General features: G+C 67.6%; 54 protein-coding genes. 19 read left to right on the top strand and 35 right to left on the bottom strand.

Going from position 1 to position 55,451, the window contains the following annotated elements; all coding sequences use genetic code 11:
• Positions 1-96 precede the first annotated feature (96 nt).
• Complete coding sequence (locus Q331_RS21940; protein WP_034492492.1) at positions 97-2,979, top strand: sensor domain-containing phosphodiesterase; 2,883 nt, start codon at positions 97-99, stop codon at positions 2,977-2,979.
• 46 nt (positions 2,980-3,025) lie between these two features.
• On the opposite strand, the gene Q331_RS0115085 is transcribed toward Q331_RS21940, so the two are convergent.
• Entirely contained in the window at positions 3,026-3,622 is a 597-nt protein-coding gene (locus Q331_RS0115085; protein ID WP_034492490.1) for a YqgE/AlgH family protein, read from the bottom strand.
• A gap of 124 nt (positions 3,623-3,746) precedes the next feature.
• Between Q331_RS0115085 and Q331_RS0115080 the strand changes: the two genes are divergently transcribed.
• On the top strand, positions 3,747-4,565 hold the full coding sequence (locus Q331_RS0115080) for a protein-disulfide reductase DsbD domain-containing protein (RefSeq protein ID WP_026381363.1): 819 nt from the start codon (positions 3,747-3,749) through the stop codon (positions 4,563-4,565).
• A gap of 115 nt (positions 4,566-4,680) precedes the next feature.
• Positions 4,681-5,166 carry a peroxiredoxin gene (locus Q331_RS0115075; RefSeq protein WP_026381362.1) on the top strand — a complete coding sequence of 162 codons (486 nt, stop codon included), beginning with the start codon at positions 4,681-4,683 and terminating at the stop codon, positions 5,164-5,166.
• 231 nt (positions 5,167-5,397) lie between these two features.
• Here the strand turns inward: Q331_RS0115075 and rnhA are convergent, their stop codons facing one another.
• The 11 genes from rnhA to coxB all read right to left on the bottom strand — a co-directional run bounded on the left by rnhA (position 5,398) and on the right by coxB (position 14,745).
• Complete coding sequence (gene rnhA / locus Q331_RS0115070) at positions 5,398-5,880, bottom strand: ribonuclease HI (protein ID WP_026381361.1); 483 nt, start codon at positions 5,878-5,880, stop codon at positions 5,398-5,400.
• Entirely contained in the window at positions 5,877-6,845 is a 969-nt protein-coding gene (locus Q331_RS0115065) for a homoserine kinase (RefSeq protein WP_026381360.1), read from the bottom strand. The genes rnhA and Q331_RS0115065 overlap by 4 nt, the downstream gene beginning before the upstream one ends.
• A gap of 280 nt (positions 6,846-7,125) precedes the next feature.
• Positions 7,126-8,082: a 4-hydroxy-3-methylbut-2-enyl diphosphate reductase gene (gene ispH, locus Q331_RS0115060; RefSeq protein ID WP_034492488.1), complete on the bottom strand. Its 957-nt coding sequence runs from the start codon at positions 8,080-8,082 to the stop codon at positions 7,126-7,128.
• A gap of 80 nt (positions 8,083-8,162) precedes the next feature.
• Positions 8,163-8,870, bottom strand: coding sequence for an SURF1 family protein (locus Q331_RS0115055; RefSeq protein WP_051631218.1), 708 nt, complete (start codon positions 8,868-8,870; stop codon positions 8,163-8,165).
• 38 nt (positions 8,871-8,908) lie between these two features.
• Positions 8,909-9,298 carry a DUF983 domain-containing protein gene (locus tag Q331_RS0115050; protein ID WP_026381357.1) on the bottom strand — a complete coding sequence of 130 codons (390 nt, stop codon included), beginning with the start codon at positions 9,296-9,298 and terminating at the stop codon, positions 8,909-8,911.
• Positions 9,299-9,344: 46 nt separating this feature from the next.
• Positions 9,345-10,178: a cytochrome c oxidase subunit 3 gene (locus Q331_RS0115045; protein WP_026381356.1), complete on the bottom strand. Its 834-nt coding sequence runs from the start codon at positions 10,176-10,178 to the stop codon at positions 9,345-9,347.
• Between the two features lie 149 nt (positions 10,179-10,327).
• On the bottom strand, positions 10,328-10,915 hold the full coding sequence (locus tag Q331_RS0115040) for a cytochrome c oxidase assembly protein (RefSeq protein ID WP_026381355.1): 588 nt from the start codon (positions 10,913-10,915) through the stop codon (positions 10,328-10,330).
• Positions 10,912-11,064 carry a hypothetical protein gene (locus Q331_RS23170; RefSeq protein ID WP_169738521.1) on the bottom strand — a complete coding sequence of 51 codons (153 nt, stop codon included), beginning with the start codon at positions 11,062-11,064 and terminating at the stop codon, positions 10,912-10,914. Before Q331_RS23170 ends, Q331_RS0115040 begins: the two co-directional genes overlap by 4 nt.
• Before the next feature lie 11 nt (positions 11,065-11,075).
• Positions 11,076-11,972 (bottom strand): heme o synthase, encoded by an 897-nt coding sequence (locus Q331_RS0115030; protein WP_084175088.1) that lies wholly within the window; start codon positions 11,970-11,972, stop codon positions 11,076-11,078.
• Positions 11,973-12,125: 153 nt separating this feature from the next.
• Entirely contained in the window at positions 12,126-13,772 is a 1,647-nt protein-coding gene (gene ctaD / locus Q331_RS0115025; RefSeq protein ID WP_034492486.1) for a cytochrome c oxidase subunit I, read from the bottom strand.
• Between the two features lie 37 nt (positions 13,773-13,809).
• On the bottom strand, positions 13,810-14,745 hold the full coding sequence (coxB, locus tag Q331_RS0115020) for a cytochrome c oxidase subunit II (protein ID WP_034492524.1): 936 nt from the start codon (positions 14,743-14,745) through the stop codon (positions 13,810-13,812).
• Between the two features lie 335 nt (positions 14,746-15,080).
• Here coxB and Q331_RS0115015 point away from each other — a divergent pair, with 335 nt between their 5' ends.
• The 3 genes from Q331_RS0115015 (at position 15,081) to Q331_RS0115005 (ending at position 18,276) form a co-directional block, all read left to right on the top strand.
• A complete protein-coding gene (locus tag Q331_RS0115015) occupies positions 15,081-15,596 on the top strand; it encodes an invasion associated locus B family protein (protein WP_026381351.1) in 516 nt (171 codons plus the stop codon).
• Between the two features lie 542 nt (positions 15,597-16,138).
• Positions 16,139-18,001: a monovalent cation:proton antiporter-2 (CPA2) family protein gene (locus tag Q331_RS21935; RefSeq protein ID WP_051631212.1), complete on the top strand. Its 1,863-nt coding sequence runs from the start codon at positions 16,139-16,141 to the stop codon at positions 17,999-18,001.
• Positions 18,002-18,057: 56 nt separating this feature from the next.
• Positions 18,058-18,276 (top strand): DUF2093 domain-containing protein, encoded by a 219-nt coding sequence (locus Q331_RS0115005; protein WP_026381350.1) that lies wholly within the window; start codon positions 18,058-18,060, stop codon positions 18,274-18,276.
• Positions 18,277-18,282: 6 nt separating this feature from the next.
• Here Q331_RS0115005 and lpxK read toward each other — a convergent pair whose 3' ends face one another.
• The 6 genes from lpxK to Q331_RS21930 are packed head-to-tail and all read right to left on the bottom strand — an operon-like array spanning position 18,283 to position 24,290.
• Positions 18,283-19,302 (bottom strand): tetraacyldisaccharide 4'-kinase, encoded by a 1,020-nt coding sequence (lpxK, locus tag Q331_RS0115000; RefSeq protein WP_026381349.1) that lies wholly within the window; start codon positions 19,300-19,302, stop codon positions 18,283-18,285.
• Positions 19,303-19,306: 4 nt separating this feature from the next.
• Positions 19,307-20,608 (bottom strand): 3-deoxy-D-manno-octulosonic acid transferase, encoded by a 1,302-nt coding sequence (locus Q331_RS0114995; RefSeq protein WP_034492483.1) that lies wholly within the window; start codon positions 20,606-20,608, stop codon positions 19,307-19,309.
• A gap of 29 nt (positions 20,609-20,637) precedes the next feature.
• Positions 20,638-21,336 carry a lysophospholipid acyltransferase family protein gene (locus Q331_RS0114990; protein ID WP_026381347.1) on the bottom strand — a complete coding sequence of 233 codons (699 nt, stop codon included), beginning with the start codon at positions 21,334-21,336 and terminating at the stop codon, positions 20,638-20,640.
• A 5-nt stretch (positions 21,337-21,341) separates the two neighbouring features.
• On the bottom strand, positions 21,342-23,183 hold the full coding sequence (locus Q331_RS0114985; RefSeq protein WP_051631211.1) for an ABC transporter ATP-binding protein: 1,842 nt from the start codon (positions 23,181-23,183) through the stop codon (positions 21,342-21,344).
• Positions 23,173-23,421, bottom strand: coding sequence for a DUF4170 domain-containing protein (locus tag Q331_RS0114980; RefSeq protein ID WP_026381345.1), 249 nt, complete (start codon positions 23,419-23,421; stop codon positions 23,173-23,175). The genes Q331_RS0114985 and Q331_RS0114980 overlap by 11 nt, the downstream gene beginning before the upstream one ends.
• Before the next feature lie 14 nt (positions 23,422-23,435).
• On the bottom strand, positions 23,436-24,290 hold the full coding sequence (locus Q331_RS21930; RefSeq protein WP_051631210.1) for a 3'(2'),5'-bisphosphate nucleotidase CysQ: 855 nt from the start codon (positions 24,288-24,290) through the stop codon (positions 23,436-23,438).
• A gap of 213 nt (positions 24,291-24,503) precedes the next feature.
• On the opposite strand from Q331_RS21930, the gene Q331_RS23165 reads away from it, so the two are divergent.
• Positions 24,504-25,031 carry a hypothetical protein gene (locus Q331_RS23165; protein ID WP_156953376.1) on the top strand — a complete coding sequence of 176 codons (528 nt, stop codon included), beginning with the start codon at positions 24,504-24,506 and terminating at the stop codon, positions 25,029-25,031.
• A gap of 56 nt (positions 25,032-25,087) precedes the next feature.
• Here Q331_RS23165 and ubiA read toward each other — a convergent pair whose 3' ends face one another.
• The gene (gene ubiA / locus Q331_RS0114960) at positions 25,088-26,050 is read right to left on the bottom strand and encodes a 4-hydroxybenzoate octaprenyltransferase (protein WP_051631208.1); all 963 of its coding nucleotides are present in this window, start codon (positions 26,048-26,050) and stop codon (positions 25,088-25,090) included.
• A 119-nt stretch (positions 26,051-26,169) separates the two neighbouring features.
• Between ubiA and purD the strand changes: the two genes are divergently transcribed.
• The 3 genes from purD (at position 26,170) to Q331_RS0114945 (ending at position 29,092) form a co-directional block, all read left to right on the top strand.
• Complete coding sequence (gene purD / locus Q331_RS0114955; protein WP_026381342.1) at positions 26,170-27,438, top strand: phosphoribosylamine--glycine ligase; 1,269 nt, start codon at positions 26,170-26,172, stop codon at positions 27,436-27,438.
• 224 nt (positions 27,439-27,662) lie between these two features.
• A complete protein-coding gene (locus Q331_RS21920) occupies positions 27,663-28,556 on the top strand; it encodes a patatin-like phospholipase family protein (protein ID WP_051631207.1) in 894 nt (297 codons plus the stop codon).
• 182 nt (positions 28,557-28,738) lie between these two features.
• Positions 28,739-29,092, top strand: coding sequence for a DUF1428 domain-containing protein (locus Q331_RS0114945; protein ID WP_026381341.1), 354 nt, complete (start codon positions 28,739-28,741; stop codon positions 29,090-29,092).
• 57 nt (positions 29,093-29,149) lie between these two features.
• Here the strand turns inward: Q331_RS0114945 and catB are convergent, their stop codons facing one another.
• Together catB and Q331_RS0114935 are read right to left on the bottom strand one after the other, a co-directional pair.
• Positions 29,150-29,815: a type B chloramphenicol O-acetyltransferase gene (gene catB / locus Q331_RS0114940; protein WP_026381340.1), complete on the bottom strand. Its 666-nt coding sequence runs from the start codon at positions 29,813-29,815 to the stop codon at positions 29,150-29,152.
• A gap of 16 nt (positions 29,816-29,831) precedes the next feature.
• Positions 29,832-30,284 carry a nucleoside deaminase gene (locus Q331_RS0114935; protein ID WP_026381339.1) on the bottom strand — a complete coding sequence of 151 codons (453 nt, stop codon included), beginning with the start codon at positions 30,282-30,284 and terminating at the stop codon, positions 29,832-29,834.
• A gap of 45 nt (positions 30,285-30,329) precedes the next feature.
• Here Q331_RS0114935 and Q331_RS21915 point away from each other — a divergent pair, with 45 nt between their 5' ends.
• Both Q331_RS21915 and rsmD read left to right on the top strand, forming a co-directional pair.
• Complete coding sequence (locus Q331_RS21915; protein WP_211098091.1) at positions 30,330-31,352, top strand: pseudouridine synthase; 1,023 nt, start codon at positions 30,330-30,332, stop codon at positions 31,350-31,352.
• Positions 31,327-31,881 (top strand): 16S rRNA (guanine(966)-N(2))-methyltransferase RsmD, encoded by a 555-nt coding sequence (rsmD, locus tag Q331_RS0114925; protein WP_026381338.1) that lies wholly within the window; start codon positions 31,327-31,329, stop codon positions 31,879-31,881. Before Q331_RS21915 ends, rsmD begins: the two co-directional genes overlap by 26 nt.
• A 13-nt stretch (positions 31,882-31,894) precedes the next feature.
• Here rsmD and mutL read toward each other — a convergent pair whose 3' ends face one another.
• The 7 genes from mutL to Q331_RS0114890 all read right to left on the bottom strand — a co-directional run bounded on the left by mutL (position 31,895) and on the right by Q331_RS0114890 (position 41,888).
• On the bottom strand, positions 31,895-33,745 hold the full coding sequence (gene mutL / locus Q331_RS0114920) for a DNA mismatch repair endonuclease MutL (protein WP_026381337.1): 1,851 nt from the start codon (positions 33,743-33,745) through the stop codon (positions 31,895-31,897).
• 171 nt (positions 33,746-33,916) lie between these two features.
• The gene (locus Q331_RS0114915) at positions 33,917-34,570 is read right to left on the bottom strand and encodes a hypothetical protein (RefSeq protein WP_026381336.1); all 654 of its coding nucleotides are present in this window, start codon (positions 34,568-34,570) and stop codon (positions 33,917-33,919) included.
• A gap of 151 nt (positions 34,571-34,721) precedes the next feature.
• Positions 34,722-35,207, bottom strand: coding sequence for a signal peptidase II (lspA, locus tag Q331_RS0114910; protein WP_026381335.1), 486 nt, complete (start codon positions 35,205-35,207; stop codon positions 34,722-34,724).
• A 37-nt stretch (positions 35,208-35,244) separates the two neighbouring features.
• Positions 35,245-38,160, bottom strand: a complete 2,916-nt coding sequence (ileS, locus tag Q331_RS0114905) for an isoleucine--tRNA ligase (protein WP_026381334.1) — start codon at positions 38,158-38,160, stop codon at positions 35,245-35,247.
• A 189-nt stretch (positions 38,161-38,349) separates the two neighbouring features.
• On the bottom strand, positions 38,350-39,369 hold the full coding sequence (locus Q331_RS21910) for a bifunctional riboflavin kinase/FAD synthetase (RefSeq protein ID WP_156953375.1): 1,020 nt from the start codon (positions 39,367-39,369) through the stop codon (positions 38,350-38,352).
• Between the two features lie 24 nt (positions 39,370-39,393).
• Positions 39,394-40,260 carry a TIGR01459 family HAD-type hydrolase gene (locus tag Q331_RS0114895; RefSeq protein ID WP_026381333.1) on the bottom strand — a complete coding sequence of 289 codons (867 nt, stop codon included), beginning with the start codon at positions 40,258-40,260 and terminating at the stop codon, positions 39,394-39,396.
• 230 nt (positions 40,261-40,490) lie between these two features.
• Complete coding sequence (locus tag Q331_RS0114890; protein WP_034492511.1) at positions 40,491-41,888, bottom strand: aminotransferase-like domain-containing protein; 1,398 nt, start codon at positions 41,886-41,888, stop codon at positions 40,491-40,493.
• 78 nt (positions 41,889-41,966) lie between these two features.
• Between Q331_RS0114890 and Q331_RS21905 the strand changes: the two genes are divergently transcribed.
• From Q331_RS21905 to Q331_RS23160, 4 genes are all read left to right on the top strand, one after another.
• Entirely contained in the window at positions 41,967-42,983 is a 1,017-nt protein-coding gene (locus tag Q331_RS21905) for an EamA family transporter (RefSeq protein WP_084175083.1), read from the top strand.
• A gap of 294 nt (positions 42,984-43,277) precedes the next feature.
• Positions 43,278-44,720: a M16 family metallopeptidase gene (locus Q331_RS21900; protein ID WP_084175082.1), complete on the top strand. Its 1,443-nt coding sequence runs from the start codon at positions 43,278-43,280 to the stop codon at positions 44,718-44,720.
• Complete coding sequence (locus Q331_RS0114875; protein WP_026381331.1) at positions 44,720-46,048, top strand: M16 family metallopeptidase; 1,329 nt, start codon at positions 44,720-44,722, stop codon at positions 46,046-46,048. Before Q331_RS21900 ends, Q331_RS0114875 begins: the two co-directional genes overlap by 1 nt.
• Positions 46,049-46,242: 194 nt before the next feature.
• Positions 46,243-46,902, top strand: a complete 660-nt coding sequence (locus Q331_RS23160; RefSeq protein ID WP_026381330.1) for a hypothetical protein — start codon at positions 46,243-46,245, stop codon at positions 46,900-46,902.
• A gap of 51 nt (positions 46,903-46,953) precedes the next feature.
• Here the strand turns inward: Q331_RS23160 and Q331_RS0114865 are convergent, their stop codons facing one another.
• Positions 46,954-47,319, bottom strand: coding sequence for a DUF427 domain-containing protein (locus Q331_RS0114865; protein ID WP_026381329.1), 366 nt, complete (start codon positions 47,317-47,319; stop codon positions 46,954-46,956).
• 159 nt (positions 47,320-47,478) lie between these two features.
• Entirely contained in the window at positions 47,479-48,078 is a 600-nt protein-coding gene (gene wrbA / locus Q331_RS0114860) for an NAD(P)H:quinone oxidoreductase (protein WP_026381328.1), read from the bottom strand.
• A gap of 348 nt (positions 48,079-48,426) precedes the next feature.
• On the opposite strand from wrbA, the gene groES reads away from it, so the two are divergent.
• The gene (gene groES / locus Q331_RS0114855; RefSeq protein WP_026381327.1) at positions 48,427-48,738 is read left to right on the top strand and encodes a co-chaperone GroES; all 312 of its coding nucleotides are present in this window, start codon (positions 48,427-48,429) and stop codon (positions 48,736-48,738) included.
• A gap of 51 nt (positions 48,739-48,789) precedes the next feature.
• Positions 48,790-50,427 (top strand): chaperonin GroEL, encoded by a 1,638-nt coding sequence (groL, locus tag Q331_RS0114850; RefSeq protein WP_026381326.1) that lies wholly within the window; start codon positions 48,790-48,792, stop codon positions 50,425-50,427.
• A 540-nt stretch (positions 50,428-50,967) separates the two neighbouring features.
• On the opposite strand, the gene Q331_RS0114840 is transcribed toward groL, so the two are convergent.
• The 4 genes from Q331_RS0114840 to Q331_RS0114825 form a co-directional block, all read right to left on the bottom strand.
• A complete protein-coding gene (locus Q331_RS0114840; RefSeq protein WP_026381325.1) occupies positions 50,968-51,330 on the bottom strand; it encodes a hypothetical protein in 363 nt (120 codons plus the stop codon).
• Between the two features lie 152 nt (positions 51,331-51,482).
• Positions 51,483-52,097, bottom strand: coding sequence for a L,D-transpeptidase (locus Q331_RS0114835; RefSeq protein WP_026381324.1), 615 nt, complete (start codon positions 52,095-52,097; stop codon positions 51,483-51,485).
• 176 nt (positions 52,098-52,273) lie between these two features.
• Positions 52,274-52,954 carry a L,D-transpeptidase gene (locus Q331_RS21890; protein WP_084175087.1) on the bottom strand — a complete coding sequence of 227 codons (681 nt, stop codon included), beginning with the start codon at positions 52,952-52,954 and terminating at the stop codon, positions 52,274-52,276.
• A 474-nt stretch (positions 52,955-53,428) separates the two neighbouring features.
• A complete protein-coding gene (locus Q331_RS0114825; RefSeq protein ID WP_034492477.1) occupies positions 53,429-54,145 on the bottom strand; it encodes a DUF2927 domain-containing protein in 717 nt (238 codons plus the stop codon).
• A gap of 79 nt (positions 54,146-54,224) precedes the next feature.
• Here Q331_RS0114825 and Q331_RS0114820 point away from each other — a divergent pair, with 79 nt between their 5' ends.
• On the top strand, positions 54,225-54,878 hold the full coding sequence (locus Q331_RS0114820) for a DNA-3-methyladenine glycosylase I (protein WP_026381322.1): 654 nt from the start codon (positions 54,225-54,227) through the stop codon (positions 54,876-54,878).
• A gap of 264 nt (positions 54,879-55,142) precedes the next feature.
• Here Q331_RS0114820 and Q331_RS21885 read toward each other — a convergent pair.
• The coding region (locus Q331_RS21885) for an IS4 family transposase (protein ID WP_026381883.1) at positions 55,143-55,451 on the bottom strand (309 nt) is incomplete at its 5' end.

Below are 55,451 nucleotides of genomic sequence, written 5' to 3'. Positions count from 1 at the left end.
TGCAGGGAGTGGAGCGGCCCGCGGGAGTTGTGCCGCGGCCTGGGGGGGATTAGACCTTTGCCGCTCAATGATTTTGCACAGCGAGGCACCGACGCTTTGCGCGCCATTCGCACCCTTCTCCCGCTCATCCTTCTGGCGGCGGCGCTTCTCGGCGTCGCGCGCCCGGCGGTGGCGCTGGAGGCCATCGAGGTGCCGAGGGGCGGCGCCACGCTCGACTTGACCGACGCGGTGGAGCGCCATTCCTCCGACACCGACCGGCTGCAGGTCTCCACCGCGCCGGGGGCCGACGGCATCGTGCGCCGCATCGAGGTGCGCTCGCAGCAGGGGGCGGGCGCTTCCGACTGGCTGGTCTTCGCGCTCGCCAACAGCTCCGACGAGCAGATCGACCGGCTTCTGGTGGCGCCGCATTATCTTCTCGTCGGCTCGGGCGTGCTGTCGCCCGATCTCGGCTCCACGCGTCTCGTCTCCGTGGTTCCCTCCGAAGGCTTCGCTCCGGACCGGCTGGAAGAGCCGGGCGCCGACGTCTTTCGAATCACGCTCGATCCGGGCGCCGTCGTCACCTATATCGCCGAGCTCGCCTCGCCGCGGATGACGGAACTGCATCTGTGGGAGCCGCAGGCCTACGAGGCCAACGTCAATTCCTTCACCCTCTTCCGCGGCATCGTCCTCGGCATCTCCGGGCTCCTGGCGCTGTTCCTGACGGTGCTGTTCGTCGTGCGCGGCACGGCGATGTTTCCCGCCTCGGCGATCCTCGCCTGGGCCGTCTTCGCCTATATCGCCATCGATTTCGGCCTGATCGGACAAGTCTTCGGCATCAGCCCGGAGAGCCTGCAAGCCTGGCGGGCGGCGACGGAAGTGCTCCTGTCGCTGGCGCTTACCGTCTTCCTCTTCACCTACCTTCACCTGCATCGCTGGCACATCCGCTACGCGCATCTGACCGGCATCTGGCTGGTCGTCCTCCTCGCCCTTCTCGGCATTATCCTCATCGACCCGACGACGGCGGCCGGCATCGCCCGCATCTCGCTCGCCGCCACGGTGCTTCTGGGCCTTGCCGTCATCGCCTATCTGACGATGCGCGGCTTCGACCGGGCGATCATGCTGGTGCCTTCCTGGCTCATCCTGCTCTTCTGGCTGGTCATGGCCTGGCTCGCCGTGTCCGGGCGGATCGACAATCCTTCCATCCAGCCGGCGCTAGCCGGCGGCCTGGTGCTCCTCGTCGTCCTCGTCACCTTCACCATCATGCAGCACGCCTTCGCCGGCGGCGGCCTGGCGCAGGGCATCATCAGCGATGCCGAGCAGAAGGCCCTCGCGCTCGTGGGCGCGGGCCACGCCATCTGGGACTGGGACGTGGCGCGCGACCGCATCGAGATCGGCCGGGAGATCGAGAACGCCCTCGGCCTCAAGCGCGGCGCCCTGGAAGGGCCGGCGCGCAACTGGCTCGGCATGCTGCATCCGGGCGACCGCAACCGCTTCCGCGCCGTGCTCGACGCCGTGGTGGCGCAGCGGCGGGGGCGCATCAACCAGACCTTCCGCATGCGCGCCAGCGACGGGCGCTATCTCTGGTTCCAGCTGAAGGCGCGCCCCATCGTCGGCGCCGATGGCGAGGTGATGCGCTGCTCCGGAACGCTCGCCGACATCACCGAGGCGCAGCTGGCGGAGGAAAGGCTGCTCAGGGACGCGATCTTCGACAATCTGACGGGCCTGCCCAACCGCCAGCTCTTCCTCGACAGGGTGGAGCAGGCGGTGCTCGGCGCGGAGGCCGGGGGCGGTCCTTTTCCCTCGGTGATCGTTCTCGACCTCGACGACTTCCACAAGATCAACCAGAAGAGCGGCACCTTCGTCGGCGATTCGGTGCTGCTGGCCATCTCGCGGCGCCTGTCGCGCCTCATCGCACCCGCCGATTCGGTGGCCCGGCTGGGCGGGGATAGCTTTGCCGTGCTCGTCACCGCGGAGATGGAGAAGGGACCCTTAAAGGAATTCGCCGATTCCCTGCGCGAGGCGGTGCGCGCCGCCATCCCAATCGGCGATGAGGATATCCGGCTGACCGCCTCCGCCGGCATGACGCGCGCGGTGGCGAACGCGGCACCCGCCGATCTGCTCAAGGACGCGGAGACGGCGAGCCTTGCGGCCAAGCGCCAGGGCGGCGACCGGACCGTCATGCACCGGCCCGGCCAGGCGCACAGGCGCCCGCGCGAGAATCTGGAAGCGGACCTTGCCGCGGCGCTGGAAGGCGGCGAGATCGATCTCGCCTACCAGCCCATCATGCGCCTTGCCGACAATTCCATCGCCGGCTTCGAGGCGCTGACGCGCTGGGAGCATCCACGGCGGGGGCTCATCTCGCCGACGGAGTTCATCCCGCTTGCCGAGGAGACCGGGCTCATTTTGCAGCTCGGCGTCTTCACGCTGGAGCGGGCGGCGCGCGACCTTGCCGTCTGGCAGGCGGAGGTGCGGCAGGGACCGCTGCCCTTCGTCTCCGTCAATGTCTCCAGCCAGCAGCTCCTGCGCCACGACCTCATCAACGACGTGAAATCCGTGTTGACGCGTTCGGGCATCGCGCCGGAGACCCTGAAGCTGGAAATCACCGAATCCTTGTTCATGCAGAATCCGGAATACGCCGCCAAGGTGCTGCAGGAAATCCGGCAGATCGGCGCCAGCCTGGCGCTCGACGATTTCGGCACCGGCCATTCGGCGCTGTCCTATCTGCAGCGCTTCCCCTTCGACACCATCAAGGTCGACCGCGCCTTCGTCGCCGGCAACGCATCCTCCAACCGGCCGATCATCCTGCGCGCCATCGTCGGCCTTGCGCACGATCTCGGCATGGATGTGATCGCCGAAGGGGCGGAATCGGAATCGGATGTGGCCGAGCTCGTCGAGCTCGGCTGCGAATACGTGCAGGGCTATCTTTACGGGCGGCCGATGTCCTCGCAGATGGCCCATCAGATGGCCAAGTCGAGCAACACGCTGGCGCGCAGCGCCTGAAACCCTCGGGCGCGGGCGGCCCCGGGGGCACTTGGGGGGGAAGCCCTCAGGCGTGGCCTGAGAGCGAGGAGAGCCGTCCTTCCGCCACCCCGATCTTCGACAGGGCGCGGTCGTATTTGGTCTCCAGGTCGCTGTCGAAGAGGATCGCGTTGTCGGCCGGGCCGTTGAGCCAGCCATTCGACTGGATCTCCATCTCCAGCTGGCCCGGCGCCCAGCCGGCATAGCCGAGCGCCAGGAGCGCTTCGGAAGGCCCCTTGCCGTCGGCGATGGCGCGCAGAACGTCGAGCGTGGCCGTCAGGCACACCTCGTCGGAGATCGGCAGCGTCGCATCCTCCAGGAAGAAATCACAGGAATGCAGGACGAAGCCACGGCCCGTCTCCACCGGACCGCCGCGATGCACGCGGATCTGTTCCACCTCCTGCTCGCCCTCAGGGCCGGTCGGCTCGCCGATGTCGAGCTGGGAGAGCAGATCGCGGAAGCGGATATCCGGGGCGAGCTTGTTGATGACGATGCCCATCGCCCCCTGCTCCGAATGGGCACAGAGATAGATGACCGTTCGCTCAAAGCGCTTGTCGCCCATTGTGGGCATGGCGATGAGGAACTGCCCGTCGAGAAAGCCGCTATTGGGCTTGGCCGTTGTCATGATGCGATGGTAGCAACCGGTAAGCGTATTGAACAGGCTGAGAGCCGGCCCGCTTCACCAAGAAATGACCCGGTGGCGGAAGATCGGCCTCGCCGGAAGCGGTGCGAAGATGCAATTTGCCGCCATGCGGAATATCGGGTTCTCGGTGCTTCTGGCACCCCTGGTTGCCCTTTCTTCTGCCTGCGGCCCGGCGCTGGCGGCGCAGTCGGCCTGGTCGCAGGCGGATCAGTCGCGGCTGCGCCTTGTCGCCGCGCCGATGCCGGAAGGCGGCATGGCGGCGGCGGTCGAAATCCAGCTCGAAGAGGGCTGGCACACCTACTGGCGCACGCCGGGCGATGTCGGCATCCCACCACAGCTCGATTTCTCCGCCTCGCAGAACCTGGCCTCGGTGGAGGTGCTCTATCCGGCGCCGGAACGCTACGAGGACGGGCGCAGCGTCTCGGCGGTCTATTTCGACGGCGTCGTCCTGCCGCTCAAACTCCAACCGGAAGATGCCAAGCGGCCGATCACCCTGCGCCTGTCGGCCTTCTACGGCGTGTGCGAGGAGGTGTGCATACCCGCCGAGGGTGACGCCGAGCTCGTCATCGCGCCCGAGCCGGAGGAGGATGTGCGCAGCCGCATCCTCATCGCCACCGCGCTCGACAGGCTGCCGGTGGAGAGCCCGAGCGGCGGGCTTGCCATCGGCGCGGTGCGCCTTGAGGGCGAGACGGCCCATATCGACGTCACCGCCCAGGGCGCGCGACAGCCGCCGAGCCTTTTCGCGGAGGGGCCCGAGGAATGGTTCCTGTCGCTGCCGGAGCATCTGGGAAGCGAGGGCGCAACGCACCGATACCGCTTGTCGCTCGCCGGCCGTCCGCAGGGTGCAACGCTCTCCGGAGCACGCCTCGGCCTGACGGCGGTTTCGGGCGGAACGGCGGTGGAGAGCGAGGTGAGGCTGCCTTAGGGGTGTTTCGTCGGCGCCCGGCGGTTCACATGCGGCGCCCGCGCCCTACCTTAGGCTTCGCCAAAGCCCGCACCCTTGCCGGGCCTCTTCAATCCACTTCCTGGAGGTTTTTTCGATGAGCCTTTCCGCCGGCGAGCGCGTTCCTGAGACCACCTTCTACGTTTCCGGCGACGGCGGCCCGCAGCCGAAGAGCTCCGCCGAAGTCTTCGGCGGGCGCAAGGTCGTCCTATTCGGCGTGCCCGGCGCCTTCACGCCGACCTGCCAGAACAAGCATCTGCCGGGCTTCATCGAGCATCGCGACTCCATCCTGGCCAAGGGCGTCGACGAGATCGTCCTGGTGGCCGTCAACGACCCCTTCGTGCTGAAGGCCTGGTCGGCGACGACCGGCGCCGACGGCAAGGTCACCTTCCTCTCCGACGGCAACGGCGAGTTCGCCAGGGCCGCGGGCCTCGACATGGACGGCTCGGGGGTCGGCCTCGGCACGCGGGTGAAGCGCTTCGCCGCCATCGTGGAGGACGGCGTGGTGAAGGCGATCTTCGTGGAGGATTCGCCCGGCGAGGCGGAAAAGTCCTCCGCCGCGCGGGTGCTGGAAGCGCTTTAGGCGGACTTCACACCGGTGCGTTGTCGTCATGGCCGGGTCAGACCCGGCCATGATGGCGCGGAAGCGGTGCCGATCGAGCTATCGGAAGATGAAAGAGAAAGGCGCGGAGACGGCGCACCTCTCACGGCGCCGATTGCGGAACGGAATGGATGCCAAGGCGGAGCCTTGGCATGACGACAGCCTTCGGGGGCCGGCGCCCGCCGCCCTTTCCTACTTGCCCGCCGCCCGTTCCTACTTGCCCGCCGCGCTGGCATCCTTGCCCGGCTTGAACGGCTTCATCGCCTCGCGCGCCAGCTTGTCGACGCGCTCGTTCATCTCGTCGCCGGCATGGCCGCGCACCCAGCGCCAATCCACCTTGTGCGGCTTCATGGCGGCGAGCAGCTCCTGCCACAGCTCGGCGTTCTTCACCGGCTTCTTCGCCGCCGTCTTCCAGCCGTTGCGCTGCCAATTGTGCACCCAGGCGGTGATGCCGTCCTTCAGATACTGGCTGTCGGTGTGAAGGACGACATGTGCGGGGCGCTTCAGCGCCTTCAGCGCCTCAATGGCCGCCGTCAGCTCCATGCGGTTGTTGGTGGTCTCGGCCTCGCCGCCGCAGACCTTCTTCTCCACGCCCTTGAACTCCAGGATCGCCGCCCAGCCGCCCGGCCCCGGATTGCCGGAACAGGCGCCATCGGTATGGATAACGACGTTGCCGCCCTCGCCTTTTGCGCTCACAGGTCGATCCCGTATTCGCTCGCCGAGCCGATCTGGCGGTGGAAGCGCAGCTTGCGAACATATTCGCGCGGATCCTTGCGGGTGACGAAGGCGCCGGCGGGCGTGGTGTTCCAGTCATAAAGCCGGGTCAGCAGGAAGCGCAGCGCCGCGCCGCGGGCAAGCATGGGCAGAGCGGCGCGCTCCTCCTCGCTCAAGGGACGCAGCGCCTGGTAGCCGGAAAGAAGCGCCCTGCCCTTTGTGATATTGAAGGTGGCGTCCGGCTCAAAGCACCAGGCGTTGAGGCAGATGGCGAGATCGTAGGCGAGAAAGTCGTTGCAGGCGAAATAGAAGTCGATGAGGCCGGAAAGCTCCTCGCCGAGAAAAAAGACGTTGTCGGGAAAGAGATCGGCGTGGATGACGCCGAAAGGCAAGCCCCGCGGCCAGTCCCTCTCCAGCGCGTCGAGCTCGTCGGCGACCAGCTCGTCAAGGCCGGCATCCTCCTCGCCGCAGCCTGCGGCACGCGCCTTCTCGTAGAGGGGCCGCCAATCGGCGAGCGCCAGCGCGTTCGGCCGGGTCATGGGAAAGTCCCGCCCCGCCTCGTGCAGGTGCGCCAGGGCCGTTCCGACCTCGGCGCAATGCGACACACGCGGACGGCGTATCCACATACCGTCGAGGAAGGAGATGATGGCTGCCGGGCGCCCGGCGAGCTCGCGCAGGGCGACGCCGTCGCGGCCTTTCACCGGCAGCGGGCAGGCGATGCCGCGGCTCGCCAGATGCTGCATCAGCCCCAGGAAGAAGGGCAGATCCTCGCGCCGTACCCGCCGCTCGTAGAGCGTCAAGATGAAGAAGCCGGCCTCGGTGTGCAGGAGATAGTTGGAATTCTCCACGCCCTCGGCGATGCCCTTGAAGGCCAACACCTCGCCGAGGTCGTAATCTCTCAGGAAGGCTTCCAGCTCGCCATCCGCAATCTCGGTATAGACCGCCACGGGCTAGAGCCTTCTGTGGTGAGGTTGAACCGTTCTGCCAGAGCGCATTGGCGAAAAGGTCGAGGGGATCGGCGAGGTCGTAGCGGGCCTACGCACGAGCCGAGACCCGACGGATTTGGCGCCAAGGCGCCTGGCCCTTTCGGGTTTCCGCCCGCCGGGCGCCCGCTTTGTCGGGTCTCTTGCCCGATGCCCCGCATCGCGCCGCGAGCCCCTCCTGGCGGATCGCCGCGGCGGCCGAGAAAGAGAACTGCTTCAACCTCATCACAGAAGGCTCTAAGGGCTACGCCGCCTGCTCGCGCAAAGTGCGGGGCAACAGGAAGGTGATGTCCTCCTCGGCCGTCGTCACCACCTCAAGCTTGACCTCGAAGCGCTCGCGCAGGGCCTCCACGACTTCTTCCACCAGCACCTCCGGCGCCGAGGCGCCGGCGGTGAGGCCGATGTCGGAAATGCCGGCAAGGTCGTCCCAATCGATTTCGGCGGCGCGGCGGATGAGCGTCGCCTTGGCGCAGCCGTTGCGCTCGGCGACCTCCACGAGACGACGGGAATTGGAGGAGTTCGGCGCGCCGACGACGAGCATGCGCTCCACCTTCGGGGCGACGGCCTTGACCGCCTCCTGGCGATTGGTGGTGGCGTAGCAGATGTCGCCCTTTTGCGGGCCGGTGATTTGCGGAAAGCGCTCCTTCAGGATCTCCACCATCTCGGCGGTATCGTCGACGGAGAGCGTCGTCTGGCTGATCCAGGCGAGATTGCCCGCATCGCGCGGGGTGAAGGCGCGCGCATCCTCCGGCGTCTCGATAAGGGTGATGGCGCCGGCGGGAAGCTGGCCCATCGTGCCTTCCACCTCCGGGTGGCCGGCATGGCCGATGAGGACGATCTCGCGGCCGCGGCGCTCGTGCAGGATGGCTTCCTTATGCACCTTGGAGACGAGCGGGCAGGTGGCGTCGAGATAAAGGAGATTGCGCCCCTCCGCCGTCTCCGGCACGTGCTTGGGGACCCCGTGGGCGGAGAAGATCACCGGCTGATCGGTCGCCGGCACCTCGTCGAGCTCCTCCACGAAGATGGCGCCCTTCTCCTTCAAGGTGTCGACCACGAAGCGGTTATGGACGATCTCGTGGCGCACATAGACGGGGGCGCCGTAGCGGCGCAGCGCCTCCTCCACCACCTGGATGGCGCGGTCGACGCCGGCGCAGAAGCCGCGCGGGGCGCAGAGATGAAGCGTGATCTTCGGCTTGTGCATGATCGAACCCTTTGGGGCGAAGTAGGTTCACAGCCTAGAGAGAGTCAAGCGCCGCGAACAGCGCAGGCGCGACACGGCGCCTATCTCCTGCGCCAGGAGCTCAGCGCATAGGCGGAAAACACCGCCACCAGCGCCAGCGCAAGACCGTACCAGGTCAGCGCGTATTCCAGATGTCGGTTGGGAAAGCGCATGCGCGTCTCGCCGGCCTGCGGCAGGTCCGGCGCGTTCCCGGCGGGCAGAAGATCGATGGTCACCGGCGCCACCGGCGCGGCGAGGCCCTTCGCCTCGGCGATGGCGCTAATGGAGCGGGAGAAGAAGAGATCGTCTTGCAGCTGGCTCTCCGGCGTCAGAAAGGTCGGCGGGTCGTCCGGGCGCACGAGCCCGGAAAGACGGGTCGTGCCTTGCGGCGGCGGCGCCCATTGCGCCCCGTCGGGCACGAAGCCGCGATTGACCAGCACCGTGCCGCCGCCCTGAAGCGCGAAGGGCGTCATGATCCAGGCGCCCGGCCCGGATGCGGGCCCGCGCGCCTCGTCCACCGGCAGGGAGGTGAAGACGCGCACCTCGTCAGCGGCGAGATAGCGGCCGGCAAGCTCCACGCGGCGGTATTCGTTCTCGGCCGCGCCCGGCGCGAGGATCGCCGCAGCCGGCAAGGGCGGCATATCGGGGCGCTCGGCGACCTTCTCGATCAGCGCCTCCTTCCAGGCGAGGCGGCGCATTTGCCAATTGCCGAGCGAGACGAGGATGGCGACCGCGGCGAGGATGGCAACGCCGGCGAGGACGAACCGCATGGGCCGCGGCTTTGGCGCCTTCGCGGCGCCTTGCGCGCTCATGGCGCGTCGCGGTCGATCTCGCCCTCCTTCGCCCTGTGGGCGTATTGCAGGGCGATGGCGAGCCCCTTCAGCGGCCGCAATAGGATGAGCGCCAGAAGGAGGATCAAGGGCAGCCACAGGACGATATGCAGCCAGAAGGGCGGCGTGTAGGCGAGCTCCACGATGACGGCCGCGCCCGCCACCAGAAAGCCGATGAAGGTCATGGCGAAGAAGGCCGGGCCGTCGGCGGAATCGGCGAAACCGAAATCGAGGCCGCAGACAGGGCAGGCCGGCTTCAGCTTCAGGAAGCCGTCGAAAAGGCCGCCCTTGCCGCAGCGCGGGCAGCGGCCGGCAAGGCCGGTCGGGACCGGCTCCGGCGGCACGGGCGGCAGGTTCTCAAGCGACATGATCCTCGGGCGGGCGCGCCGCCCCTTGCTGCTTCAATGCACGAGCCTAATGCACGACGGCGCCGGCCGAGCCCCACACATAGATGGAGGCGAAGAGGAACAGCCAGACGACATCGACAAAATGCCAGTACCAGGCCGCCGCCTCAAAGCCGAAATGCTTCTGGGGCGTGAAATCGCCGCGCATCGCCCGAATGAGGCAGACGATGAGGAAGATGGTGCCGACGATGACGTGGAAGCCGTGGAAGCCCGTCGCCATGAAGAAGGTGGCGCCGTAGATATTGCCACCGAAGGAGAAGGCGGCGTGGGCGTATTCGTAGGCCTGGACGCCGGTGAAGAGAAGGCCGAGCGCGATGGTGGCGATGAGGCCGTTGACGAGCCCCTTGCGGTCGCCGACCAGGAGCGAATGGTGCGCCCAGGTGACGGTGGTTCCGGAGGTCAACAGGATCAGCGTGTTGATCAGCGGCAGATGCCAGGGATCGAAGACCTCGATGCCCTCCGGCGGCCAGACGCCGCCCGTCACCTGACGGCGGGTCTCCTGGATCTCCTCGCCGGTGAACAGGCTGGCATCGAAAAAGGCCCAGAACCAGGCGACGAAGAACATCACCTCCGAGGCGATGAAGAGGATCATGCCGTAGCGCAGATGCAGCGAGACGACCGGCGTGTGATGGCCCGCATGGCTCTCGCGGATGACGTCGCGCCACCAGCCGTACATGGTGTAGAGGATGCCGAGCACGCCAGGCGCGATGGCCCAGACCGATCCGCCCTTCATCGCGTAGATGGCGCCGATGGCCAGCACGAAGGCGGAGACGGCGCCGATCGCCGGCCAGGGGCTCGGCTCAACAAGGTGGTAATCGTGGGATTTGGCGTGGGCCTCGGCCATGGGCTCCTCTTTCTTGGTCTTGTCCGCCCCGGGGGAGAGGTCGGTCGTCGCATTTTCCGAACCGGGGGAGGGCTCGGGCTTCGCCTCGTTCGAGCTTGTGGCGAGGTCGGCGTCTTCGGTGGCGCCCGTCGCGGGCGAAGAATTGTTGCTCACAGCTTTTCGGTCGGCTCGCCGCCGCCCGCCTCTGCCACCGGGTTGTCCGGCTCCACGGGGAAGAAGGTGTAGGAAAGGGTCACCGTCGTCACCGGGTTCATGTCGCGATCCTCGGCAAGGTTGGGATCGAGAAAGAAGGTGACCGGCATCTCGATGGACTCGCCCGGCTGCAGCGTCTGCTCGGTGAAGCAGAAACAGGCGATCTTGTTGAAATACATGCCGCTCTGGTTGGGCGCCACGTTGAAGACGGCGGTACCGGTGGCGGGCCGGTCGGAGACGTTCTCGGCGCGGTAGGTGACGAGATAGGTCTCGCCGACCTTGGCGCGGATGGAGGCTTCCTGCGGCACGAAGCGCCAGGGCAGGCCGCCGGCGACATTGGCGTCGAAGCGCACCTTGATAACGCGGTCGAGCACCCGGTCGGCGCCCGTCTCGGCGCGCTGCGTGGTGCCGCCATAGCCGGTGACGGCGCAGAAGAGATTGTAAAGCGGCACCGCGGCATAGGCCATGCCCACCATGCCAAGGGCGACGGCGCCGAGAACGGCGGCGACATAGCGATTGTTGCGGCGGGGCTTGTGCGAACTCATAACGGGCGCTCCATGACGCCGGGGCCGAGCTTCACAAGCGTGACGACGTAGAACATCACCACCAGCGCCACCAGGACCAGGGCGATGGCGATGGAACGGCGGCGGCGGCTTTTCTGCTGCGCTTCCGTCAGGCGAACGCGGTCTTCCAAGGCGGCCTCCTTCATAGGGCGGCGGCCCATTGGCTGAGGCTCGGGCCGACGGCGACCTCCAGGATCAGTACCGCAAAGAGCGCGAAGAGATAAACGATGGAATAGCCGAAAAGCGCCCTTGCGGCGTGATGCCTGTCCGCCTCGCGCTCGCGCAGCACGCCAAGGGCGAGCCAGACGAAGAGGCCGCCGAGCACGATGGCGGCGCCGCCAAAGAGCGGGCCGGCGTAGCCGAAGAGGAAGGGCGAGGCGCCGAGCGGAGCCAGGATCAGCGAATAGGCGAAGATGTGCCGGCGCGTTACGGTCTCGCCGGCGACGTTGGGCAGCATCGGCACGCCGGCGCGGCCGTAATCCTCCTGCACGAAGAGCGCCAGCGCCCAGAAATGCGGCGGCGTCCAGACGAGGATGATGAGGAACAAGAGGATCGGATAAAGCCCGACATCGCCGGTGACGGCGACCCAGCCGATGAGGGGCGGCAGCGCCCCGGCGGCGCCGCCGATGACGATGTTCTGCGCCGTGAAGCGCTTCAGCCACATCGTATAGACGACGGCGTAGAAGAAGATGGTGAAGGCGAGCAGCGCCGCCGCCAGCCAGTTGAGCACCAGGCCCACCACCATGACGGAGAAGACCGCCAGGATGAGGCCGAAGACCTGCGCCTCGCCGGCGCCGATGCGCCCGCTCGGCACCGGCCGGGAGGCGGTGCGGCGCATCTTGGCGTCGATATCGCCCTCATAGGCCATGTTGAGGACGCCGGAGGCGCCGGCGCCGACGGCGATCGCCAGGATGCCGAAGGCCGCCAGGATCGGGTTGAGATAGCCCGGCGCCACGGCCATGCCGGTGAGCGCGGTGAAGATGACCAGCGACATCACCCGCGGCTTCATCAGATCGAAGTAGTCGCGAGGCTCCGCCATGGTGATGGGAGCCGGCTCGGCCGCAGGCTCCAGGAACTCGACTTGGCTCAACAGATGCGCCTTTCTTCTTGTTCCTTCAACGCCGCCGATGCCGGAGGGGCCGGAAGGCGGCTCGCGCGCAAGGCCGGCGCCCGAAGACGCCGGCCCCTAGACCTATTTGATACGGGGCAGCTCTTCCCACTGATGGAAAGGCGGCGGCGAGGAAAGCTGCCATTCCAGCGTCGTGGCGCCCTCGCCCCAGGGGTTGGGCCCGGCGATCCGCTTCTTGGTGAAGGCTTCCACGATCCCATAGAGGAAGATGAGGACGCCGATGCCGGAGAGATAGGAGCCCCAGGAGGAGACCATGTTCCAGCCGGCGAAGGCGTCCGGGTAGTCGATGTAGCGGCGCGGCATGCCCGCCAGACCAAGGAAGTGGTGGGGCATGAAGACCATGTTGACGCCGATGAAGGTCACCCAGAAATGGGTCTTGGCGATCCAGGAATTGTACATGTAGCCGAACATCTTCGGGAACCAGTAGTACCAGGCCCCGAAGATGGCGAAGACCGCGCCGAGCGACAGCACGTAGTGGAAATGGGCCACCACGAAATAGGTGTCGTGCAAGGAGCGGTCGAGGCCGGCATTGGCGAGCTGCACGCCGGTGACGCCGCCGATGGTGAACAGGAAGATGAAGCCCACCGCCCACAGCATCGGCGTGCGCATGGAGATGGAGCCGCCCCACATCGTGGCCACCCAGGAGAACACCTTGATGCCCGTCGGCACGGCGATGACCATCGTGGCGAAGGTGAAGTAGGCCTGCGTGTCGACGTCCATGCCCACCGTGTACATGTGGTGCGCCCAGACGATGAAGCCGACGGCGCCGATCGCCACCATGGCGTAGGCCATGCCGAGATAGCCGAAGACCGGCTTGCGCGAGAAGGTGGCGACGATGTGCGAGACGATGCCGAAGCCCGGCAGGATGAGGATGTAGACCTCCGGGTGACCGAAGAACCAGAACAGATGCTGGAAGAGGATCGGGTCACCGCCGCCGGCAGGATCGAAGAAGGTGGTGCCGAAATTGCGGTCCGTCAGAAGCATGGTGATGGCGCCCGCCAGCACCGGCAGCGACAGAAGCAGCAGGAAGGCCGTCACCAGCACCGACCAAGCAAAGAGCGGCATCTTGTGCAGCGTCATGCCCGGGGCGCGCATGTTGAAGATGGTGGTGATGAAGTTGATGGCGCCGAGGATGGAGGAGGCGCCGGCGATGTGCAGCGCCAGGATGGCGAAGTCCATCGCCGGTCCGGGCGCGCCGTAGGTCGATAGCGGCGGATAGATGGTCCAGCCCTGGCCGGCGCCGTAGGAGCCCGGATTGCCCTCCACGAACATCGACATCAGCAGGAGGATGAAGGCCGGCGGCAAAAGCCAGAAGGAGATGTTGTTCATGCGCGGAAACGCCATGTCCGGCGCTCCGATCATGATCGGCACGAACCAATTGGCAAAGCCGCCGATGAGCGCCGGCATGACCATGAAGAAGATCATGATGAGGCCGTGCGCCGTGGTGAAGACGTTGTACATCTGCTTGCCGCCGTCCAGCGCCAAGCCGGCGTCGTAGCCATAGACCATCTGCGCCAGGCCGTGGAAAATCTGAATCCCCGGCTCCTGCAGCTCCATGCGCATGACGATGGACATGGCGCCACCGATGATCCCCGCGATGATCGCGAAGATCAGGTACATCGTACCGATATCCTTGTGGTTGGTGGAGTAGACGTAACGCTTCCAGCCCGTGGGGTGGGCGTGGGCATCGTGTGCGGCAGCATTCGCCATCAGGGCTTTCCTTCTTGTTGTCTTGCTCGGACGGCGCTCAGCGCAGGGCGAGCCGCTCGTCGTCGTTCTCGGTCTCTTCCTCAACGGCGCGCGCCAGATTGGCGTTCGCCGCGCCCAGATCGGCACTCGCCTCGCCGGCCCATTGCTGGAACTGCTCCTTGGAGACGACTTGAATGGAAGCCGGCATGAAGGCGTGGTCCTTGCCGCAGAGCTCCGAGCACTGGCCGTAATACATGCCCTCCCGGTCGGCCTTGAAATAGGTCTCGTTGAGACGGCCGGGAACGGCGTCGATCTTCACCGCGAAGGAAGGCATGGCGAAGGAATGAATGACGTCGCCGGACGTCACCTGCAGGCGCACATAGGTGTCCACCGGCACCACCACGGGATTGTCGACCGACAGATTGCGGATGCCGGTATCGCCGAGATCCTCATCGGGCACCATGAAGGCGGCGAAGCCGATCTCCTCGCTCACGCCATTGGCCTTGCTGTCCTCGTCCAGACCGTATTCGTAGCTCCAGTACCATTGATGGCCGGTCACCTTGATGGAGAGGAACTTGTCGGTCTCAGGATTGTAGTCGGCGTAGATCTTGGAAGGGTCGTACTGGCCGTAGAGCAGGCGGAAGGACGGTACGGCGATGGCGACGAGAATGAGGACCGGCACCACCGTCCACACCACCTCAAGGGCGGTGTTGTGCGAGAAGCGGGCCGGCTTCGGATTGCGGCGGTGGCTGAAGCGCATGATGCACCAGCCCATCAGCCCGAAGACGAAGACGCAGATGGCGATCATGATGACGAGGGTGTACCAGGCGAACCAGTCGACATATTCGGCCACCCCGGAGGCCGGCGGCTGTAGTCCCCACTGCCAGGGCTGGGGGACATTCTCGACGGGCTGGGCCGCGGCGAGCGTGGTCATAGCCAAGAGCCCCATCACCGCCCAGTAGCCCCGAGCGAAAGAGCTCGCCAGAACTTTCATGAAAACCTTCTCCGTCTGTCGCAGCGCGGGCAAAGGCGCCCCGAACCTCGTATTCGTCGGATCGTATCTAGGGCGAATGCCGCAGGCGCGTAGTGCAGGATTGAGGTTCGCACTTCAACCCTTGTTTGGAATAAACCCAAGCTGAGACAAGCCGCAATGCTCGTGGCAAGGAGCCGCATGCGACATTTTTGCACGCCCCTTTCGCAGGGCCACAGAGCCGCGAGAAAGCGCGCAGCGGGAGCGTTTCCTTGAACCGTGCGGAGCGCTCTGCTACCGCTCGGGCGATAAATGCGTTATGAGGCGGCCGGGACCGCCGTCCTAGAAGGTTGCCGCTCTTGCGCTTTCCCGTTTCCTTGTCGTTCTGCCTCATCGCCACCGCCGTTTTCCTCGCCGGCACGTTCTCTTCCGGCGCGGCACTGGCGCAGGGCGCGGTCAAATCCACGCACGGCGATTGGGAGGTGCGCTGCGATACCCCGCCCGGGGCGCAGAACGAGCAATGCGTCGTCATGCAGTTCGTCACCGCCGAGGACAGGCAGAATGTCGGGCTCACCGTCATTGTGCTGAAGACAGCGGACAAACAGGCGCGCATCCTGCGGGTGCTGGCGCCGCTCGGCGTCTTGCTGCCGCGCGGCCTCGGCCTTCGAATCGACGAGGAAAACCTCGGCAGCGCCGGCTTCGTGCGCTGCCTGCCCAATGGCTGCGTCGCCGAGGTGATCATGGACGAGGAGCTGCTCGGCAAGCTGAGCGCCGGACAGACCGCGACCTTCATCATCTTCCAGACGCCGGAAGAAGGCATCGGCATCCCGATCTCGCTTGCCGGCTTCAAGGAAGGCTACGCGGTTCTGCCCTGACGGCGCCGAAGGGACCGCCGCGCGCTGGTGAACCTCACATTCGGCGGCAGACCCGCCGAACGGCCTGTGCTGCGCGGACGAAGAGAGACGAGGCGCCTTGCGCCGCGTGCCCGCCGGCGGCAATCATCGCCTTGGCGGAGCGCGCAAGGGGCCTAGAATCCCTCGTGAAGGTCAGCTTGGCGACGATAACGGCCTCTTCAGGCGCAGGCCGCTAGAGCGCGTCATACCTTGATGGATGCGTTCTGCCGCGGGGATTTTGCGGCAAGGGCGAGGGGATTGGCGAGGCCGTAGCGGGGGCTGCGGACGAGCCGGGCGCCGAAGGATTGGGCGCAAAAGCCCCCGGCCCGCCGTTGAGATTCCAGTGGGCGGGTTTTGTTTCGGCGGGCGCTCGCTGCGTCGAGCCGCTCGCCCGATACCCCGCATCGCGCTGCGCGTCTCTCCTGGCGCGCGCCTCGCCGAAACCAAAACAGAACTGCTTCCAGCAAGGCATGGCACGCTCTAGTCTATATTCCTCTGACGAAACCCCATTAGGCCGAGGTTGAATGGCCGCTTCACCCGTCGAAGCCGTCGCCGAGGCGACTGGCGCCACCAATGCCGTGCTCTTCGCCGAGCCCCTGATCCTGCTCGGCGCGGCGGTGCTCGCGGTGCCCATCGCCAAACGCCTCGGCCTCGGCTCGGTGCTCGGATATCTCGCCGCCGGCGTCGTCATCGGCCCGCTCGCCGGCCTCATCTCCGACCCGGAACAGATCCTGCATGTCTCCGAGCTCGGCGTGGTGATGTTCCTGTTCATCATCGGCCTGGAGCTCAGGCCGGCGCGGCTGTGGACGATGCGCGCCGACATTTTCGGCCTCGGTGCGGCCCAGGTCGGCCTCACCGGGATCGTCCTCAGCCTGCTCTTCTTCCTCTTTGGCTGGCGTATCGAGCCGGCGCTGATCATCGGCTTCGGCCTCGCCATGTCGTCGACGGCCTACGGCATGCAGATTCTTTCCGAACGGAACGACCTGAACCGTCCCTACGGCCAGAAGGGCTTCGCCATCCTGCTTTTCCAGGACATCGCCATCGTGCCGCTGTTGGCGCTGGTGCCGCTCTTGTCGCCGGGAAGCCTCGATAGCGTCGCCTCGTCGGGCCTCATCGAGATCGCCAAGCTCGTCGCCGCCACCGGCTTGCTGTTGCTTGCCGGCCGCTTTCTGCTCAACCCCATGTTCCGGCTGCTCGCCGCCACCAAGGCGCGCGAGATCATGACGGCGGCCGCGCTTCTCGTCGTGCTCGGCGCGGCGGCGGTGATGGACATGGCCGGCATGTCGATGGCCATGGGCGCCTTCATCGCCGGGGTGATGCTCGCCGATTCCTCCTTCCGCCACGAGCTGGAGGCGAATGTGGAGCCGTTCCGCGGCCTCCTGCTCGGCCTCTTCTTCATGGCCGTCGGCATGTCGATCAACCTCACCAGCGTCATCTTCGCCTGGTGGAAAATCGCCCTCGTCGTGCCGATGGTGCTGATCGTCAAAGGGCTCATCCTCTACGGGCTGAGCCGCCTTTTCGGCGCCGGGCACAACACGGCGGTGCGAACGGCGACGCTGTTGCCGCAGGCGGGCGAGTTCGCCTTCGTCCTGTTCACCTCCGCGGCGGCGGCGCGGGCGCTGTGGCCCTCCGAGACCTCCTTCGTGGCCGCCATCGTCACCATCTCCATGGCCCTGACGCCTCTATCGCTGTGGCTGTCGAAGTTCCTCCTGGTTGAGGAGGACGAGGAGGAGATGGAGGAGGATTTCGAGGGCGCCGGCGGCGAGGTGCTGGTCATCGGCTTCGGCCGCTTCGGACAGATCGTCAGCCAGGTGCTCCTGGCGCGCGGTATCGACGTGACCATCATCGAGGCCAATCCGGAGCGCATCCGCCAGGCGGCCCGCTTCGGCTTCCGCATCTATTTCGGCGACGGCACGCGCATCGACGTCCTGCGCGCCGCCGGCGCGGAGGATGCCAAGCTCATCTGCGTGTGCGTCGACGAGGCGAAAACCACCAGCCGCATCGTCGACATCCTGGTGAAGCAATTCGACCAGGCGGAGATCTATGCGCGCGCCTGGGACCGGGCGCATACGCTGGAGCTGATTGAGAAGGGCGTCGATTACGAGCTGCGCGAGACCTACGAATCGGCGCTCACCTTCGGCGGCGAGGCGCTGAAGGCGCTCGGCCTGGACCGCGGCGAGGTGGAGGAGACGCTCGCCGATGTGCGCCGGCGCGACGCGGAAAGGCTCGCCTGGCAGCGCAGCGGCGACCTCACCTCCGGACGGCACCTGATGCACCCGCCGGTGGAGCCGGAACCGCTGGTGCCGCCCGAAAAGCATCGCGGCCCGCTCGACGAGGAAGAGGACGACGACGGGCCGCCGCCGAGCCGCGAGGCGGAGCGGGCCTGAAGCCGGTGCGGAAGGAGCGCTTCAAATCAACGCGAAATCCCTCTAGGAAGAAGGCCATGAACCGATTTGAAGGCGCGGGCCGCGGCGGCGAGGCGAAAATCCGCTATCTGGACGGCGACTTCCAGGTGATCGTGCCGGGAGGCTTCGTCACCTGCGCCGTGACGGGCATGCACATCCCCTTGTCGGAATTGCGCTATTGGAGCGTCGACCGGCAGGAGGCCTATGCCGATGCGAGCGCCTCCCTGCAGCGGGAACTGGAGCTGAAGAAGGGCTGAGGCGGCTCAGGCGTCGCCGCCGGCGGGCGCAACGAGAGCGAGCCGCTCGGTAAGCCATGCCCACAGGGCCGTCTCCTCGGCGAGCCTCGCTTCCACCCCGAACACCTTCGCCCGCGCATAGAGCGCGGCGCGCGCGCCATGCGCGCCCCTCAGGCGCACGGCGTCCTTTTCCGTCGTCACCGGGACAAGGCCCCTCGCCTCGGCGAGCTCCAGGAGAGCCTGGGCGTCGGCTTCGCTATAGGGGTGGTGATCGGCGAAGGCGCGGCGCTCGCCGATGCTGGCGCCGGCGGCCTGAAGCGAAGCGAAGAAGCGCTGCGGCGCGGCGATGCCGGCGAAGGCGAGAAGCGGCGCCCCAGCCCAATCGGCCGCGCCGCTCGGGCGCAGGGCGGCGGAAAAGACCGGCAGGCCGGCAGCGCGGGCGCGCCCGGCGGCCGCCTCTCCCGGCTCGCCCTCGCCCATGACGAGGACAGCGTCGGCGAGATCAAGCTGTGCGGCGAGCGGGGCGCGCAGGGGACCGGCCGGGAAAACCCCGCCATTGCCGAGGCCGCGGGCGCCGTCGACGACGATCAGCGAGACATCCTTGTTCAGGCTCGGATTCTGGAAACCGTCATCCATGACGATGAGGTCGACGCCGGCTTCGGCGAGAGCCCTTGCGCCGGCGACCCGATCCCTGGCCACCACCGTCACGGCGCGCTCGGCCAGAAGCAGCGGCTCGTCGCCCACCTCCTCGGCGGAATGCTTGCGCAAATCGACGCGCAGCGGTCCCGCCTCGGCGCCGCCATAGCCGCGGGTGAGAAAGCCCGGCCGCAAGCCGTGGCGCTGTGCGAGCGCGCCGATGGCAAGGCAGAGCGGCGTCTTGCCGGCGCCGCCGAGGACGAAATTGCCGATGCACAGAACCGGCTTCGGCGCCGCCGCACCGGCTCGCCGCATGCGCGCGCCAGCGACAAGACCATAGGCGAAACCGAAAGGAGAGAGCGCCGCCGCCTGCCAGGCACCCTTGCGCCACCAGAAGGAAGGCGCCCGCATGCGCTCAGCCGCCCGCATGCCCCGCCGGAGCGGCGGGCAGATAGGCCGACAGCGCGGCAAGGCTGCGCTCCAGCGCGCCGGCGGAGCCTTCCACGCAGGAGGAGGCGGCGGCTGCGAGGCGCTGGCGCCGGGCCGGGTCGGCCAGCAGCGAGGCGGCATGCTCGCCCAGCTCTTCGGCGCTGGCGATCGCGACGGTGGCGCCGGCCGCCTTCAGCATGGCGAAGATCCCGGCGAAATTGGCCGTATGCGGCCCGTGCAGAACCGGGACGCCGAGCTTGGCCGGCTCGATCGGGTTCTGACCGCCATGCGGCACCAGGGTGCCGCCGAGAAAGGCGATGTCGGCGAGGCGGTACCACAGCCCCATCTCGCCGATCGTGTCGGCGATGAAGAGCTCGGTGCCCGCGTCCGGCAAGGCGCCTTCTGAGCGCAGGCGAGCGGAAAGCCCGCGTTGCGCCGCCAGGGCGGCAATGTCGGCGGCGCGCTCGGGATGGCGCGGCGCGATGATGGTGAAAAGCTCGGGCCGCTCCGCGCGCAGCCTTTCGGCGGCGGCAAGCGCCATCTCGTCCTCGCCAGGATGCAGGCTGGCGGCCAGAAAGACCGGGCGCGCGCCGATGGCGGCGCGAAAGGCCGACATCTCGCCTTGCGGGGCGGCAAGCTCGGGCACGTCGAATTTGAGATTGCCGGTGACGACGACCTCGCCGACGCCGAGTTCGCGGAAACGCGCCGCGTCGTCCCCGGTCTGGGCGAGGCAAAGGCCGATGCGGCGCATGATGGTGCGGCCGATGACGCCGCTTTGGCGCCAGCGGCGATAGGAGCGCTCCGACATGCGCCCATTGATGAGGACGAGCGGAACGGAGCGCCGGTAGAGCTCGTCCATGGCCGTCGGCCACAATTCCGATTCCACGAAGACGGCGAGATCGGGCCGCCAATGGCGCAGGAAGCGGTCGCAGAAGACCGGCACGTCGAGGGGCGCATATTGATGCACGGCGCCCGCCTCAAGTCGGCTGGCGGCGATGGCGGCGGAGGTGACGGTGCCGGTGGTCAGAACGATGCCAAGGCCCCGCTCCTGCAAGCCGGCGACCAGCGGCAGGGCGGCGTTGGTCTCGCCGACGGAGGCGGCATGCACCCAGGCGAGCGGCCCCGGCGGGCGGCGCCGGCTCGCCTGTCCGCGCCGCTCCGCCAGCCGCTTGCTCTCTTCCTTGCCGCGGCGCTCGCGCTCGCGCAGGATGATGCCCGCCGCCGGCTGCAGCACATGGCCGGCGCTGCGCCATGCCCCGATGGCGAGGCGATCCCAGACTTCAGCCATGGGCCGGACCTCAGCCATGGGCCCAGACCTCAACCATGGGAAATGCCCGCCAGAAGCTCGGCCCGGCGCAGCGCGTCGTCGAGGGCGCGCTCGGCTTTCTGGCGGGTCGCCTCCAATTCCTCCTCGCCGGCCGCCTCAGGCACGAAAATCGGCTCGCCGATGACGAAGCCGCCGCGTCCGAAAGGCAGGGGAAGGCGCGCCCGGTCCCAGCTCGGCAAGTCGAGGCGGAACTTCGTCGCCACTCCCACCGGCACGATGGGACGGCCGGAATGCTGCGCCAGCTTGACGACGCCCTCGCCGCAGCGGCGGGCAACGCCGCGCGGCACGTCGGCGGTCTGCGCCACGGAGGTCCCTTCCTTCAGGGCGCCCAACATGCTGAGGAAGCCGACCGCCCCGCCCTTCTTCACCGTCTTCAACCGGTTGCGTCCCCCAGAGCCGCGAATGACCTTCAGGCCCATGCCTTCGGCCGCGGCGGCGTTGATGGCCCCGTCCGCGGAGCGCGAGACGAGGACGGCGAATTCGTGGCCTGACCTGCGCATCAGACCGACCAGAAGATGATGGCCGTGCCAGCAGGTGGCGATGATCGGCATCTTGTCGTCGATATGGATATAAGGATCGGCCGGCTCGGTGGCAAAACGCGTGGTGACGCGGACAAGCTTCAGATAGGCCGCCAGCAGGCGGCCGAGAAGAGCGGTCAGGAAGGCGTTGCGGCCAAGCTTCTTCAGCATCGGCCTCAGCTTCCCGCCACGGCCAGGCTCGGCGCCTCTCCCACGAACTGGGTGCGGAACATCTTGGCATAGGCGCCGCCACGGGCGATCAGCTCGTCATGGCTGCCGCGCTCCACGATGCAGCCCTGCTCCATGACACAGATGACATCGGCGCGCTGCACCGTCGACAGGCGGTGGGCGATCATCAGCACCGTGCGGCCCCGCAGGAGCCCCTCCATGGCCTTTTGCACCTTGGCCTCCGCTTCCGCGTCGAGGGCGCTGGTCGGCTCGTCCAGAAGCAGGATCGGCGCGTCGCGAAGCATGGCGCGGGCGAAGGCGATGCGCTGCTTCTCGCCGCCAGAGAGCCGGTTGCCGCCTTCGCCGACGACGGTCTCGTAACCCTCAGGCATGCGCATGATGAAATCGTGCGCGGCGGCGGCGCGCGCCGCCTCCACGATGCGGCGCTCGCCGGCATCCTCCGAGCCGTAGGCGATGTTGGCGCGCACCGTGTCGTCGAAGAGGAGCGGGTCCTGGGTGAGAAGGGCGGAGGCGGCGCGCACGCTCGCCAAGGTGGCGTCGCGGATATCCTCGCCGTCGATGAGGATGCGCCCGCTGGTGGGATCGAAAAAGCGCAGGACGAGATTGAGGACGGTGCTCTTGCCGGCCCCGCTCGGCCCGACCAGCGCGACCTTCTGGCCAGGTTCCACCACGAGGTCGAAATCGGCGAGGACGGGGCCGCCGGTCTCATAGGCGAAACCGACATTCTCGAAGACGATGCGCCCCTTCGGCACGGCGAGCGGCCTGGCGCCGGGCTTTTCCGTCACCGTGGCGGCATGGTCGATGATGGCGAAGATGCGGCTTGCCGCGGTCACGCCCTCCGACAGGAGAGCCTGGGCCTGCGCCACGGAGCGCAGCGGCGGATAGGTGAGCATGGCCGCCGTCAGGAAGCCGGCGAAATGGCCGAGCGTGACGGTGCCGTAGATGCCCTGCCAGCCGCCATAGAAGATGGCCGCGGCGATGCCCACGCCCGACAGCGCCTCCGTCACCGGGCCGACGGCGGCGCGCGAGCGCGCCGTCTTCATCAGATAGCGCACGATGTTGTCGACGATGACGCGGAAACGTTCCGCCTCGCGCTTTTCCTGGCGATAGGCCTTGACGACGCGCAGGGATTGCAGGGTCTGCGTCAGCAGGCTGCCGAGGTCGCCCGATTCCTTCAGCGAGCGGCGTACCGAACCGGAGATGCGCTTCCTCTGCTTGCGCAGGAAGAGATAGGCGAAGGGCATGCCGGCGACGACCATCAGGGCGAGCCGCCAATCCATGTAGAACATGGCGCCGGTCAAGAAGATGACGGTGAGGCCGTCCTTGACCAGCGCTGTCATCGTCTTGGCGGCGGCGCGGTCGACCACCGGCGCGTCGTTGACGAAGGCGGAGACGAAACGGCCGGAATGGGTGCGTTGCACCCAGGCGAGATCGGCGGCGGTGAGCGTGTCGAACATGCGGATGCGCAAATCCGCCACCAGGACGTTGCCGAGCCAGGCATCGGTTACCTTGGAGGTCCAGTCCGCCGCCCCGCGCACAGCCATGACGCCGACGATGGCGATCGGCAGGAGATAGAGAAGCCGCTCGTTCTTGGCGACGAAAACCTCGTCGGCGACGACCTGGATGAGGAAGGGCACGGCGCCGGCCGTGGCGGCGCCGATCGCCATGCTCACGAGGGCCAGCGCCAGGATGCGCCGATGCGGCCACAAGATCTCGCGGAACAGCCGGCGCATCACCTCCGTGGCGGAGATGTCGTCCACGGTGAGGGTATCGGCGCCCGGCCCCGGGGCGACCGCCAGATGCGGCTTGCGACCGTCCTCAGCTGTCATCTTGGGGATCGAGCAAGCGGTGCAGATGCACGATGAAATACCGCATCTGGGCATTGTCGACCGTCATCTGCGCCTTCTCCTTCCATGCCTTGTACGCTTCGGCATAGTTCGGGTAGATGCCGACGATATCGAGCCCGTCGAGATCACGGAAACGGATGCCCTTCAGATCGCTGAGCTCGCCACCGAAGACGAGATGCAGAAGCTGGGCGCTCTTTTCGTCGGCAGATGCAGATTTCATCAACGGCTCTTGGGTCAGCGGGCGGCCTTGCCAGCGGCGGCGCGCTCTTCTTCCACCCGCGTCAGCGTCGTGACGAGCTCGCCATGCAAACGCGGATTGGCCGCGGCCAGCGCTCCGTGCCGCAATTCGGCGCGGTTGTAAAGCGGCGGGCGACCATGAAGCGAGGTCAGCCGGCCACCGGCTTCGTGCACCAAAAGATCGCAGGCGGCAAGGTCCCAGTCATGGGCGCGCGGACGGGCGAAGGCGGCGTCGAAAGTGGCGTCGGCGACGCTGGCGAAACGCCAGGCGAGCGAGGGCAGATACTGCCCGGCGCGCACGGCATGTCCCTCCCAAAGGCCGCTCTTCAGCCAGGAGGTCGGGCCGGCGATGGCGCAGCCGGAGAGGCTGGCGCGTTCGCTGACGGTGATGGCGGCGCCGTTCTCGCTCGCTCCCTCGCCGATGGCGGCCGTCATCAGCCGGTCCAGCGCCGGGGCGAAAAGCGCGGCAGCCTGCGGGCGGCCCTGCGCGACGATGGCGATGGAGACGCACCAATTGGGATCGCCGGCCAGAAAGCCGCGGGTGCCGTCGATCGGGTCGACGATGAAGACGCGCTCGCGCCGCAGACGCTCCGCATCGTCGGCGCGCTCCTCCGACAGCCAGCCGTAATCGGGCCGCGCCGCCCGCAGCTCGGCGAAGAGGAAGGCATCCACCTCCATGTCGGCGACGCAAACGGGCGAGCCGCCGGCTTTGTGCCAGGTCTCCGGGTTGTTGCGGAAATGGCGCATGGCCAGCCGCCCGGCGTCGCGGGCCGCCTCCTCAAGGAGGGCGCGGTCGGCGCTATTGGCGGCCGTGGCGGCAGGGGGAACGGAATGCGTCTCGATGGCTCTCATTGCACTGCAATATCGTGTTCCTGACGCCAGGCGCAATGTCCCAGGGTATTGAGACTTTCTCTTCCGGCGTTGAGGCTTTACTTACCCTAGGTTACGGAGAGGCCCTCTTAACCACGCTCTTTAAGCGAATCGCCAAGGCTCCAGGTCATCTTGCTCGTCATGTCAGCATCGAAAGCTCATCAGAAGCCGATAGAGCCAAAAAGGCCAGAGAATATGCGTCAGACAGAGCGTGATATGGGGCTTGCCGAAGAGGCGGGCCGTCCCAGTTGGCGGCCCGCGCTCTTTGAGGCATTCGAATGGTATCCCGCCGAGACGAGCGACGGTTCCAGGATCGCCATCTTCTTCGCCAGCGACAGGGTGGTGTTGAACCGGCTGGAGGGAGAGCCGACGGGCCTCGTCGACATCGCCGTGCGCGATTTCGGTCGGGTCTTTCTCAGGCAGGAGGCCGGCGGCTACCGGCTGACGCTGGAGCATGTTGAGCCCTCGCTCAGCGTGACGCTCGCCCACACCCTCACCTTCGACGAGGCGAGCCGCTTCCGCGACCGGCTGGCGGCGCATCTCACACGCCCGTTCCTCGGCGAGATCCGGGTGACGTCGCGCATCGAGGCGGGAAGCATCCTCGACATCCGTCGCCGCAAGCTGCGGAACGCGCAGCGCCCGCGCTTTCTGGTGCGGCGCAAGGTCGGGCTCATTCGCCACGTCACGCCCATCCAGGCCCGCGAGATCATCGCCCGCGGCTAGAGTGCTTCATGGCCGGCGGCGAAGGCACGCGGCCCCTCACCTCGATCTGAGCGACATCAGCCGAAGGCGGCGCGCACCAGCGCGTCGAGGCACAGGCCGATAAAGACGATGGCGCCCGCCTCGCGGTTGGAGCGGAAGCGGGCCAGGCAGGTGTCGGCGTCGTCGGTGTCGAGCGTCAGCACCTGCCAGGCGAACTGCACCGCCATCGCCGCCAGCGCCAGAAAGGCGATGAGGCTGGCGTCCACCAGAACGAAGGCCGCTCCCATCAACAGGATCGACAGGGCGAAAAAGCCCGCCAGCGCCGGCTTGGTGAAATCACCGAAGACCTGCGCGGTGGAGCCGACGCCGATGAGAGCGTCATCCTCCTTGTCCTGATGGGCGTAGATGGTGTCGTAGGCCATCGTCCACGAAATGGCGGCCAGGTAGAGAAGCACCGGCGCCAGGGCGAGCGAGCCGAAGACCGCCGACCAGCCGACCAACGCCCCCCAGGAAAAGGAGATGCCGAGCACGACCTGCGGCCAATGCGTCACCCGCTTCATGAACGGGTAGGCGGCCACGAAGACGAGCGAGGCGAAGCCGAGGAAAATGGTGAAGGCGTTGAACTGGACGAGAACCAGCAGCCCGACGAGGCATTGCAGGACAAGAAAGACAAGCGCCTTCTGCCAGGAGACGTCGCCTGAGGGGATCGGGCGCGCCCTGGTGCGGGCGACCTTGGCGTCGATGTCCTGGTCGACGAGGTCGTTATAGGTGCAGCCGGCGCCGCGCATGGCGACGGAGCCGACGAAGAAGAGAAGAAGGTGCCAGATGGAGGGGAAGGCGTTGCCGGCGGCGAGCGCCGCCAGAGCCGCCGCCCACCAGCACGGCCACAATAGCAGCCACCAGCCGATCGGCCGGTCCCAGCGGGCGAGCCGCCCATAGGGCTTCAGCCAATCCGGCGCATAGCGATCCAGCCAGTGCCGCGCCACCGAATCGGGCAGCGCACCGGCGGTCGCGGTGCCTCGGCCAGCTTTTTCCAGCATGGCCTCCCCTCACCGTAGACGGGCCCCGGCGTCAAGCTTTTTCGGCCGCGCGAGGATGCGGCGTTTCACCGTCACCGGCTTCGTGCTAGGTCGCGCGCGGATGAAGAAGGGGAGTTTTCGTGCGGGTTTTGTTGCTGGGAAGTGGGGGGCGCGAGCATGCGCTCGCCTGGAAGATGGCCGCCTCGCCGGAGCTGACGAAGCTCTTCGCCGCCCCCGGCAATGCCGGTATCGCTGGCTGCGCCACATGCATCGATCTCGATGCGAAAGAGCATGAGGCGGTCGTCGCCTTTTGCCGCTCCGAACATATCGATCTCGTCGTCGTCGGGCCGGAAGCGCCGCTCGTTGCCGGCCTCGTCGACGCGCTTCACGCCGCCGGCATCGCCGCCTTCGGCCCCTCGGCCGCGGCCGCCCGGCTGGAAGGCTCCAAGACCTTCACCAAGGAGCTGTGCCAGCGCGCCGGCATCCCCACGGCCGCCTTCGCCAGCTTCGATGCCCTTCAGCCGGCGCTCGCCTATCTGGCGGCGCAGCCCGTGCCCGTCGTCGTCAAGGCGGACGGCCTCGCCGCCGGCAAGGGGGTGACCGTCGCCACGACGCATGCCGAGGCGCAGGCGGCGCTTTCCGCCATCTTCGCCGAACCCGGCGGCAAAGCGGTGATCGAGGAATGCCTTGTCGGCGAGGAGGCGAGCTTCTTCGTCCTCACCGACGGCAAGACGGCGCTGCCGCTCGCCACGGCGCAGGATCACAAGCGCGCCTATGACGGCGACGAAGGCCCCAATACCGGCGGCATGGGCGCCTATTCGCCGGCCCCGGTGCTTTCGCCGGCGCTGCAGCGCCGGGCGATGGAGGAGATCGTGACGCCGACGCTGGCGGCCATGGAAGCGGCCGGCACGCCCTATCGCGGCGTCCTCTATGCCGGGCTGATGATGACGCAGGACGGGCCGAAGCTGATTGAATACAATGTCCGCTTCGGCGATCCGGAATGCCAGGTGCTGATGGCGCGGCTTGAAAGCGATCTCCTGCCGCTGCTTCACCGCGCCGCCACCGGCAGGCTCGCCGGCGCCGCCATCGACTGGCGCGCGCAGGCCGCGCTCACCGTCGTCCTCGCTTCCAAGGGCTATCCCGGCGCCTACGACAAGGGCAGCGAAATCAAAGGCCTGGAGGCGGCCGAGGCGGTCGAAGGCGTCACCGTTTTCCATGCCGGCACGCGGCGCGAGGACGGCCGGCTCGTCGCCGCAGGCGGGCGGGTGCTCAACGTCACGGCGCTCGGCCGCGATATCGCCGAGGCGCGGGCGCGCGCCTACGAGGCGGCGGCGCGCATCGACTGGCCGCAAGGCTTCAGCCGCTCCGATATCGGCGCAAGGGCGCTGGCGCCGGCCGCCTCGGCTTAGCCGGAGGCCCGCACGTCTCGGCGGCGGCCTTTTCGCGCGCAGCTTGCCGCCGCGCCGGCGCGTCACCATCTAAAGCCGCGCCCGCCCGATCCTGGCGGCCGATCCCGGATTCGCAAAACCTTCATGCCCGGCCGTTAGGATTCGTCTCAAATCTTGATTGTGAAGGAAGGGCGGAGCGGTAGACAATCGCGCGAGACGGCGGCCAATCCGGGGCGGAGACATTCATGAGCTCGAACCATAATATCGGCCTCGTTCTCGGCGGCGGCGGCGCCAGGGGGATGACCCATATCCTCGTCTGCGAGGTCTTCGACGAGCTCGGCATCAAGCCGGCGCTGATCGCGGGAACCTCCATCGGCGCCATCATCGGCCTCGGCTATGCCAGCGGCATGTCGGGCCGGGAGATGCGCGAGAACACGCTGGAATTCTTCTCCCAGAAACGGGAAGTCTACGCCCGGCTGTGGCAGGCGCGGCCGATCGGCGTCGGCGACATCTTCCGCGGGCGCCTGTTGCAGGCGCAGTTCGATCCGCTCATCATCCTGGAGAACTTCGTTCCCGGCATCGAGCGCGCCCCGGAGACCTTCGAGGAGCTGCCGATCCCCCTCAAGGTCGTCTCCTGCGATTTCTACGGCTGGTGCGAGACGGTGCTGGATTCGGGGCCCATCCGCCCGGCGGTGGCCGCATCCATCGCCATTCCCTCCGTCTTCAAGCCCGTTCCCATCAACGGGCGCCTGCAGATCGACGGCGGCGCCGTCAATCCGCTGCCCATCGACCTGTGCCTCGGCCAGGATATCGTCATCGCCTCCGATGTCGCCGGCGGGCCGACGGGCGAGCCGGACAAGATGCCCGGCCTTTTGGAGACGATCATCGGCACGGCGCAGATCTCCATGCAGGCGGTGCAGGCGGAAAAGCTGAAGCGGCGCAAGCCGGACATCCTCTTCCGCCCGAAGATCAACGACTTCTTCGTCCTCGACTTCCTGAGGACGGAGCAGATCCTGGCGATGAACGAGCCTTTGAAGGACGACCTGAAGCGGCGCATGGAGCACATCATCGATTCGCCGTTCGAGCGCGAGCCGGCGCATATCGGCGTGCCCGTGCCGGCGATCGGGCTTGCCCATTAGAGCATGTCATACCTTGCTGGAAGCGTTCTACCGCGGGATCTCACGGCTCCACGAATATACGTTGACATCAACCTATATCACGAGCAGGGTCCCGGCAGCGGTAGAGATTTGGCGCCGCGGAGCGCGAGGCGCAGCGACGCCGGCCTTCGGGCCGCCTGCAACGGCAAGGAAAGGAAGCCAGAATGAGCTATGTCGATTGCGTCGTGGCGGCGGTGCCCACCGCCAACAAGGAAGCCTTCCTGAAACACGCGGAACGGGCGGCGAGCCTGTTCAAGGAAGTCGGGGCGCTCTCGGTGGTGGAATGCTGGGGCGAGGACGTGCCGGAGGGAAAGCTGAACTCGCTTCATTCCGCGGTGATGCGCAAGCCCGACGAGACGGTCGTGTTTTCCTGGATCACCTGGCCGTCAAAGGCGGCGCGCGATGCCGGCTGGCAGAAGCTCATGGCCGATCCGCGCATGAGCGCGGAGAACAATCCGATGCCCTTCGACGGCAGCCGCATGATCTTCGGCGGCTTCGACGTCATTCTGGAGGCCTGAACCGGCGCCCGGACGAGCCGGCAGCGCCCCACCGGCTCGTTTTGAGGGAACGCCGCGTCAGCCTTCCTCTCCCGCCTCGCCGGGCACGGCCTCCCGCCATCGCCGCCAACGGGCATGAACGCCCCTCACATCGCCGGAGCACAGGCCAGGCATTTCCTCGCCGATGCGCTCAAGAGGCCAGGACCACCATCGCATCTGAAGGAGAAGGGCGATCTCCTCCTGCGCAAAGCGCTTGCGGATCGGGCGTGCCGGATTTCCCCCGACGATGGTGTAGGGCTCCACGTCACGGGTGACGACGGCGCGGCTGGCGATGATCGCCCCGTCGCCGACGCAGATGCCGGGCATCACCATCGCCTCGGCGCCGATCCACACATCGTGGCCGATGACGGTGTCGCCGGCGCGGCGAAAGCCGTCCAGCGCGCCGCCGAAGGCCGGCTCCGCCTCCGCCTGGTAGAAAAACGGGAAGGTTGAGATCCAGTCGTTCCGGTGGCCCTGATTGCCGGCCATCATGAAAACGGCGCCGGTGCCGACGGAGCAGAAGCTGCCGATGATCAGCCGGTCGACGTCGTCGCGGTCGGGGGCGAGGTAGCGCACGCATTCCTCGAAGGGATGGCCGTGGTAGTAGCCGGAATAGTAGCTGTAGCGGCCGACCTCGATATTGCGGTTGCGCACCTGCTCGGCGATGGGAACGCCCTTGAAGGGGCTGTCGAAGACGTTCAGCATGGATGTTTCTTTCCAGTCAGGTTGGACGGCGGGCGCGGAAGAAACCGCGCAGCAATTCGCCCGCCTCGCGCTCGGCAAGACCCGAATAGACCTCGGGGCGATGATGGCAGCTGGGGCTGGCGAACAGGCGCACGCCATGGTCGACCGCGCCGCCCTTCTCATCGCCCGCGCCGTAATAGAGCCGGCGGATGCGGGCGAAGCTGATGGCCGCCGCGCACATGGGGCAAGGCTCCAGCGTCACATAGAGGTCGGCGCCGACGAGCCGCTCCGAGCCGAGCCGTTCGGCCGCCCCGCGGATCGCCAGCATCTCCGCATGGGCAGTCGGATCGCGGTCGGCGAGCGTGCGGTTGCCGGCGCGGGCGAGAATTTCGCCGTCCTTGACGAGGACGGCGCCGACCGGAACTTCGCCGCGCGCCGCCGCCGCCCTCGCCTCATCCAAGGCGGCCGCCATGAAGGAGCTGTCTTTCATCGCCTCACTCTCGCCTAGCTGCGGGGCCTCTGCTAGAGCAGCGCCATGCCCGCGCACAAGCCGCACAAACCGACATCATCTCCGGAACGAAAACCGTCCGCCAAAGACGCGTCCGGCAAGGTCGAGCGCATCGCCCCCAAAGGCGAGCCCGGCAAGGGCGAGCGCATCGCCAAGGTCATGGCGCGGGCGGGGCTGTGCTCGCGGCGCGAGGCGGAGACATGGATCGCGGCGGGCCGGGTCGCCGTCAACGGCAAGGTGCTTGTGACCCCGGCGGTGACGGTCACGGAGAAGGACCATATCCTCGTCGACGGGGCGCCGCTCGCCGAGCGCGAGAGGAGCCGCCTCTTCCTGTTTCACAAGCCGAAGGGGCTCGTCTCCACGCAGCGCGACCCGGAAGGTCGCCCCACCGTCTTCGCCGCCCTACCGGCGGGCCTGCCGCGGCTCGTCTCCGTCGGCCGGCTCGACATCAACACGGAGGGCCTCCTGCTTCTGACCAACGATGGCGGGCTCGCCCGCATCCTGGAACTGCCCTCCACCGGCTGGCTGCGGCGCTACCGGGTGCGCGCGCATGGACGCATTGCCCAGGAGACGCTCGACGGGCTGAAGAAGGGCATCGCCGTGGAGGGCATGCTCTACGGGCCCATCGAGGCGGCGCTGGAGCGCCAGCAGGGCGGCAATGTCTGGCTGACGCTCGGCCTCAGGGAAGGCAAGAACCGGGAAGTGAAGAAGGTGCTGGAGCATCTGGGGCTGCAGGTGAACCGGCTCATCCGCATCTCCTACGGCCCGTTCCAGCTCGGCGACCTCGCTGTCGGCGCGGTGAAGGAGGTGCCGGCGCGCATCCTGCGCGAGCAGCTCGGCGCCAGGCTGATTAAGGCCGCCGGCGCCGATTTTGCCGCGCCGCTGCGCGAGACGGAGCGGGAAGAAAAACGCCGGCCCGCCGGCAAGGAAGGCGAGAAGCGGCCGGGAGCGAAAAGGCCGCCGCGTCCGCACCGGGCCGGCGAGGGGGCCGGCGAGGCTGCCGGCAGGGGCGAGAAGAGACGGCATGCGCATCGTCGGCGGAAGGCTTAGCGGCCGTCCGCTCGCCGGACCGAAATCCCAGACCATCCGGCCAACCTCGGACCGGCTGCGGGAGAGCCTTTTCTCCATCCTTCAGCACCGCCACGGCATGCCGGCGGAGGGATGCCGCGTCCTCGACCTCTTCGCCGGCACCGGGGCGCTCGGCCTGGAAGCCATCTCGCGCGGGGCCGCCTATGCGCTCTTCGTGGAGGAAGGGGCTGAGGCGCGCGCGCTCATCCGCAAGAACATCGAAAGCCTCGGCCTCACCGGCGCGACCCGCCTCTTCCGGCGCGATGCCACAAGGCTCGGAGCGGCCGGCACCATGAAGCCCTTCGAGCTTGCCTTCTGCGACCCGCCCTACGGCAAGGGGCTCGGGGAAAAGGCGCTCGCCGCGGCGCGCGCCGGGAACTGGCTGACGCCGGGCGCCATCGCCGTTCTGGAGGAAAGCGCCAAGGCGGAGGTGGCGCTGCCGGAAGGCTTTGAGCTTCTCGACAAGCGCGCGGCGGGCGACAGCCAGCTTCTTATCCTGAAAGCCGGCTGAAACCTCGCCTTCCTCATCTTCTGCCGAAAAGCCGCTCGATATCGGCGAGCTTCAATTCCACGAAGGTCGGGCGGCCGTGGTTGCACTGGCCGGCATTGGGCGTTTGTTCCATCTGGCGCAGGAGCGCGTTCATCTCCTCGCCCTTGAGGCGGCGGCCGGAGCGCACCGAGCCGTGGCAGGCCATGGTGGCGGCGACATGGTGAAGGCGCTCCTCAAGGCGCGTGGAGGCGTCGAATTCGGCCAGATCGTCGGCAATGTCGCGGATGAGGGAACGGGCATCGACCTCGCCGAGAAGCGCCGGCGTCTCGGTGACGGCGATGGCGCCCGGCCCGAAAGGCTCCAGGCCGAGGCCGAGCTCGGCGAGCTCGCCGGCGCGGGCGGCAAGGCGCTCCACGTCGCCCGCCGGCAATTCGACGATCTCGGGGATGAGCAGCATCTGGCTCGCCACGGCCTTCTTCGCCAGCCCCGCCTTCAGCCGCTCGTAGACGATGCGTTCATGGGCGGCGTGCTGGTCGACGATGACGAGCCCGTCGGCCGTCTGGGCGACGATGTAATTCTCGTGCAGCTGGGCGCGCGCGGCGCCGAGCGGAAAGCCGAGCGCCTCGTCGCTCCCGCCATCGACGGCGCGGAACTCCGCGCTCGGCCGGTCGTCGCGAAAGACCGCCTGGCCGGTCTCGGCAAAGCCGGCCGGCACCGGTATTTCCTCCGCCGCGCTCGCCGGGCCAGGCTCGGGCGCGGCCCAGCCCTGCCAGCCAGGCGCGGCGCCCTGCGCGGCAAAAGGACGGGCGGTGCCTGGCGAAGGGGCAGCCTGCCCGCCCCCTCCCCCGCCGGGCCGGAAGGCGGCGAGGGTCGCCCCCGCCGCGGCGGTGGTGGGGCGGAAGCCATGCGCCGAAAGCGCCTCGCGGATGGCGCGGATGACGAGCCCGCGCACCAGGCCGGGATCGCGAAAGCGCACCTCCGCCTTCATCGGATGGACGTTGACGTCGACCTCTTGCGGCGGAACCTGAAGGAAGAGGGCGAGCATGGCGTGGCGGCCCTGCATGAGGACATCGGCATAGGCGGCGCGGATGGCGCCGGAAAGGAGCCGGTCGCGCAGCGCCCTGCCGTTGACGGTGACAAACTGGGAAAGGGAATTGGCGCGGGAGAAGGTCGGCAGGGAGACGAAGCCGGAAAGGCGCAAACCTTCCTTCTCGCCTTCGACCGGCACGGCGTTGGCGGCGAAATCCTCGCCCATGCAATCGGCGAGGCGGGAGAGAAGATCGGCGCGCGCCGGCCAATTGAGCGGCCTGCGTTCCGCCTCGGCGACGGTGAAACCGATGCCGGGATGAGCAAGGGCGATGCGGCGCGTGGCATCGGCGACGGCGCTCGCCTCGGCCCGGTCGGTGCGCAGGAATTTCAGCCGCGCGGGCGTGGCGAAGAAGAGGTCGCGCACCTCCACCTTGGTGCCGCGCGCATGCGCCGCCGGGGCCGGGCCTTCCTTCCTGCCACCGTCGACGAGGAGGCGCCAGGCATGCGGCTCGCTCTCATGCCGGCTGACGATCTCAAGCCTTGCAACCGCGCCAATGGAGGCAAGCGCCTCGCCGCGAAAGCCGAGCGAGGCGATGCGCGACAGATCCTCATCCGGCAGCTTGGAGGTGCAATGGCGCTCCACGCAGGCGGCGAGGTCGGCCCGGTCCATGCCGACGCCATCGTCGCTGACGCGGATGAGGCTCTTGCCGCCAGCGGCCGTCACCACCTCGATGGCGCCGGCGCCGGCGTCGATGGCGTTCTCCACCAGCTCCTTGACGGCGCTCGCCGGCCGCTCCACCACCTCGCCGGCGGCGATGCGGTTGACGAGGTGTTCGGGAAGGGCGCGGATCGCCACCTTCACTCCATCTTGGCGCGGATTCGGACGGGAGGAGTCTGGCGAAGGCCGCCCGAATTGAAAAGGGGCGGCTTCTTGAAGGGGCGGATCTCACATGAGGTGGCAAAAGGGGCGCTGCCCCCGCCCGCACAGGCTCGGGATAGGCGCCTTACGCAGCCAACTCGACGGCTATCAGCGGAAGAGGCGGGTGACGAAGTTGCCGTCGTCACTCGTCACGCCGTCCGGATCGACCGGGGCGCCCTCCGCCGGCTGGCGATACTTCTCCGGCGGATCGGTGAGGTAGCGGCGCTCGGTGCTGCCGATGCCCTTGGCGTCGGCCAGCGCGTCGCGATAGGCGCGGCGCGCCTTGTCGTTGCCGATCACCTCGTATTTGGCGTTGATGCGCTCGGCGGTGTCGTCGATGCCACCAGAACGCGGCTGCGACAGGGCGCCGAGCGGCTTCAGGCTCGCCACATATTCCGGCGTCAGGTCGTCGCGGGCGTTGTTGTCATGTGGGTCGTTCGGCCGCTGCACGTTGCCGCCCGGATTGGGCTGGCCACTGCCCGGCCATTGCGCCGTGCGCACCTCAGGCTCGTCGACGGGCGGACGCAGCTCCGCCTGCTCCGGCGGCATGACCAGCGGCGAGCGCGGCTTGTATGTGATCGGCTCTTTCTTCTTCAGCCCGCCGACGCCGGCGAGCTCGGAGAACACGGCCATTTCCGGCGCCTGCCCGGTGCCATAGGTGGTGGATGAGGAGCAGCCACCAACAAGCAGCGCAGCGCCGCCGATGAGAGCAAGCGCCGCCGGAACGCGCCTCAGCGCAGGTTGCGCGGCCGATTTCGCCATGAGACCTCTACCCCTTTGCCTTCGCCGGCGCGCCGAAATCTTGCCCGACCTGACGCGCCTGAAATGCGCCGCGAGGGCGCATGCCTCTTCCACCCCTTTCGCCGATGCGGCTTACCACAGGCAGCCTATCACCGTCGATAGGAATGGCCTTTCACGATTTTCTGGCATTTTGAGGGCGCTCGGTCAGCCAAGCCAGGATCATGCCGATGACACCGGCCACAATCCACACATCGGCGAGGTTGAAGACGTACCATTCGAAAGCGCCGATATGGATGAGAAAGAAGTCTGCCACGGCGCCGTAGGCGATACGATCGATGACGTTGCCGAGCGCCCCGCCGATGATGAGGCCGAGGGAAAGCGCCGGCAAAACCCGGTCGGCGCGCCACAGCCAGTACGAAAACAGCCCCGCCCCGGCGAGGCCGATGGCGATCAAGAGCCACCTTCCCGCCTCGCTTCCCTGCTCCAGAAGGCCATAGCTGACGCCGCGGTTCCAGACGAGAATGAGATCGAGAAAGGGGGCGACGGCGATGCGCCCCTTCTCGGCCATGGCGTAGGGCCCGAGCATGGCAAGCTTGAAGGCCTGATCGATCGCCAAGGCGATGACGGCGGCGATGGCGCCCAGCCTGAAAGGGCTCATCGACGGTTCCGATCCCTCGCGAGGCGCCGCGCGGCACTCATCCGACGCGCTCGGCGCGCTCATATTCGCGCATCGCGGCGGCATCGCGCGGCGTCAGATCGGGATAATCCGGGTCGGCGCCGACATCGGGCGAGATCTTCCAGGAGCGCGCGCATTTCCTGCCGCGGGCCATGGCCGGCATCACGGCGACGCCCTTCACCTCCGGCAGGCGGAAGGCCTGATGCGGCGCCTCGCCCTTTCTCAGCTCCACCGCGGAGGTGATGGCGATCTCGGCCAGATCGATCTCGTCGAGCGTCTTTGAGAGAGCCTCGTCCTCCACATAGACGATCGGCGCCGCCTCCAGCGAGGAGCCGAGACGCTTGTCGCGCCGCTCCACCTCCAGCGCCCCCATGAGGACGCGGCGGACATTCCAGATCTCCTCCCAGCGCGCCTCCAGCTTCTCGTCGCGCCAGGCGCCCGGCACTTCGGGGAAAAGCTCCAGATGCACCGAGGCCTTGTCGCCGTAGCGCGAGGTCCAGGCCTCCTCGGCGGTGAAGGGCAGCAACGGGGCGAGCCATTTCACCAGCGCCTTGAAGAGCCGGTCGATGACGGTGAGCGCGGCGCGGCGGCGCTCGGAGGAAATCGGGTCGCAATAGAGCGCGTCCTTGCGAATGTCGAAATACTCCGCCGAAAGATCGATGGTCATGAAGTTGAAGATGGCGAAGAAGGCGCGCTTGAAGTCGTAGGCCTCGTAGGCGCGGCCCACCGTCTCATCGAGGCGGGCGAGCCCGGAAAGGATCAGCCGCTCCAATTCCGGCATGTCGTCGAAAGCCACTTCCTCGTCCGGCCGGTAATGGGCGAGCGTGCCCAGCATCCAGCGGATGGTGTTGCGCAGCTTGCGATAGGCGTCGGCGTTGGTCTTCAGGATCTCCGGTCCGATTCTGAGATCCTCCGCATAGTCGCAGGAGACCACCCACAGGCGCAGAATGTCGGCGCCGGATTGCTCGATCACCTGTTGCGGCGTCACCTGGTTGCCGAGCGATTTCGACATTTTGCGCCCGTCCTCGGCCATGACGAAGCCATGCGTCAGCACCGCCTCGTAAGGGGCGCGGCCGGTGGTGCCGCAGCTCTCAAGAAGCGAGGAATGGAACCAGCCGCGATGCTGGTCGGAGCCTTCCAGATAAAGGTCGGCCGGCCATTTCAGATCCTCGCGCTGCTTCAGGACGAAGGCATGGGTTGAGCCGGAATCGAACCAGACATCGAGGATGTCGTCGACCTTCTCCCATTCTTCCGGATCGTAATCGTTGCCCAGGAAGCGCGCCTTGGCGCCCTCGGCGAACCAGGCATCGGCGCCCTCCTCGGCGAAGATGTTGACGATGCGCGCGTCGACGGCGGCGTCGGACAGAAGCTCGCCGGTTTGCTTGTTGACGAAGACGGCGATCGGCACGCCCCAGGCGCGCTGGCGCGACAGCACCCAGTCGGGCCGGTGCTCGATCATGCCGCGCAGCCGGTTCTTGCCGGCGGGCGGATAAAAGCGCGTCGCCTCGATGGCGGCGAGCGCGCGCTGGCGCAAGGTGTCGGTGCCCTCGATCGGCTCGTCCATATAGACGAACCATTGCGGCGTGTTGCGGAAGATGACCGGCTTCTTGGAGCGCCAGGAATGCGGATATTGGTGCTTCAGGCGGCCGCGGGCGAGCAGCATGCCGGCGGCAACGAGCGCCTCGATCACCGCCTTGTTGGCCTCGCCCTTCTTGCCCTTGTCGTCGATGACGCGGATGCCGGTGAAGCCCGGCGCGTCCTTGGTGAAGGCGCCGTCCGCATCGACCGTATAGGGGATCGCCGTGTCGATGCCGCGCCCGCGCAGAGCGTGGGCGTTCTCCATCCACGCCTCGAAGTCCTCGCGGCCATGGCCGGGCGCGGTGTGGACGAAGCCGGTGCCGGCATCGTCGGCGACATGCTCGCCCTCCAGCATCGGCACGTCGAAATCATAGCCGCCGAGGCCGGCCTCGCGGAGAGGATGGGCGCAGGCGGAGATTGAGGACGGATCGGCGTCGGAAAGGCGCCGATAGCCGGAAACGCGCGCCTTCTCGAAAGTCTCGGCGGCGAGCGCGTCGGCAAGGACGAGCCTGTCGCCGGGCTTCGCCCAGTTATCTTCCGGCGCTTCGGTGACCTCGTAAAGACCGTAGGCGATACGCGCGGCATAGGCGATGGCGCGGTTGCCGGGGATGGTCCAGGGCGTCGTCGTCCAGATGACGACGGAGGCGCCGGCGAGCGGTCCGTCCAGAACCGGAAACTTCACCCAGACGGTGTCGGATTCGTAATCCTGGTACTCCACCTCCGCCTCGGCGAGCGCCGTCTTCTCCACCACCGACCACATGACCGGCTTGGAGCCGCGATAAAGCTGGCCTGAGCGGGCGAATTTCAAAAGCTCGCCGGCGATGATCGCCTCGGCGGAAAAGCTCATCGTCGTATAGGGATTCTTGAAGTCGCCGACGACACCGAGGCGCTTGAACTCGTCCGTCTGCACCGCCATCCAATGGGTGGCGAAGTCGCGGCACATCTTGCGCAAGGTCACCTTGTCGACGCTATCCTTCGACTTGCCCTTGGCGCGCAGCTCCTCCTCGATCTTCCATTCGATGGGAAGGCCGTGGCAGTCCCAGCCCGGCACGTAATTGGCGTCGAAGCCCATCATCTGGCGCGAGCGGACGATGACGTCCTTGAGGATCTTGTTGAGGCCGGTGCCGATATGGATATGGCCGTTGGCGTAGGGCGGGCCGTCATGGAGGATGAACTTCTCCCGCCCCTTCGCCGCCTGCCGGTGGCGGGCGTAAAGGTCCATATTCTCCCAGCGCGCGATGATCTCCGGCTCCTTCTTGGGCAGGCCGGCGCGCATGGGAAATTCGGTCTTGGGCAGAAACAGGGTCTTGGAATAATCGCGTCCCGCCTCTTTGACGGCGGTATCGGTCTCGCTCATCGTCTGGTCCTGAGCTTCATCGTTCGGAAAAGGGCGCGTCGTTGCCCGCCATGGCGGCGAGCGGAAATCCCGGCCCCCTAGATGGAGGCCGGGCGGCTAATTCGGAACTGCGCCGTGAAGCTGCCGTGCATGGCCGCGCTTGTAGCGGAGCCGCGGGGGAATGAAAAGCGGGGGCGATGCCCCAGCCTTTCAGGCGAGACCCGCCGCCTCGGCCTGGCGCTCCACCCTCGGCCAGGCGGCGGCGATGCGGCGGTCGAGATCGCGCTGCGGCCGGGCGGCGAGGATGGCGCGGGCGGCGGCGGCGTCCTCGTGCATGCGGGAAATCAGCGCTTCGGCGCTGTCGAAGCGCTCCTCGCCGCGTATCCAGCCGATCAGCGAGACAAGGCCCATCTCGCCGTAAAGCTCGCCGGAAAAGCCGAAGAGAAAGGTCTCAAGCAGCGGCGCGCCATTGTCGAAGGTCGGCCGGCGGCCGTAGCTCGCCACACCATCGTGAACGCTGCCGTCGGGCCGGGTATAGCGCGCCGCATAGATGCCGTGCCGTAAGCCGCAGGTGGCATTAAGCGCCATATTCGCGGTCGGAAATCCGAGGTCGCGGCCGCGCTTGTCGCCCGCAATCACCCGGCCGACGAGCGAAAAATCCCAGCCGAGGAGCTCGCGCGCCTCCTCCACACGGCCCTCGCGCAGGGCCTCGCGGATGCGGCTGGAAGAGACGGCGCCGGCCTCGTCGCCATGCTTGTCGACGACGGTGACGCCGAAGGCATTGAGGACGCCCTGGCGCTTCAGGAAATCCGGCGTGCCCCTTCGCTGATGGCCGAAATGGAAATCGTAGCCGGTGACGACATGGCGGGCGGCGAGCTTTTCCACCAAGACGGCGCGCACGAACTCCTCCGCCTCGGTGGCGGCGAAGGCGGCATCGAAGCGGGCCACCAGCATGCCTGAAATGCCGTGGGCGGCGGCGACGGAGGCCTTCAGCGCCGCCGGCGTCAAGCGAAAGAGCGGCGTGGCCGGCGCGAAGAAGCTTCTTGGATGCGGCTCGAAGGTGAGGATGACGCAAGGGGCGGAAAGATGCTGCGCCTCGGCCTCGGCGGCGGCGAGCACCGCCTGATGGCCTTCATGCATGCCGTCGAAATTGCCGATGGCGAGGACGGCGCCGCGGAAGGCGGCGGGCGCATCGTTGAGGACGGCGAGCGAGAAGGAGGGCATCGTCATGGACAGTTTGTCAGCCGCGCCGCTTCATTTCGCCGTCGCCTTACCCCAGGCGAGATAGGGCAGATAGGCCACGACATGCCGCTCCTCGTCGGCAAGACGCTGGCGCACCTTCTCCGGCTCCGGCTGATGGGCCGGCCCGAATTCGGCGGCATGGATGCCGGCCGTCACCATCAGGCAGTCGATGCCGGCCTGGTTGGCGCCGCGGATATCGGTGTGAAGCGCATCGCCGATGGCCAGCACCTTGTCGCGCGAGGGATGGCCGATGGCGGCAAGCGCGGCGTCATATATCGGCGCATAGGGCTTGCCGACGCGGATGACCTTCCGCCCGAGCTCCTCGTAGATCTCCGCCAGCGCGCCGGCGCACCAGACATGCACGCCGCCGCGCTCCACGATGACGTCTGGATTGGCGCAGACCATGGGAAGGTCGCGCTCGGCGAGCCGCACCAGAAGGTCGCGATAGTCGCCCGGCGTCTCCACCCGGTCGTCGGCAAGGCCGGTGCAGGAAACGGCCACGGCCTCCTGCGGGCCAACCAGTTCCACCCCCAGCCCGTCGTAGAGGGAAAGGTCTCGGTCCGGGCCGATATGATGGATGCCGCCGCGCCTGGCGAATTCGGCGAGGATGTCGCGGGTCACGTCGCCGGAGGTGACGACCTCGTCATAGGCCTCCTCTCCGGCGCCGAGGCTCTGCAGCTGCTCGCGCACCGGACCGTGCGGACGCGGCGCGTTGGTGATCAGCGCCACCTTGCCGCCCTGCCTGCGGAAGGCGGCGAGCGCCTCCACGGCGCCGGCAAAGGCGGAAACGCCGTTGTGGATGACGCCCCAGACGTCGCACAGCACCGCCTCGTAGGCGGGGGCGATCTCCGCCAGACCCGATATCTCTCTTGCGTGCATGAGCCTCTTTCGCGCTTGGCCCGAGGAAAGCGGGGGCCGCGATCGCTGCAGCTTCCGGCCGCGCCTAGCCGCTCCTTGCGCGCCCGTCAATCGGGCGCGAGGCGCCACCGGCGCGCGCGAGGCGCCACCGGCGCGCGCGAGGCGCCAGCGGCGCGCGCGAGGCGCCAACGGCGCGCGCGAGGCGCCAACGGCGCGCGCGAGGCGCCACCGGCCCCGGACCGTCCCTCCGCTCAAAGCACGTTCGCACCCGCCGCGCCGCTATCGCCCACGAGCTCGGCCAGGATGACGAGCCCTTCTTCCACCCTCGCCCGCGAGGCCTCGTGGCTGAGGCAAAGACGCACGGCGTTGGGGCTTTCGGCGCCATCGACGGCGAAGGCGCCGCCGACAAGCACCTTCACCCCCCGGCTCTGCGCCTCCATGCGGAACATCTCCGCCCGCCATTGCGGCGGCAGCGTCAGCCAGAGATGGAAGCCGCCGGGATCAGCCTCAACGAGGCCGGGCGGCAGGATGGCGCGCGCCGTCGCCTGGCGGGCCAGGGCCTCCCGGCGCTGGAAGTCACTCAGCCGGTCGGCGGTGCCATCGGCAATCCAGCGGCTGGCGATCTCGGCCATCAGCGGCGGGGGCATCCAGCTCGACAATTTGACCGCTGCGCGTAGCGCCCGCGCATGCTCGGCCGGCGCCTTGAGGTAGCCGACGCGCAGGCCCGGGGCGAGGCTCTTCGACAGGCTGGTGACGTAGATCGTGCGCTCCGGCGCGAAGGCGGCGAGCGGCAGGGGGCGCTCCGCAGGCAGGAAGCCGAAGACATCGTCCTCGATGAGGACAAGCCCGCGCCTTCGCGCCACATCGGCGATGGCGGCGCGGCGCTCGGCGTCCATCGTGCGGGTCGTCGGCGTGTGCAGCGTCGGCAGGCAATAAAGCAGCTTCGCCGAAAAGCGCGCGCAGGCCGCCTCCAGCGCATCGGGGCCGAGGGGGCCGTCCCCGCCGGCGAGGGGGACGAGCCGCAGCCCGAGATGATGGGCGATCGCCTTGATCGGCGCATAGGTCAGGGCCTCGCTCAGGATGACGTCGCCCGGCCGCGTCGTCGCCATCAACGCCGCGAGGATGGCGTGCTGGGCACCGGTGGCGAGGACGATCTCCTCGCCCCTTGAGGCCAGTCCGACCCGCCGCAACCAGTCGGCCGCGGCGGCGGCGTGATGGTCCAGAGCGCCCTCGGTCTGATAATCCAAGAGCGCGGCGAGGCAGTTGGAGCCCGAAAGGTCCCGCAAGGTCTCCGCCAGGCATGCGGCCGCCTCGCCCGGCGCCGGCAGGTTGAGCGCGAAATCGATGGGGCCGGCGAGCGGGCGCGCCAGGCTGGCGATCTCGGCCTCCGGCGGGGGCAGCGGCCCGGCCTCGCGCACATAGGTGCCGCGCCCGACCTCGCCGGCGACGAAGCCGCGCTCCGTCGCATCGGCATAGGCGCGGCTGACCGTGTTCAGCGACACGCCGAGGCCATAGGCAAGCTCGCGCTGCGGCGGCAGCCGGGCGCCCCTCGGCAAGCGGCCCGCGGCGACGGCCTCGCCGATGGCATCGGCGATTTGCCGGAATTTCGGGCCGGTGCGCCCGGCAAGATCGGGTCGCCAGATTGTCATGGCGACAATGTTATGATTGCCCAGCGCCATAGGTCAATGCAATCTGTACATATTGCACTGAAATTGCCGAGCCGCTCCATGCAACGCAGCGACCCCAAGACCGGAATTTCCCTTTCCTTGGTCTGCCTGACGATCCTCGGCGTCATGCCGATCATCGCCAACAGCCGGCCGGCCGGCTTCGGCGCGCTCAGCTTCGCCCTCTTCCTGTCGCTGTGGCAGGTTCTCTTCTCGCTGCCGCTGGTTGCGCGCGAGCTCGCCTCGGCGAACAAAGGCATCTTCGCCGCCGGCCTGGCGCCCGGGCTGAAGCGCCGCACGATCGCCATCATCGTGCTGACCGGCGCCATCTTCGGCCTGTCGACCTATGTCTACGTGCTGGCGGTGCAAAAGGCCGGCGCCGTTCCCGCCGCCATCGCCATCCAGGCCTATCCGCTCTTCGCCATTTTGTGGGAGAGCCTGTTCCTGAAGCGGCGCAAAAGCGCCCTGGAACTCGCCTTCACGCTGTTGCTCCTGTCGGCGCTCTACACCCTCGCCACCAGCGGCACCTGGCGCATCGCCGGCTTCTCCATCTGGTTCGTCGTCGCCCTCGGCGTGCCGTTCCTGTGGAGCATCGCCCATGTCATCGTCAAAGAGGTGCAGGACCGCACGCCCATCACGCCCGCCCAGGTGACGTTCTTCCGGGTCCTGGTGTCGTCGATCTTTCTCGGCCTCGTGGCACTCGCCCTCCTCGGCCCTGGCGGCGTCGCGGCCGATCTCGGCAATCTCGAATTCCAGAAGTTCGCCCTCATCATGGGGCTCGCCTATTATCTGGAGCTCATCTTCTGGTTCTATGCCCTGCGCAGCATCGACGTCTCCACGGCAGCCTCCATCGCCGCGCCCTGGCCGGCGCTGACGATGGTGCTCGCCATCCTCCTGCTCGGCGAACAGGTGGAGGCCTACCACGTCGTCACGCTCGGCGTCGTCGTCGTCAGCATCTACGGCCTCATCTATGCCGGTGCGAGAAAGCGGCGGCTTGCCGAGGGCGCGAGCGAGGCGGGCGGAGCGCCCGCCCGGCCGGCCGTCACAAGGCGGCGGCTGGGAGCGGCGCGCCAGCGCTAGCGCCTCGCGATAGCGCCGCGGCAGGGCCGCCGCGACCGCGGCCAAGCCAGGCGAGACGACCGCCGGCACCGGCGGCCCGATACCCGCCACATATCGGCTCTATGCAAAGCCCTGAAAGGCGCCCGCCGATGCGCTTACTTGACCGCGCACGCAATATGACAAGATCTTCACTGGGCTTGCCGGGCACCGCCGCTATATGAGTGACGGCTACGGTAACCCTTGGAAAAGCTCCAAAGCGGAGACTTCACCTTGCAGCACTTCCCGTTCACACTACCGGCCCTTGTCGGAGCGTTCATGGCCAGCCTCACCCTTACCCTGCCTTTGAGCCCGTCGCCGGCCTATGCCGAAGAGAAAGCGCCGGCCGAGACGGAAGCCGCAGCGCCGGTGGCGAAAATCGCCCCCAACGCGCAGGAATTCACCCTCGACAACGGCATGGACGTCGTCGTCATTCCCGACAAGCGCGCCCCCGTCGTGACGCATATGGTCTGGTACCGCGTCGGCTCGGCCGACGAGGCGCCGGGCCAATCGGGCAACGCGCATTTTCTTGAGCACCTCATGTTCAAGGGCACCAAGAACCATCCGGAAGGGGAGTTCTCCTCGCGCGTCTCGGCCATCGGCGGGGAGGAGAACGCCTTCACCTCCAATGACTACACCGGCTATTACCAGCGTGTGGCCAAGGAATACCTGCCGGAGATGATGGCCTTTGAGGCCGACCGGATGAGCAATCTGGTGCTCACCGACGAGGTGGTGGCGCCGGAGCGCGACGTCATCCTGGAAGAGCGCCGCATGCGCGTCGACAACGATCCGGGCTCGCAGATGAACGAGGCGCTGAACCGCATCTTCTATCTCAACCATCCCTATGGCCGCCCGACCATCGGCTGGGAGCACGAGATCCGGGCGCTCAACACCGAGACGGCGCTCGATTTCTACAAGCGCTACTACACGCCCTCCAACGCCATCCTGGTGGTGGCCGGCGACGTTACCCCCGAAGAGGTGCGCCGGCTCGCGGAGGAGACCTACGGCCAGATCGCTTCGCGCCCCGACAGCGCCCGGCCGGCGCGGCCGAGCGAGCCGATCTCCCCCGGAGCGCGCTCCATCACCGTGCGCGACGAGAAGGTGCGCGAGCCCAATCTGATGCAGTTCTACGCCGTGCCCTCGGCGGTGACCGGCGCGCCGGGCGAGGCGGAGGCACTCTCGGTGCTCTCCGATATTCTCGGCGGCGGCTCCACCAGCCGCTTCTACGACGAGCTGGTGCGCGGCGACGGCCTGGCGACCTATGCCGGCGCCTATTACACGCCGACCGCCGTCGACGATGGCCGCCTCATCGTCTACGCGGTGCCGCGCAGCGGCGTTCAGCTGGAGACGCTGAAGGCCGGCATCGAGGCCTCCATCCGCAAGATCGCGGAAGAAGGCGTTTCGGAAGAGGAGCTGACGCGGGCGAAGAATTCCGTCGTCGCCGACGCCGTCTATTCGCAAGACAGCCAGCAATCGCTCGCCCGCATCATCGGCTCGGCGCTCGCCGCGGGGCGGAGCCTGGAGGACGTGCAGACCTGGCCGGCCCGCATCCAGGAAGTGACGGCACAGGAGGTGCGCGAGGTCGCCCAGCGTTACCTTGACCCGCAGCGCGCGGCCACCGGCTATCTGAAGCCGGTGGCGGATGCCGCTTCCGGCGGCGCCGCCAGCGACCAGGCGTCGGGCCCGGCGGCCACGCAAGCGCCGCAGACGGAGACCCGCTGATGATCGCCCCCCTGCCGCGCGCCGCGCGCCCCCTCGCCCTTGCCCTCGGAGCCGCCATGAGCCTCGCCCTCGCCCTGCCGAGCCAGGCCAAAGCCATCGACATTCAGGAAGTCACCTCGCCGGGCGGCGTCACCGCCTGGCTGGTGGAGGATTACACCGTGCCGATCGTGACGGTGCAGTTCGCCTTCCGCGGCGGCGCGGCGCAGGATCCGGACGGCAAGGAGGGCCTCGGCAATCTTCTTTCCGGCCTTCTGGACGAAGGCGCCGGCGAGCTCGATTCCAAGACCTTCCAGACGCGGCTTAAGAACCGCAACATCAAGCTCTCCTTCGACATCGGCCGCGACGCCTTCTACGGCAACCTGAAGACGCTCGCCGCCAATAGCGAGGAAGCCTTCGAGCTGACGCGCCTTGCGCTGAGCGAGCCGCGCTTCGACGCCGAGCCGGTGGCGCGCATCAAGGCGCAGATCATCTCCAAGCTGCGCAGCGAGGAGACCGATCCGGAGGATTTGGCGCGCAAGGCCTGGGCACGCGAGCTCTTCGGCGAGCACCCTTACGGACGCGACAGGGAGGGCACCCCGGCGACGGTGGAGCTTTTGACGGCGGAGGATCTGCGCGGCTATGCGGACCGCATCCTGGCGCGCGACAACCTTCTCGTCGCCGTCGTCGGCGCCATCGATGCTGAGACGCTGGCGGGCGCGCTCGACGAGATGTTCGGGGCCCTGCCGGAAAAGGCCGAGCTGACGCCGATCGCCGATGTGAAGGCAGCCGACGGCAAGCGTGCCCATATCGCCCTGGCCGTGCCGCAGACCGTCATCCGGATCGGCGGCTCGGCGATGAAGCGCGACGATGACGATTTCATCCCGGCCTATATCGCCGACCACATCCTCGGCGGCGGCGTCTTCTCCTCGCGGATCTACCGCGAGGTTCGCGAAAAGCGCGGCCTTGCCTATTCCGCCGGCTCCAGCCTGTTGCCGCTCGATCATTCCGGCGCCTGGATCGCGGCGGCCGCCACGCGCGCCGACGCCGCGCAGCAGGCGATCGATATCATGCTCAACGAGGTGCAGAGCCTCGGGGAGAACGGGCCGAGCGCGGAGGAGCTTGAGGAGGCGAAATCCTATCTCACCGGCAATTACGCCCTTCGCTTCGATTCCTCCACCAAGATCGCCAAACAGCTTCTCGGCATCCGGCTCGACCGCCTGGGCATCGATTACGTCGACGAGCGCAACGAGCTGATCCGCGCCGTCACGCAGGAAGATGTGAGGCGTGCTGCCGCACGCCTTTACGGCGATCCGGCGAGCGTCGTCACCGTCGGCCCCTCCTCCAGCTAAGCGCAGCAGGCCTTTACCAGCTTCCCAAGACCACAACGGCGCCGCCGGCCCGCCCGGCGGCGCCGTTTCTGCGACTTGCCCTGACGAAAGCTCTCTGCAACCCTTGTGACAGGGAGCAACGGGAGCGCAAAATGCGCAGGGTTAAGCAGGCCGCCGCGCGCGGCGCAGGCAAGGCATGTCTGACGACATGCCGGATGATGGGCAAAGCAAGGAGCGGCTCAACCGGGCGGTTCGGCGACCACGCCGGCGCGCTCACCCTCCTGCTCGCGGCCGGCCTCGCCTTTGGCTGGGCGCCGCCGCTGCACGCGGCGGAAGGAAAGCTTGAGACCGCCGGCAAGAAGGCGGAGGCGGCGCTGGCGGCCGGCGAGACGGTGCGGGCGCTGCAGGCGCTGGAAGGCGCCGTCGACACGGTGTGGCAAGAAGGCCCGCTCGCCTTCCGCAAGGCGCTCGCGGTCAAGTCCGCCGTCGGTTTCGGCGACTACCAGCCGCAGAACGAAGCCGTCTATCGCCCCGGCGAGGCCATGCAGGTCTATGTGGAGCCGGTCGGCTTCGCCTATGCGCGGCAGGAGGGCAAGCACCGCGTGCGCATGCATGCCGACCTCGCCATCAGCAATCCGACCGGCCAGGTGATCGTGGAGGGCGAGGACATGTTCGTGGTCGATACCGCGCTCGCCATGCCGCGGCGCGAATTCAACCTGGTGCTGTCCTACAAGATGCCCGAGTTGAGCCCGGGCACCTACACGGCCGAGTTCACGCTGCGCGACGACAATTCCGGCAAGAGCGGCAGCTTCTCCGTGCCCTTCGACATCGCGGCTCCCGAGCCGGAAGCCGGCGAAGCCGCCGAGCCCCAATAGACCTCGGCACGAGGCCGCGCCCGGCCCCCCGGCGGGCGCCTCCGCCAAACGCTATCGGAGCGGGCTCGCTTCCACCCTCACCTTGCGCGGATCGAACGCCAGATGCGCGGCGATGCAGCCGACCGAAGGATAGGGATTTTCGTAGGACCAGGCGACATCGCCAATGAGGCGGCCGTCCTGCGTGCGCAGGCAGTAATAGCAGGCGACGCCCTTGAAGGGTGAGGTGGTGATGGTGTCGGAGCGCGTCATGTGGGCGAGGCGCACATCCTGGCGCGGCACGTAGAAGACCGGCTCGTAACCTTCCTCTTCCAGCAACATGGCCCGCGATGAGCGGGCCAAAAGCGTCTCGTCGTGGCTGACACTGACCGTGCCGGCGAAAGGCGACAAAGTGGTACGCTTGCGTTGCTGCATCGTCATGCGAGTTACTTCTTAGCGCGTGCAACGCGGCAGGGCCAAACAAACTAAAGTCGCACCGCAACTTGCCACGCAGCGGCCACGGCGGGGGAAAGCGCGCGCCAAAGACGGCTCTCCGCGGGCCGGCCGCGCCAGGCGCGACGGCCCGCCCGCGGCGCCGAGCTAGGCCGCGAGCTTGGCGGCGATCTCGGCCACGTGACGGCCCTGGAAGCGGGCGCCATCCAGCTCGTTCTCGCTCGGCCAGCGCGCGCCGTCGCCGCCGGAGATCGTCGTCGCGCCATAGGGCGAGCCGCCGGTGATCTCGTCGAGCCGCGTCTGGCCGGTGAAGGTATAGGGCAGGCCGACGACGACGAAGCCCTGGTGCAGGAGCACGCTATGGGTGGAGGTCAGCGTCGTCTCTTGGCCGCCATGCTGGCTGCCCGTGGAGGTGAAGGCGGAGCCGACCTTGCCGGCGAGCGCGCCGGACGCCCAATGGGCGCCGGTCTGATCCCAGAAGTTCTTCATCTGCGCGCACATATTGCCGAAGCGCGTCGGCGTGCCGACGATCACGGCGTCGTATTGGGCAAGCTCGCCCGGCTCGGCCTCGGGATAGGGCTGGTCGAGCAGGTAGCCGGACTTCTCCGCCACGTCCTTCGGCACCAGCTCGGCGACGCGCTTGATGGTGACGTCGGCGCCGGCGCCGCTCGCGCCCTCGGCCACCGCCTCGGCCATCTTCATCACATGGCCCCAGCTGGAATAGTAGAGGACGAGGATTTTCGTCATGCTTCAAAGCTCCTTACGGGTGAATGGGTTGCGCAACGATGGGCGCGTCCGATAACCAGGGCATCTAACTAAGGGGTGGGGCGCCGGCCGCCAGGGCGGTGAACGCTGTGTCCAAGCCCTTGCGCCGCCACGCCCGGCCCCTCGCCGGGCAGCCCACGCGATGCCGCGCGAAGCCGGCGCCATGCCGGTTGCGGTTTTTTTGCCGTGAGGCGCTTGCGGCCAGTTGACACGTCGACGGGCAGAACCTATCTCCGCGGCGCGTTAGCACTCACCCTTTAGGAGTGCTAACAGCTCTTATTCCCATCATTGGGCGCGCCGCGCCCGCGATTAAGGACGCGAGGACAAGACATGAAGTTCCGCCCTCTGCATGACCGCGTTGTGGTCCGCCGCCTTGAGTCGGAAGAGAAGACCAAGGGTGGCATCATCATCCCCGACACCGCCAAGGAAAAGCCGCAGGAAGGCGAGGTTGTCGCCGTCGGCCCCGGCGCCCGCGACGATAGCGGTCAGGTGCAGCCGCTCGACGTCAAGGTCGGCGACCGGATCCTGTTCGGCAAGTGGTCGGGCACGGAAGTGAAGATCGATGGCGAGGATCTCCTGATCATGAAGGAGTCCGACATTATGGGCGTCATCGAGGGTGATTCCATGGCGAAGGCCGCGTAACCCGCGCCTTCGCTTTTTCGTATCTAGAGCTAACCAACAGAGGTTCCGAATATGGCAGCCAAGGACGTGAAGTTCTCCGCCGATGCGCGCGAGAAGATGCTGCGCGGCGTCGACACGCTCGCCAACGCCGTGCGCGTAACGCTCGGCCCGAAGGGCCGCAATGTGGTGATCGAGAAGAGCTTCGGCGCTCCGCGCATCACCAAGGACGGCGTCACCGTGGCCAAGGAAGTCGAGCTTGAGGACAAGTTCGAGAATATGGGCGCCCAGATGGTGCGCGAGGTCGCGTCGAAGACCAACGACGTCGCCGGCGACGGCACCACGACGGCCACCGTTCTCGCCCATTCCATCGTCAAGGAAGGCGCCAAGGCGGTTGCCGCCGGCATGAACCCGATGGACCTGAAGCGCGGCATCGACCTTGCCGTCGGCGCGGTCATCAAGGATCTGGAGGGCCGCTCCAAGACCATCGACACCTCCGAGGAAGTGGCGCAGGTCGGCACCATCTCGGCCAATGGCGACACCGAAGTCGGCAAGATGATCGCCGAGGCGATGCAGAAGGTCGGCAACGAGGGCGTCATCACGGTCGAAGAGGCCAAGAGCCTGGAGACCGAGCTGGAAGTCGTGGAAGGCATGCAGTTCGACCGCGGCTATCTCTCGCCGTACTTCATCACCAACGCCGAGAAGATGGTGACGGAGCTCGACGACCCGTACATCCTGCTGCACGAGAAGAAGCTCTCCAACCTGCAGGCGATGCTGCCGGTGCTGGAGGCCGTGGTTCAGTCCTCGCGTCCGCTCTTGATCATCGCCGAGGACGTGGAAGGCGAGGCTCTGGCGACGCTGGTCGTCAACAAGCTGCGCGGCGGCCTGAAGGTCGCGGCCGTCAAGGCGCCGGGCTTCGGCGACCGCCGCAAGGCCATGCTGCAGGACATCGCCGTCCTCACCGGCGGCACGGTCATCTCCGAGGATCTCGGCATCAAGCTGGAGAATGTCGGCCTTAACGAGCTCGGCACCGCCAAGAAGGTGACCATCTCCAAGGAGGAGACCACCATCGTCGACGGCGCCGGCGAGAAGAGCGAGATCGAGGGCCGTGTCGCCCAGATCAAGGCGCAGATCGAGGAGACCACCTCCGATTACGACCGCGAGAAGCTGCAGGAGCGGCTGGCCAAGCTCGCCGGCGGCGTGGCGGTGATCCGCGTCGGCGGCGCCACCGAGGTCGAGGTGAAGGAGAAGAAGGATCGCGTCGACGATGCCCTCAACGCCACCCGCGCGGCGGTCGAGGAAGGCATCGTGCCGGGCGGCGGCGTGGCTCTGCTGCACTCCAAGAAGGCGGTGGAAGGCCTTTCCTCCGACAATCCGGACGTTGCGGCCGGCATCAAGATCGTCTTGAAGGCGCTTGAGGCACCGCTCCGCCAGATCGCCTCCAACGCCGGTGTCGACGCCTCTGTGGTGGTCGGCAAGATCGTCGACAAGGGCGAGGCCGATTGGGGCTTCGACGCCCAGAACGAGGATTACAAGAACCTCGTTCAGGCCGGCATCATCGACCCGACCAAGGTTGTGCGCACGGCGCTGCAGGACGCGGCTTCCGTCGCCGGCCTGCTGGTGACCACCGAGGCCATGATCGCCGAGCTGCCGAAGAAGGACGCTCCGGCTCCGGCCATGCCCGGCGGCGGCATGGGCGGCATGGACTTCTAAGCCGGTCCAGAGCATCGAGACGAGAAAGGGCGGCCCCTCGTGGCCGCCCTTTTTTTTTCGTGCCATCAAGGCGCATGCCGGCGAAAGGCGGCCAGGCGGGCGCTCACCGCGAGCCGGCCCCGCTTTCCCTTGAAAAGGCCCCAATCGACGCCCATCTCAGAAGCATGTCGAAGGCTCCTCACAAACGCACGATCGGGCGACCCCGAAAGACAGATGTCTTCGCCCGGAACGAGGTTGCGGCCATCCGATAGAGGCCCGACCGCTCCCCGTTCCGGGTCTCTCCTGTCGCCATCGAACCCTGTCGTTTTCGCTTCAGCGCCCGCCGCGCGCGCTTGGGGAGCCTTCAGCTTTGTCCGCCCGTTTCAGAACCTCCTATTGTGACCATTGCAGCCGCAGCGTGCCGCGCGCGGCGATCCGCTGCCTGTGGTGCCTCACGCCGGTCGATATGGCCCTTGCCGAGCCGCCCTCGCCCGAACGCCGCCCCGGCATGCGCGGCGCGCAAGCCGGTCCGGCGGCTTCGTCGAAGACACTTCCTAGAGCCTAGAGCGCCGGCCGCAGCCGCGCATCGTAGAGAATGGTGCGGTATTCGGGGGCGATGGCGGGCGCGGACACTTCCGGCTCCCGCCTTGCCTCGCCTTCTTCGATGGCGCGGGTTTGCGCCCCGTCTCGGGCCGTGTCGGCCATCGCTGCCGGCGGCGCGGATTCGGCCGCCTCGCCGGCCGCCCGCGGCTTTCCTTGGGCGGCGGCGACTTCCTCCAGGGCGCGGTTGGCGCCGGGGCCGAATGCCATGGCGAGCGCGATGAGGAGCGTCAGTCCCACCATCACGGCGAGCCCCACCATCAGCCTGCCCTGCAGCTCGGCGGCGATGGCGCGCTTGTCGTCGGGTGCGGTCGTCTCGGCCATGATTAAGCGGCCCGGTTGCGCGGCCGATCCTCAGCACGGATCGACGGCTTCAGCCCCAGTGCTAGCGGCAATCGATTGGCAAATGGTTACCGCGCAGGAGTTGCATTGCCTTTGCGCCTGCGCGCCAGGCGGCAGGAAGCGCCGCCCTATCGCTACAGCACGATCACCTTGGTGCCGATGCCGACCCGGCCGTAAAGGTCGATGATGTCGTCGTTGACGAGGCGGATGCAGCCGGAGGAGACGTTGAGGCCGATCGTCCAGGGCTCGTTGGTGCCGTGGATGCGGTAGAGCGTGTCGCGGCCGCCGTCGAAGAGATAGAGCGCGCGCGCGCCGAGCGGGTTGCTGGGCCCGCCCGGCATGCCGCCGGCATATTGCTTCAGCCGCGGCTCGCGGGCGATCATCTCCTTGGGCGGGATCCAGCGCGGCCATTCGCTCTTGCGCCCGACATGCACCTCGCCGCTCCAGCCGAAGCCCTCGCGCCCGACGCCGACGCCGTAGCGCACCGCCCGCCTGCCGGGCAGCACGTAGTAGAGGAACTTCGCCCTGGTATCGATGATGACCGTGCCCGGCTTCTCGCCGCCGGTATAGCGCACGGTCTGCCGGCCGTATTTCTGCGGCACGCGCCGGCTGGTCGAATAACGCTGATCGACGGAGACGAAGGTGCCGCTCACCGGATCGAAGAAGGTGAGCGCCCGGGCGGCGTCGGTGCAAGTGAAGATCAGGAAGCCCGCCAGAACCGCAAGGCTGATGCGAAGCGTTCGTTGCATGGCCAGGCTCCCATTCCTCAGTTCTTGCTATATTTCTAGGAACAGGCTGCCAAGACGGCAAGTCGCCGCCGTCGCGCACAGCTTCGCGCGACCATGCCGGGCAGGCGCCAGGCCCCGGGCGGCGCCGGGCCCGTGGCGGCGCCGGGCTTGGGCCGGCGCCAGCCTGGTGGTCCTCGCTAGAGAACGATGACCTTGGTGCCGACGCCGACGCGCTCGTAAAGATCCTTCACATCCTCGTTGCGCATGCGGATGCAGCCGGAGGAGACGGCCCTGCCGATCGTCCAGGGCTCGTTGGAGCCGTGGATGCGATAAAGCGTGGAGCCGAGATAAAGGGCGCGCGCGCCGAGCGGGTTGTTGGGACCGCCTTCCATGTAATCTGGCAGGCCCGGCTGGCGCTTCTTCATTTCCGCCGGCGGGGTCCAGCCCGGCCATTCGGCCTTGCGCGTCACCTTATGCGTGCCAGCCCATTCGAAGCCCGGCCGGCCGACGCCGACGCCGTAGCGCTTCGCCTTGCCGCCCTCCATGACGAGATAGAGGTAGCGGGCATCGGTATCGATGACGATCGTCCCCGGCGGCTCGTCGCTGGCATAATCCACCATGGTCGGCAGGAAGGCGGGGTTGAACTGACGCGGCGAGACCGGTGCGGGACGCACCGTCGTGGCGGGCTGAGCCGGGCGCGGGGCCTGCACTTGCGGCGCAGCCCGGCGGGCGGCCTGCCTTTGCAGGTGCAAGGGGCGCGGGTAGCGGGCATTGGCGGGCGGGCGGGCGCTGCGCGGCGGCGCGGCAGAGGCGCCCGGGGCGGCGTAGAGCCCCGGCCGGCGCTGTTCGTAAAGCCGCGCCTGCGGCTGGGCGTACATGGCGGCCCCGCGCGCAGGGCTCGGCTGGCGCACCTGCCGCTGCGGCCTTGCCGTCTCTTGCGGCTCGAAGAGAACCTGCAGAAGCCCCTTCTTTTCCTGGATTTGCCGCTGGCGGGCGCCGGTGGTGGCGACCCGGCGCTGGGTGGCGGCGGCGGGCTGGCGCTGAAGCTGACCGCGCCACTGCGCCTCCGCCTGCGGCTTTAGGGGAACGATCTGCCGGGCGGCGCCGACGGGATCGGCCAAGGCCGGCGCAAGGGAAGCTGAAGCGGCGAGCATCGCCGCGAACCCGAAAACCTTAGAAAACAACCGTACCGAGCTGCGCATTACCGTCACCCATTATCGCGGATTGTCGCGTTTCCGCTTAGAACGCCTTCACGCTACGGGCGGGCGCAGAAATGCCGGTAAACGAAGCCTTGCCAATACGATTTACGGTGAATCGCCGATTGAGAGAGACGGTAAAGAAAGGCTGAAGCTTCAGCGAAGGCGCCGGCGCACGTCGCGGATGACCTGCGGCAGCACCTCTTCCACTTGCTGCCGGTCCATCCCCGGGCGGATGCGCGGATCGTAGAGCATGTTGAGGATGAGGCGGTCGTGGCGGCTGAAGGAGGTCAGCCGCGAGGTGTCGTTGAACACCGAATCCGGCAGGCTGGCATCGTCGTTGAGGGGGCCCAGCCCCTGCAGCACCTCCTCCACCAGGCAGCGGCGGAAGAGAAACTCACCCTCATCGGCAACGATCACCGCATCGGCATAGGCGATGCCGCGCGCCCCGTTGACGACGCGCACCAGGCAGCGCCCCGGCACGCGCATACCCGGCCGACGGTAGATTTCGCGCACCAGCGGCGCGTATTGCGCCCGGTCGACGACATGAATGCGAAAACTCGCCTGCCGCGCATCGCGTGCCAGCACCATGGTGAGCCCGTCGATGGAGCCGGGCAGGGAGGCGACGAAGGCAAGCACCTCCTGGCGCCGGTCGAAACGCGAGCGATTGTCGACAAAGACACGCACCGGGCCGGCGAATTTCTTCACCACCCGCGCGTCGAAGCCCCAGCTCGCATATTCGGCCCCGAGCACCGCCTTGCGGAAGCTGTCGGCAAGCTGCCGGTCGGTGAGGGCGGCGGCGGCCGCGCCGCCCGGCAAGGCGGCGGCAAGCGCCAGAAAGAGAAGCGCCGCGCCGGCGCGCAGGAACAGCATGGCGTGGCGTCTCCGGCTCGCCTTCAAGCCGGGCCAAGCTTATCGTCCGGCCGGAGCGATTCAAGCGGAGCGGAAAGACATGGAAGCTTATGTGGCTGAGACCATGGCGCCCGGCCTCGGCCTCGGCGCCGACGGAGAGCCGCGCTGCGCCTGGTGCCTCGGCGAGGCCCTCTACGAGGCCTATCACGACGAAGAATGGGGACGGCCGAGCGCCGACGATACGAAGCTGTTCGAAAAGCTCTGCCTGGAGGGCTTCCAGTCCGGGCTCTCCTGGCTGACCGTCCTGAAGAAACGGGAGAATTTCCGCCGCGCCTTCGCCGGCTTCGATATGGCGACGGTGGCGCGCTTCGGCGAGGCGGAGGTGGAACGGCTCCTTGCCGATGCCGGCATCATCCGCCATCGCGGCAAGATCGTCTCGGCGATCAACAACGCCGCCCGCGCCCTGGAGCTGCAAAGGGAAGCGGGCTCGCTCGCCGCCTTCATCTGGCGTTTCGAGCCGCCGGCGCACCGGCGCCCGGAAAGATGCGACCACGCCAGCCTCGCAGCGCTCGCCAAGACGGACGAATCGACGGCGCTTTCCAAGGCGCTGAAGGCGCGCTGCTGGTCCTTCGTCGGGCCCACCACCTGCTACGCCTTCATGCAGGCGATGGGCCTCGTCAACGACCATTTCGAGGGCTGCCCGCAGCGCCAGGAGGTGGAGAAGGCTCGCGCGACGTTCAAAAGGCCGGGATAGAGAAGGACGGCGCGGCACGAGGCCCCTCCCCTCGCCACCGGGCCTCGCCACCGACAATAAGCGACGGGCGTCAGCGCAGGCGCCGAGGCATGGATGGCCGGATCAAGCCCGGCCGTGGCGACAACAAAGGCCGAGGCGGAAAAACGGCCGGGTCAGGCCCGGTGAGGACGAAAGGGAGGGGGCAAAGGCTGGCGCGAGGAATATGAGCGCTGAACCCGTTTCGTCGTCATGGCCGGGTCAGACCCACGGCTGTCCGGTTTAATTTCACGCCCATTGCAGGAGCATTTGGTTGGGGTCCTTGGACGGCTCTGGGGGTGGCTCGATCAGGCGGTCGATGCGCTTTTTGTGCATGAGGTTGGCGCGCACGAGCCTGGCGAAGGCGAGCGGGCTTTGAATGGCGTTCTGGGCGGCCTGGGCGAGGCGCAGGATGAGGAAGGCGATGAGCGCCACGGCGATCTGGATGCGCACGGCGTTCTCGCCGCGCCCGAGAAAATGCCTGATCTTGAGCGTCTGCTTGACCCACCGGAAGAACAGCTCGATGGCCCAGCGCCTTTTGTAGAGGTCGGCGATCTC

Origin of the sequence: Afifella pfennigii DSM 17143 (genome assembly GCF_000688515.1) — a bacterium.
GTDB classification, from domain to species: domain Bacteria; phylum Pseudomonadota; class Alphaproteobacteria; order Rhizobiales; family Afifellaceae; genus Afifella; species Afifella pfennigii.
The sequence above is the reverse complement of the archived record's forward strand: the minus strand, read 5'-3'. Positions and strand labels throughout refer to the sequence as shown.

Coding starts and splice junctions, on each gene's coding strand:
- Q331_RS0114945 (WP_026381341.1), top strand. CDS start 28,739: ATGAGCTATGTCGATTGCGTCGTGGCGGCGGTGCCCACCGCCAACAAG.
- ispH (WP_034492488.1), bottom strand. CDS start 8,082: ATGCACAAGCCGAAGATCACGCTTCATCTCTGCGCCCCGCGCGGCTTC.
- Q331_RS0114825 (WP_034492477.1), bottom strand. CDS start 54,145: ATGCTGTTCCTGCGCGCCGGCGCGGCGCTTCTCTTTCTGGCGCTTGCC.
- ileS (WP_026381334.1), bottom strand. CDS start 38,160: ATGAGCGAGACCGATACCGCCGTCAAAGAGGCGGGACGCGATTATTCC.
- Q331_RS21890 (WP_084175087.1), bottom strand. CDS start 52,954: ATGTACGCCCAGCCGCAGGCGCGGCTTTACGAACAGCGCCGGCCGGGG.
- rsmD (WP_026381338.1), top strand. CDS start 31,327: ATGCGCATCGTCGGCGGAAGGCTTAGCGGCCGTCCGCTCGCCGGACCG.
- catB (WP_026381340.1), bottom strand. CDS start 29,815: ATGCTGAACGTCTTCGACAGCCCCTTCAAGGGCGTTCCCATCGCCGAG.
- wrbA (WP_026381328.1), bottom strand. CDS start 48,078: ATGACGAAAATCCTCGTCCTCTACTATTCCAGCTGGGGCCATGTGATG.
- lpxK (WP_026381349.1), bottom strand. CDS start 19,302: ATGCGGGCGCCTTCCTTCTGGTGGCGCAAGGGTGCCTGGCAGGCGGCG.
- Q331_RS0114985 (WP_051631211.1), bottom strand. CDS start 23,183: ATGACAGCTGAGGACGGTCGCAAGCCGCATCTGGCGGTCGCCCCGGGG.
- Q331_RS0115045 (WP_026381356.1), bottom strand. CDS start 10,178: ATGGCCGAGGCCCACGCCAAATCCCACGATTACCACCTTGTTGAGCCG.
- Q331_RS0114990 (WP_026381347.1), bottom strand. CDS start 21,336: ATGCTGAAGAAGCTTGGCCGCAACGCCTTCCTGACCGCTCTTCTCGGC.
- Q331_RS0115030 (WP_084175088.1), bottom strand. CDS start 11,972: ATGGCGGAGCCTCGCGACTACTTCGATCTGATGAAGCCGCGGGTGATG.
- Q331_RS0114890 (WP_034492511.1), bottom strand. CDS start 41,888: ATGACAATCTGGCGACCCGATCTTGCCGGGCGCACCGGCCCGAAATTC.
- Q331_RS0114840 (WP_026381325.1), bottom strand. CDS start 51,330: ATGGCCGAGACGACCGCACCCGACGACAAGCGCGCCATCGCCGCCGAG.
- lspA (WP_026381335.1), bottom strand. CDS start 35,207: ATGAGCCCTTTCAGGCTGGGCGCCATCGCCGCCGTCATCGCCTTGGCG.
- Q331_RS0114865 (WP_026381329.1), bottom strand. CDS start 47,319: ATGACGATGCAGCAACGCAAGCGTACCACTTTGTCGCCTTTCGCCGGC.
- Q331_RS0114915 (WP_026381336.1), bottom strand. CDS start 34,570: ATGGCGAAATCGGCCGCGCAACCTGCGCTGAGGCGCGTTCCGGCGGCG.
- groES (WP_026381327.1), top strand. CDS start 48,427: ATGAAGTTCCGCCCTCTGCATGACCGCGTTGTGGTCCGCCGCCTTGAG.
- groL (WP_026381326.1), top strand. CDS start 48,790: ATGGCAGCCAAGGACGTGAAGTTCTCCGCCGATGCGCGCGAGAAGATG.
- Q331_RS21900 (WP_084175082.1), top strand. CDS start 43,278: ATGGCCAGCCTCACCCTTACCCTGCCTTTGAGCCCGTCGCCGGCCTAT.
- Q331_RS0114935 (WP_026381339.1), bottom strand. CDS start 30,284: ATGAAAGACAGCTCCTTCATGGCGGCCGCCTTGGATGAGGCGAGGGCG.
- Q331_RS23160 (WP_026381330.1), top strand. CDS start 46,243: ATGATGGGCAAAGCAAGGAGCGGCTCAACCGGGCGGTTCGGCGACCAC.
- Q331_RS0114980 (WP_026381345.1), bottom strand. CDS start 23,421: ATGAAATCTGCATCTGCCGACGAAAAGAGCGCCCAGCTTCTGCATCTC.
- Q331_RS0115005 (WP_026381350.1), top strand. CDS start 18,058: ATGAACCGATTTGAAGGCGCGGGCCGCGGCGGCGAGGCGAAAATCCGC.
- Q331_RS0114995 (WP_034492483.1), bottom strand. CDS start 20,608: ATGGCTGAAGTCTGGGATCGCCTCGCCATCGGGGCATGGCGCAGCGCC.
- ubiA (WP_051631208.1), bottom strand. CDS start 26,050: ATGCTGGAAAAAGCTGGCCGAGGCACCGCGACCGCCGGTGCGCTGCCC.
- Q331_RS0115080 (WP_026381363.1), top strand. CDS start 3,747: ATGCGGAATATCGGGTTCTCGGTGCTTCTGGCACCCCTGGTTGCCCTT.
- Q331_RS23165 (WP_156953376.1), top strand. CDS start 24,504: ATGCGTCAGACAGAGCGTGATATGGGGCTTGCCGAAGAGGCGGGCCGT.
- Q331_RS0114820 (WP_026381322.1), top strand. CDS start 54,225: ATGGAAGCTTATGTGGCTGAGACCATGGCGCCCGGCCTCGGCCTCGGC.
- ctaD (WP_034492486.1), bottom strand. CDS start 13,772: ATGGCGAATGCTGCCGCACACGATGCCCACGCCCACCCCACGGGCTGG.
- Q331_RS21920 (WP_051631207.1), top strand. CDS start 27,663: ATGAGCTCGAACCATAATATCGGCCTCGTTCTCGGCGGCGGCGGCGCC.
- Q331_RS0115075 (WP_026381362.1), top strand. CDS start 4,681: ATGAGCCTTTCCGCCGGCGAGCGCGTTCCTGAGACCACCTTCTACGTT.
- Q331_RS0115050 (WP_026381357.1), bottom strand. CDS start 9,298: ATGTCGCTTGAGAACCTGCCGCCCGTGCCGCCGGAGCCGGTCCCGACC.
- Q331_RS21930 (WP_051631210.1), bottom strand. CDS start 24,290: ATGAGAGCCATCGAGACGCATTCCGTTCCCCCTGCCGCCACGGCCGCC.
- coxB (WP_034492524.1), bottom strand. CDS start 14,745: ATGAAAGTTCTGGCGAGCTCTTTCGCTCGGGGCTACTGGGCGGTGATG.
- Q331_RS0115055 (WP_051631218.1), bottom strand. CDS start 8,870: ATGCGGTTCGTCCTCGCCGGCGTTGCCATCCTCGCCGCGGTCGCCATC.
- Q331_RS21910 (WP_156953375.1), bottom strand. CDS start 39,369: ATGACGATGCCCTCCTTCTCGCTCGCCGTCCTCAACGATGCGCCCGCC.
- Q331_RS0115040 (WP_026381355.1), bottom strand. CDS start 10,915: ATGAGTTCGCACAAGCCCCGCCGCAACAATCGCTATGTCGCCGCCGTT.
- Q331_RS0115085 (WP_034492490.1), bottom strand. CDS start 3,622: ATGACAACGGCCAAGCCCAATAGCGGCTTTCTCGACGGGCAGTTCCTC.
- Q331_RS21935 (WP_051631212.1), top strand. CDS start 16,139: ATGGCCGCTTCACCCGTCGAAGCCGTCGCCGAGGCGACTGGCGCCACC.
- Q331_RS21905 (WP_084175083.1), top strand. CDS start 41,967: ATGCAACGCAGCGACCCCAAGACCGGAATTTCCCTTTCCTTGGTCTGC.
- Q331_RS21915 (WP_211098091.1), top strand. CDS start 30,330: ATGCCCGCGCACAAGCCGCACAAACCGACATCATCTCCGGAACGAAAA.
- Q331_RS0114875 (WP_026381331.1), top strand. CDS start 44,720: ATGATCGCCCCCCTGCCGCGCGCCGCGCGCCCCCTCGCCCTTGCCCTC.
- Q331_RS0114895 (WP_026381333.1), bottom strand. CDS start 40,260: ATGCACGCAAGAGAGATATCGGGTCTGGCGGAGATCGCCCCCGCCTAC.
- Q331_RS0114835 (WP_026381324.1), bottom strand. CDS start 52,097: ATGCAACGAACGCTTCGCATCAGCCTTGCGGTTCTGGCGGGCTTCCTG.